The 57671-nt window shown below is 67.3% G+C and carries 52 protein-coding genes (1 of these 52 running past the window's edge); 16 read left to right on the forward strand and 36 right to left on the reverse strand.

Annotation, left to right across the window (positions count from 1 at the left end):
• Positions 1-49 precede the first annotated feature (49 nt).
• Positions 50-1297: an NAD(P)/FAD-dependent oxidoreductase gene (locus tag ACV22V_RS18470; protein ID WP_448014973.1), complete on the reverse strand. Its 1248-nt coding sequence runs from the start codon at positions 1295-1297 to the stop codon at positions 50-52.
• Positions 1298-1407: 110 nt separating this feature from the next.
• Between ACV22V_RS18470 and ACV22V_RS18475 the strand changes: the two genes are divergently transcribed.
• On the forward strand, positions 1408-2127 hold the full coding sequence (locus ACV22V_RS18475; protein WP_059818952.1) for a class I SAM-dependent methyltransferase: 720 nt from the start codon (positions 1408-1410) through the stop codon (positions 2125-2127).
• A 45-nt stretch (positions 2128-2172) separates the two neighbouring features.
• Here the strand turns inward: ACV22V_RS18475 and ACV22V_RS18480 are convergent, their stop codons facing one another.
• From ACV22V_RS18480 to ACV22V_RS18565, 18 genes are read right to left on the reverse strand one after another with little or no spacing between them, the layout of a single operon-like run.
• Complete coding sequence (locus ACV22V_RS18480) at positions 2173-2607, reverse strand: excinuclease ABC subunit A (RefSeq protein WP_179949243.1); 435 nt, start codon at positions 2605-2607, stop codon at positions 2173-2175.
• A gap of 11 nt (positions 2608-2618) precedes the next feature.
• Complete coding sequence (locus tag ACV22V_RS18485; RefSeq protein WP_059689940.1) at positions 2619-3044, reverse strand: hypothetical protein; 426 nt, start codon at positions 3042-3044, stop codon at positions 2619-2621.
• A gap of 32 nt (positions 3045-3076) precedes the next feature.
• The gene (locus ACV22V_RS18490) at positions 3077-4297 is read right to left on the reverse strand and encodes a beta-ketoacyl synthase N-terminal-like domain-containing protein (RefSeq protein ID WP_448014975.1); all 1221 of its coding nucleotides are present in this window, start codon (positions 4295-4297) and stop codon (positions 3077-3079) included.
• Positions 4294-5523: a beta-ketoacyl-ACP synthase gene (locus ACV22V_RS18495; RefSeq protein WP_059689938.1), complete on the reverse strand. Its 1230-nt coding sequence runs from the start codon at positions 5521-5523 to the stop codon at positions 4294-4296. The genes ACV22V_RS18490 and ACV22V_RS18495 overlap by 4 nt, the downstream gene beginning before the upstream one ends.
• On the reverse strand, positions 5523-6248 hold the full coding sequence (locus ACV22V_RS18500) for a 3-ketoacyl-ACP reductase FabG2 (RefSeq protein WP_059525124.1): 726 nt from the start codon (positions 6246-6248) through the stop codon (positions 5523-5525). Before ACV22V_RS18500 ends, ACV22V_RS18495 begins: the two co-directional genes overlap by 1 nt.
• Positions 6245-6748, reverse strand: coding sequence for a hotdog family protein (locus ACV22V_RS18505; protein ID WP_059525123.1), 504 nt, complete (start codon positions 6746-6748; stop codon positions 6245-6247). Before ACV22V_RS18505 ends, ACV22V_RS18500 begins: the two co-directional genes overlap by 4 nt.
• 1 nt (position 6749) lies before the next feature.
• The gene (locus tag ACV22V_RS18510; RefSeq protein ID WP_448014976.1) at positions 6750-7937 is read right to left on the reverse strand and encodes a beta-ketoacyl-[acyl-carrier-protein] synthase family protein; all 1188 of its coding nucleotides are present in this window, start codon (positions 7935-7937) and stop codon (positions 6750-6752) included.
• On the reverse strand, positions 7934-10345 hold the full coding sequence (locus ACV22V_RS18515; RefSeq protein ID WP_448014978.1) for an MMPL family transporter: 2412 nt from the start codon (positions 10343-10345) through the stop codon (positions 7934-7936). Before ACV22V_RS18515 ends, ACV22V_RS18510 begins: the two co-directional genes overlap by 4 nt.
• Entirely contained in the window at positions 10345-11013 is a 669-nt protein-coding gene (locus tag ACV22V_RS18520; protein ID WP_448014979.1) for a LolA family protein, read from the reverse strand. Before ACV22V_RS18520 ends, ACV22V_RS18515 begins: the two co-directional genes overlap by 1 nt.
• Entirely contained in the window at positions 11004-11432 is a 429-nt protein-coding gene (locus ACV22V_RS18525) for an acyl-CoA thioesterase (RefSeq protein ID WP_059525117.1), read from the reverse strand. Before ACV22V_RS18525 ends, ACV22V_RS18520 begins: the two co-directional genes overlap by 10 nt.
• Positions 11429-13039: an HAL/PAL/TAL family ammonia-lyase gene (locus ACV22V_RS18530; protein ID WP_448015149.1), complete on the reverse strand. Its 1611-nt coding sequence runs from the start codon at positions 13037-13039 to the stop codon at positions 11429-11431. Before ACV22V_RS18530 ends, ACV22V_RS18525 begins: the two co-directional genes overlap by 4 nt.
• Complete coding sequence (locus ACV22V_RS18535) at positions 13026-14732, reverse strand: glycosyltransferase family 2 protein (protein ID WP_448014981.1); 1707 nt, start codon at positions 14730-14732, stop codon at positions 13026-13028. Before ACV22V_RS18535 ends, ACV22V_RS18530 begins: the two co-directional genes overlap by 14 nt.
• On the reverse strand, positions 14729-16420 hold the full coding sequence (locus ACV22V_RS18540; protein WP_448015150.1) for an AMP-binding protein: 1692 nt from the start codon (positions 16418-16420) through the stop codon (positions 14729-14731). The genes ACV22V_RS18535 and ACV22V_RS18540 overlap by 4 nt, the downstream gene beginning before the upstream one ends.
• Entirely contained in the window at positions 16417-17052 is a 636-nt protein-coding gene (locus tag ACV22V_RS18545) for a hypothetical protein (protein ID WP_448014982.1), read from the reverse strand. The genes ACV22V_RS18540 and ACV22V_RS18545 overlap by 4 nt, the downstream gene beginning before the upstream one ends.
• A 2-nt stretch (positions 17053-17054) precedes the next feature.
• The gene (locus ACV22V_RS18550) at positions 17055-17303 is read right to left on the reverse strand and encodes an acyl carrier protein (protein WP_059525109.1); all 249 of its coding nucleotides are present in this window, start codon (positions 17301-17303) and stop codon (positions 17055-17057) included.
• Complete coding sequence (locus ACV22V_RS18555; RefSeq protein WP_059525678.1) at positions 17300-17605, reverse strand: phosphopantetheine-binding protein; 306 nt, start codon at positions 17603-17605, stop codon at positions 17300-17302. Before ACV22V_RS18555 ends, ACV22V_RS18550 begins: the two co-directional genes overlap by 4 nt.
• A complete protein-coding gene (locus ACV22V_RS18560; RefSeq protein ID WP_059525107.1) occupies positions 17580-18374 on the reverse strand; it encodes a lysophospholipid acyltransferase family protein in 795 nt (264 codons plus the stop codon). The genes ACV22V_RS18555 and ACV22V_RS18560 overlap by 26 nt, the downstream gene beginning before the upstream one ends.
• On the reverse strand, positions 18358-19044 hold the full coding sequence (locus ACV22V_RS18565; RefSeq protein ID WP_448014984.1) for a beta-ketoacyl synthase chain length factor: 687 nt from the start codon (positions 19042-19044) through the stop codon (positions 18358-18360). The genes ACV22V_RS18560 and ACV22V_RS18565 overlap by 17 nt, the downstream gene beginning before the upstream one ends.
• Before the next feature lie 435 nt (positions 19045-19479).
• On the opposite strand from ACV22V_RS18565, the gene ACV22V_RS18570 reads away from it, so the two are divergent.
• Both ACV22V_RS18570 and ACV22V_RS18575 read left to right on the forward strand, forming a co-directional pair.
• Complete coding sequence (locus ACV22V_RS18570) at positions 19480-20067, forward strand: IMPACT family protein (protein WP_448014986.1); 588 nt, start codon at positions 19480-19482, stop codon at positions 20065-20067.
• Between the two features lie 209 nt (positions 20068-20276).
• Complete coding sequence (locus ACV22V_RS18575; RefSeq protein WP_223958701.1) at positions 20277-20564, forward strand: H-NS histone family protein; 288 nt, start codon at positions 20277-20279, stop codon at positions 20562-20564.
• Between the two features lie 55 nt (positions 20565-20619).
• Here the strand turns inward: ACV22V_RS18575 and ppk2 are convergent, their stop codons facing one another.
• Entirely contained in the window at positions 20620-21570 is a 951-nt protein-coding gene (gene ppk2 / locus ACV22V_RS18580; protein WP_059525099.1) for a polyphosphate kinase 2, read from the reverse strand.
• 244 nt (positions 21571-21814) lie between these two features.
• On the reverse strand, positions 21815-23536 hold the full coding sequence (ggt, locus tag ACV22V_RS18585; protein ID WP_059525097.1) for a gamma-glutamyltransferase: 1722 nt from the start codon (positions 23534-23536) through the stop codon (positions 21815-21817).
• A 400-nt stretch (positions 23537-23936) separates the two neighbouring features.
• On the opposite strand from ggt, the gene ACV22V_RS18590 reads away from it, so the two are divergent.
• From ACV22V_RS18590 to ACV22V_RS18600, 3 genes are all read left to right on the forward strand, one after another.
• The gene (locus ACV22V_RS18590; RefSeq protein WP_448014988.1) at positions 23937-24461 is read left to right on the forward strand and encodes a metal-dependent hydrolase; all 525 of its coding nucleotides are present in this window, start codon (positions 23937-23939) and stop codon (positions 24459-24461) included.
• A gap of 287 nt (positions 24462-24748) precedes the next feature.
• The gene (locus ACV22V_RS18595) at positions 24749-29245 is read left to right on the forward strand and encodes a DEAD/DEAH box helicase (RefSeq protein ID WP_448014989.1); all 4497 of its coding nucleotides are present in this window, start codon (positions 24749-24751) and stop codon (positions 29243-29245) included.
• A 131-nt stretch (positions 29246-29376) separates the two neighbouring features.
• Positions 29377-30651 carry an APC family permease gene (locus tag ACV22V_RS18600; RefSeq protein ID WP_059525091.1) on the forward strand — a complete coding sequence of 425 codons (1275 nt, stop codon included), beginning with the start codon at positions 29377-29379 and terminating at the stop codon, positions 30649-30651.
• A 96-nt stretch (positions 30652-30747) separates the two neighbouring features.
• On the opposite strand, the gene ACV22V_RS18605 is transcribed toward ACV22V_RS18600, so the two are convergent.
• The 4 genes from ACV22V_RS18605 to ACV22V_RS18620 all read right to left on the reverse strand — a co-directional run bounded on the left by ACV22V_RS18605 (position 30748) and on the right by ACV22V_RS18620 (position 33410).
• A complete protein-coding gene (locus ACV22V_RS18605; RefSeq protein ID WP_059466239.1) occupies positions 30748-31044 on the reverse strand; it encodes an XRE family transcriptional regulator in 297 nt (98 codons plus the stop codon).
• 70 nt (positions 31045-31114) lie between these two features.
• Positions 31115-31474 (reverse strand): type II toxin-antitoxin system RelE/ParE family toxin, encoded by a 360-nt coding sequence (locus ACV22V_RS18610; protein ID WP_448014992.1) that lies wholly within the window; start codon positions 31472-31474, stop codon positions 31115-31117.
• 134 nt (positions 31475-31608) lie between these two features.
• Entirely contained in the window at positions 31609-32595 is a 987-nt protein-coding gene (pcaQ, locus tag ACV22V_RS18615) for a pca operon transcription factor PcaQ (protein WP_059525087.1), read from the reverse strand.
• A gap of 77 nt (positions 32596-32672) precedes the next feature.
• Complete coding sequence (locus ACV22V_RS18620) at positions 32673-33410, reverse strand: helix-turn-helix domain-containing protein (protein ID WP_448014994.1); 738 nt, start codon at positions 33408-33410, stop codon at positions 32673-32675.
• Positions 33411-33530: 120 nt separating this feature from the next.
• On the opposite strand from ACV22V_RS18620, the gene ACV22V_RS18625 reads away from it, so the two are divergent.
• The 3 genes from ACV22V_RS18625 (at position 33531) to pcaG (ending at position 35692) form a co-directional block, all read left to right on the forward strand.
• The gene (locus ACV22V_RS18625; RefSeq protein WP_448014996.1) at positions 33531-34094 is read left to right on the forward strand and encodes a YiiX/YebB-like N1pC/P60 family cysteine hydrolase; all 564 of its coding nucleotides are present in this window, start codon (positions 33531-33533) and stop codon (positions 34092-34094) included.
• A gap of 293 nt (positions 34095-34387) precedes the next feature.
• Positions 34388-35095, forward strand: coding sequence for a protocatechuate 3,4-dioxygenase subunit beta (gene pcaH / locus ACV22V_RS18630; RefSeq protein WP_059525082.1), 708 nt, complete (start codon positions 34388-34390; stop codon positions 35093-35095).
• A gap of 3 nt (positions 35096-35098) precedes the next feature.
• Entirely contained in the window at positions 35099-35692 is a 594-nt protein-coding gene (pcaG, locus tag ACV22V_RS18635) for a protocatechuate 3,4-dioxygenase subunit alpha (protein WP_448014997.1), read from the forward strand.
• Positions 35693-36152: 460 nt separating this feature from the next.
• Here the strand turns inward: pcaG and ACV22V_RS18640 are convergent, their stop codons facing one another.
• The 10 genes from ACV22V_RS18640 to ACV22V_RS18685 form a co-directional block, all read right to left on the reverse strand.
• Positions 36153-36932, reverse strand: a complete 780-nt coding sequence (locus ACV22V_RS18640; RefSeq protein WP_059689921.1) for an AraC family transcriptional regulator — start codon at positions 36930-36932, stop codon at positions 36153-36155.
• 227 nt (positions 36933-37159) lie between these two features.
• Positions 37160-37987, reverse strand: coding sequence for a M55 family metallopeptidase (locus ACV22V_RS18645; protein WP_448014998.1), 828 nt, complete (start codon positions 37985-37987; stop codon positions 37160-37162).
• A complete protein-coding gene (locus ACV22V_RS18650; RefSeq protein WP_448015000.1) occupies positions 37984-39060 on the reverse strand; it encodes a DmpA family aminopeptidase in 1077 nt (358 codons plus the stop codon). The genes ACV22V_RS18645 and ACV22V_RS18650 overlap by 4 nt, the downstream gene beginning before the upstream one ends.
• On the reverse strand, positions 39060-39953 hold the full coding sequence (gene gsiD / locus ACV22V_RS18655) for a glutathione ABC transporter permease GsiD (protein WP_059450559.1): 894 nt from the start codon (positions 39951-39953) through the stop codon (positions 39060-39062). The genes ACV22V_RS18650 and gsiD overlap by 1 nt, the downstream gene beginning before the upstream one ends.
• A gap of 13 nt (positions 39954-39966) precedes the next feature.
• Positions 39967-40887, reverse strand: coding sequence for a glutathione ABC transporter permease GsiC (gsiC, locus tag ACV22V_RS18660; RefSeq protein ID WP_059525070.1), 921 nt, complete (start codon positions 40885-40887; stop codon positions 39967-39969).
• Positions 40888-40954: 67 nt separating this feature from the next.
• Positions 40955-42517 carry a glutathione ABC transporter substrate-binding protein GsiB gene (gene gsiB / locus ACV22V_RS18665; protein ID WP_059525068.1) on the reverse strand — a complete coding sequence of 521 codons (1563 nt, stop codon included), beginning with the start codon at positions 42515-42517 and terminating at the stop codon, positions 40955-40957.
• A gap of 129 nt (positions 42518-42646) precedes the next feature.
• Positions 42647-44569, reverse strand: a complete 1923-nt coding sequence (locus tag ACV22V_RS18670) for a dipeptide ABC transporter ATP-binding protein (RefSeq protein WP_059525066.1) — start codon at positions 44567-44569, stop codon at positions 42647-42649.
• A 27-nt stretch (positions 44570-44596) separates the two neighbouring features.
• On the reverse strand, positions 44597-45583 hold the full coding sequence (locus ACV22V_RS18675) for an isoaspartyl peptidase/L-asparaginase family protein (RefSeq protein ID WP_059700145.1): 987 nt from the start codon (positions 45581-45583) through the stop codon (positions 44597-44599).
• The gene (locus tag ACV22V_RS18680; RefSeq protein ID WP_059689915.1) at positions 45580-46536 is read right to left on the reverse strand and encodes a MurR/RpiR family transcriptional regulator; all 957 of its coding nucleotides are present in this window, start codon (positions 46534-46536) and stop codon (positions 45580-45582) included. The genes ACV22V_RS18675 and ACV22V_RS18680 overlap by 4 nt, the downstream gene beginning before the upstream one ends.
• Positions 46533-46802, reverse strand: a complete 270-nt coding sequence (locus ACV22V_RS18685) for a hypothetical protein (RefSeq protein ID WP_448015004.1) — start codon at positions 46800-46802, stop codon at positions 46533-46535. The genes ACV22V_RS18680 and ACV22V_RS18685 overlap by 4 nt, the downstream gene beginning before the upstream one ends.
• A 184-nt stretch (positions 46803-46986) precedes the next feature.
• Between ACV22V_RS18685 and ACV22V_RS18690 the strand changes: the two genes are divergently transcribed.
• From ACV22V_RS18690 to ACV22V_RS18710, 5 genes are all read left to right on the forward strand, one after another.
• A complete protein-coding gene (locus ACV22V_RS18690; protein WP_448015006.1) occupies positions 46987-48258 on the forward strand; it encodes an MFS transporter in 1272 nt (423 codons plus the stop codon).
• 27 nt (positions 48259-48285) lie between these two features.
• Positions 48286-50706: a TIM-barrel domain-containing protein gene (locus tag ACV22V_RS18695; protein ID WP_448015008.1), complete on the forward strand. Its 2421-nt coding sequence runs from the start codon at positions 48286-48288 to the stop codon at positions 50704-50706.
• A gap of 121 nt (positions 50707-50827) precedes the next feature.
• Complete coding sequence (locus ACV22V_RS18700; RefSeq protein ID WP_448015010.1) at positions 50828-52015, forward strand: porin; 1188 nt, start codon at positions 50828-50830, stop codon at positions 52013-52015.
• Between the two features lie 283 nt (positions 52016-52298).
• Positions 52299-54320 carry a BCCT family transporter gene (locus tag ACV22V_RS18705; RefSeq protein ID WP_059525053.1) on the forward strand — a complete coding sequence of 674 codons (2022 nt, stop codon included), beginning with the start codon at positions 52299-52301 and terminating at the stop codon, positions 54318-54320.
• 58 nt (positions 54321-54378) lie between these two features.
• The gene (locus tag ACV22V_RS18710; RefSeq protein WP_059700134.1) at positions 54379-54690 is read left to right on the forward strand and encodes a hypothetical protein; all 312 of its coding nucleotides are present in this window, start codon (positions 54379-54381) and stop codon (positions 54688-54690) included.
• Between the two features lie 90 nt (positions 54691-54780).
• Here ACV22V_RS18710 and ACV22V_RS18715 read toward each other — a convergent pair whose 3' ends face one another.
• On the reverse strand, positions 54781-55629 hold the full coding sequence (locus tag ACV22V_RS18715; protein ID WP_448015012.1) for a class I SAM-dependent methyltransferase: 849 nt from the start codon (positions 55627-55629) through the stop codon (positions 54781-54783).
• Positions 55630-55811: 182 nt separating this feature from the next.
• Between ACV22V_RS18715 and ACV22V_RS18720 the strand changes: the two genes are divergently transcribed.
• Positions 55812-57275, forward strand: a complete 1464-nt coding sequence (locus ACV22V_RS18720; protein WP_448015013.1) for a metallophosphoesterase — start codon at positions 55812-55814, stop codon at positions 57273-57275.
• A 170-nt stretch (positions 57276-57445) separates the two neighbouring features.
• Positions 57446-57671 carry the 5' portion of a cytochrome-c peroxidase gene (locus ACV22V_RS18725; protein ID WP_448015152.1) on the forward strand. Its footprint extends 1103 nt past the window's final position, so only the first 226 of its 1329 coding nucleotides appear in the window; the start codon lies at positions 57446-57448; the stop codon falls past the right edge of the window.

The following is a 57671-nucleotide window of genomic DNA, read 5'->3' on the forward strand; positions in this document are numbered from 1 at the left end:
TCACTCACGACGTCCGGGCTTCCCGTATCGCACATGCGGCTCAGGTGAATCAGCCGAGGCCGCCGGCACGGCAGAATTCGGCGAGCACGTCGAGGCCGCGCGCCGGTTCCCGCACAAACGGATTCGACTCGTCCCACGCGTAGCCGGCCAGGATCGAGCAGACCATGCGCTTCACGTCGGATGCCTTGTCTTCATGAAACACGATGTCTTGCAGCGTCCCTGAATACCAACGCTCGACGAAGGCGCGGAAGGTGTCGATGCCCTTGCGCAACGCGACGTCGTAATCGCGCGCCCAGTCGACGGTCTCACCGCGCAACTGCCGTTCAAGCACGGCAACCGCCAGATGAGCGGACCTCAGCGCGATCGTCACGCCCGACGAGAAGATCGGATCGAGAAATTCGCCCGCGTTACCGAGCAATGCATAGCCGCGGCCGTGCAGAGACTCGACATTCGACGCATAGCCCGAAATGCGACGCACCGGCATCACGAATGGCTTGCTGCCGACCAGCCGCGACAGTGTCGGCTCGCTCTGCAGCAATTCGCGCAACAGCGATTCCTGCTGCGCATCCGGCACGTCCAGAAATCCGGCATCGGCCACACACCCGACCGACGAACGTCCGTTCGTCAGCGGAATCATCCAGAACCACACATCGCGTCGCGCCGGATGGACAGCAATGCAGATCTTGTCTCGATCGGTCGATCCGGCAGGCAAGCTGTCTTCGACGTGCGAAAAGATGGCCGCGCGCGTCGGCAGGCCGGTGGGCGCCTCGAGCCCCAGCAAGCGCGGCAACACACGACCGAACCCGCTCGCATCGAGTACGAACGACGCCTGAACGGAATATTCGTGGCCTGCCTCGTCGACGACGTCGAGCCGCGGCGTATCGCCGGGCTCGAAAGCGCGTACGGTATGGCCAAATCGCACGTCCGCGCCCTGTTCGGCCGCACACCGGATCAGCAGATCGTCGAACGTTGCGCGTTCGACCTGATACGCCGTTCCCCAGCCCTCGGAAAACTTCTCGCGGAAATCGAATGACGACATCCTGTCGCGATAAACGAAATACGCGCCGTTCTTGAACTGGAAGCCGGCCTCGACGACTGCCTGCAACATGCCCGCCTCTTCGAGATACCGCATGCTCTGGGGCAACAGGCTTTCCCCGATCGAAAAGCGCGGAAAATGCTGACGTTCGAGCACCAGCACCGAGCGGCCGGCCTTGCGCAGCAGCGCGGCTGCGACTGCACCGGACGGCCCTGCCCCGATGATCGCGACGTCGATCGAATTCGATTTCATTTCACTCATGCTTGCCAATTCACTTCGATTGATTGGGTATCTTACGTTTCTCACGCCACGATTTGACGTTGCAAATTACAATAGGCGCTCAACAAATCCAAGATTCCGACGAGAGGCCCATGACGTCCTACCGCACGCACGCTCCCGCCTATGTTCCCGAAACCCGATTCGGCATCTGGTTTCTTCGCACGCATACCTGGGAACATCACGTGCTCAGAGTGGCCATCGACGATCTGAAGCGGCTTGTCGCGGCGCCGCTGCCGACGGCGCCCGTCATCCTCGATGCAGGCTGCGGCCAGGGTAAATCGTTCCGCCTGCTGAGCGAAGCGTTCTCGCCCGGCAAGATCATCGGTATCGATTGCCACGATGACTCGCTCGAGCATGCGTCGGAAGAGGCGCATCGCTGCGCAACGCCCGTCGAACTGCATCACGCCGACTGCACGCAGATTCCGCTTGCCGATTCGAGCGTCGACATCGTGTTCTGCCATCAGACCTTTCACCATCTCGTCGACCAGGAACATGCACTGGCCGACTTTCGCCGCGTGCTGAAACCCGGCGGGCTGCTGCTGTTCGCCGAATCGACCGATGCGTACATCAAGTCATGGGTGATCCGACTGCTGTTCCGTCACCCGATGCAGGTTCAGAAAAGCGCCGACGGCTACCTTGCGATGCTCCGCCACGCCGGGTTTGCGTTCGAACCGTGCAACGTGTCGTTTCCCTACCTGTGGTGGAGCCGCGCGAAAGACTTCGGCCTGCTCGAGCGCATCGGCCTGTATGCACCGAAGCCCGGCAAGCGCCGCGAGACGCTCGTCAACGTCGCTGCACGCAAACCTGCCTGAGCGAACAAGGCCGCCGTCTGGCGGCCCCTTCCCGACGCGTGCCGATTACGGCTTCAACGTCACGATCTCGCCGGTCAGTGCTGCCCCGGCCACGATCGCACCGGCACCGCACGTGAACTCGGTCGCGCTGGATCGCAACACGTTGCGGTAATTGCTCTTGATGCCGATGACGGCATTGCCGCCCTCCTTTCGCGCGCGCGCCTGAAGCTCGATCACGGCCGACAGGAATACGTGCTGGCACGCCGCCTCGTCGCTCTTGCCGAATGAATTGGTCTTCTTGTTGGTCGCGAACGAACCGTACGACTTGATGACGCGCGGATGCGCCTGATCGCCGAAATAGAGCGCGATGCCATTGTCGAGCTTGCCTTCCTCGCTCTTCAATGCGCTTTCGATCGGATAATCGTTGATCGTGTCCCGTGCGTGTGCAACCGAGACCGCGAACATCGCGCCGAACAGCGCCAGTGCAATGCGATATTTCACGTGCGCTCCCGTCATTGCGCGTTCAGCTGCACGACGTCGCCCGACACGGCGATCGCACCGGCACTGCCGCTCACGCCGCACGTATATTCGCTCGTCGAATTTGAACGCTTCTCATGAAAGCGCGTCGTCACGTTGATGACCGCATTCCCGCCATGATTCTTCGCATAGACGCGCAGACGGTTCAGCGCTTCGGCCAACGCCTGGTCGCACGTCGGCTGTTCCGCCTGCGTCCCGCGCGACACACGGACCGATTCCGAACGCGGACCGATGCTGGTCTTGACGTCCGGGTGCGGTTGCGCGCCGAAATAGATCGCGACGCCGCTCGTGTCCGATGCCGTCGCCGCTGCCGGCAGAGGCAGCGAACGGACCACGGTGCCGCACCCCGTCAGCAACGATGCCGCGACCAACATGCCGGCCAGATGTCGTTTGTGCTTCATTGTTATCGTCCTCTCAGCTCAGTAAGTTCACATCAATCGCCCTTCCAGGCATCCAACAACACACTTGCACAGCTGCCGCCGAATCCGAACGAAACCGACAGCGCCCGCTCGATCGTCCATTCGCGTGCGTCTCGAACGAGCGGCATGCCGGCGATTGCCGGATCGGGCTCGCGGCCGACGGCCGTGCCCGCGACAAATCCGTCGCGCATCATCAGGATCGTATAGATCGCTTCATGCGCCCCGCTCGCGCCGAGCGGATGCCCCGTCATGCCTTTCGTCGACGAGAACGCCGGCACGTCGCCCCGAAATACGTCGATGAGCGCCTTCAGTTCCTCGATGTCTCCGAGCGGCGTCGATGGCGCGTGCGTATTGACGTAGTCCAGACGCCGTCCGCCGCCGTCGAGCGCGCCGCGCATCGCCCGCGCGATCCCCGCCGCGTGAGGCGTCGCCATGCCGGCGCTGTCCGTGCATTGGCCGAACCCGGCGACCTCCGCGTAAATTCGCGCACCACGCGCACGCGCGTGCTCGAGCGATTCGAGCACGAGAATGCCTGCGCCGGACGCGATCACGAAGCCATCGCGGCCAAGCGCATACGGACGCGACGCGCAATCCGGCGTACTGTTGAAACTGCCGGACAACACACCCATCGCGTCGAACATCAACGTCATGTTGTCGTGCAGCGCCTCACTTCCGCCCGCAAGCACGATGTCCTGGCAACCGGACCGGATCAATTGCGTCGCTTGCCCGATCGCAAGCGCCGCGCTCGTGCACGCGGACGACGGCGAGTACGACACGCCCTCGATGCCGAACAACTGCGCAACGCATGCCGACGCCGTGCTGCCCATCGCCTTCGGAACGACATAAGGTGGCGTCTTGTCGATACCGCGATGCTGCGCAATCGTCATCGCATCGTCGTAATCGGCCATCGATCCGATGCCCGATCCCACGATCGCGCCCGCGCGCGGCGAACGAAGCATCCCGGCATCGATGCCCGCATCGTCGAGCGCCGACGCGGCCGCATGCGCCGCAAAGCGCGCCGTGTCGCCCATGAACCGTTCGTGCTTGCGCGAAAAACGCGCCGCCGATGCGACCGACGCCACCCCTGCGACCTGGCTGCGAAAACCGCGCTCGCGCCATGCGCTCACGTGACTCACGCCCGAGCGACCGGCTCGCAGCGCGGCCGATACTTCGTCCAGCGAATTACCGAGGCACGACACGATGCCGAGCCCGGTGACGACGACGCGCGCCGTCACCGGCCGGCCCGCCGGAAAATCAACGACGTGTTGATTCCGCCGAATGCGAAGTTGTTGCTCATCGCGAATTCCACATCGATCCGTCGCGCGTCGCCGACGATGTAGTCGAGCGGTGCACAGGCTGGATCGACTGTCTCGAGATTGAGCGTCGGTGCGTACCAGTTGCGCTTCATCATCTCGATCGTCCACCACGCCTCGAGCGCGCCGCACGCGCCCAATGTATGACCCACATAGCTTTTCAGCGAACTGATCGGCATACGCTCACCGAACACGGACGCCGTCGCGTGACTCTCCGCCACGTCGCCTCGATCGGTCGACGTACCGTGCGCGTTGACGTAGCCGATCGCATCGGCGTCGAGCCCCGCGTCACCCAGCGCGAGACGCATGGCGACCGCCATCGTCTCGGCCGTCGGCTGGGTGATATGTGCACCGTCGGAATTGCAGCCGAAGCCGACGATCTCCGCATGGATCGTCGCGCCGCGCGCGATCGCGTGCTCGTATTCCTCGAGCACCAGCGTCGCCGCACCTTCCCCGACAACCAGGCCGTCACGAGCGGCGTCGAACGGGCGCGGCGTCAGGTTCGCGTTATCGTTGCGCGTGCTGGTCGCGTACAACGTATCGAACACCGCCACCGCCGGGCCCGACAACTCTTCTGCGCCGCCCGCCAGCATCAGCGTCTGCTTGCCCGTCGCGATCGCCTCGTAGGCATAGCCGATCGCCTGGCTGCCGGACGCGCAGGCGGACGACGTCGGCACGATCCGGCCTTTCAGGTCCCAGAACAGACTGACGTTGACCGCCGTCGTGTGCGGCATCATCTGCACGTAACTGTTCGATGTGACGTCCCGCATCGAACCCGTCTCGATCATCGTGCCGAACGCCCGGATCGGTTCGACCGATCCCGACGACGACCCGTACGCGACGCCCATCCGGCCGTCCCGGATCGACGGATCGTCGGTCAGCCCCGCATCCGCCAGTGCGAGTTCGCTCGCTCGCACCGCGTACATCGAAACCGGCCCCATCGAACGCGTCTTCTTGCGCGGATACGTGCCCGGCAACTCGAAGGCCGGCAACGGACACGCGAGCCGCGTATGCAGCGCTTCGTAGCAATCCCATTCCGGCATGCGCCGCACCGCATTGCGCCCGTCGCGCAAGCGCGCCTCGATTTCCGGCCAGCTTTGGCCGAAGGCGGTCACGCCACCCATCCCCGTCACGACCACTCGCTTCATCACACCATCCCGCCGTTGACGCCGATTACTTGCCGGGTGACGTAGGTCGCCGCATCCGACATCAGGAAGCCGACTACCGCCGCGACTTCGTCGGGTTGACCGACGCGGCCCATCGGCACCGTCTTCAACGCGTGCTCGAGCGGCACGTCGTCGAGCATGCCGGTGTCAACCAGCCCCGGAGCAACGCAATTGACCGTGATCTTGCGCGATGCCAGTTCGACCGCCAGCGCCTTGGTCGCGCCGATCAGGCCCGCCTTCGCTGCGCTGTAGTTGACCTGGCCGCGATTGCCCATCACGCCCGACACGGACGCGATCGTCACGATGCGTCCGCCGCTACGCAGGCGCACCATCGGCATGGTCAGCGGATGAACGATGTTGTAGAACCCGTCCAGCCCGGTTTCGATCACGACGTCCCAGTCCTCTTCGGACAACGCCGGAAATGCACCGTCCCGCGTCACGCCTGCGTTGCAGACGATCCCGTAGTAAGCGCCGTTCGCTTCGACGTCGGCCTCCAGCTCGCGCCGGCATGCCGCACGATCGCGCACGTCGAACTGCAACACGCTGGCCGTGCCGCCCTGCGCGCGAATCGTCGCGGCGACCGCTTCCGCTGCCTCGCGCCCGGTGCGGCAATGAACCGTCACGGCGAAGCCGTCGGACGCCACGCGCAGTGCCACGGCGCGGCCGATGCCGCGGCTCGCCCCTGTCACGAGAACTCGCCGAGTCATGAATTGAAGCTCCCTTCGATAAAAGATTGGAAATCGTTTGGTTGGTACACCTTGACGACGGCTTCCGCGCAACACTGACCTTCGGCATGAATCGCGCATTCGTATGCGCCATGCCCCTCGTCGCCGCGCAGCAGTTCCCGCGCGACGATGCGCAGCACCGTGTCCGCGCCGAACGTCGTGCGATGCGCGACATAGCGGTTGGCCCCGAGCAGCACGCCCGGCTTCGCGCGGCCGCCCGCATGTGCCGCGAGCAGGCCGACGTGCGCGGCGATCGCCTGCGCCATCAGCTCGATGCCGATCCACGCCGGCATCGCCCCGCTGCCGTCGGCATACCACGCATCGCGGCGCACGGTCGCGCTCACTTCGATGCCGGTTTCCGAGCAGCGCTCGATCGCATCGAGCAGCAGCATCGTGCCGCGATGCGGCAATACGTCCGGCACGTTCCCGACCGGGATATCCGCACCGCCGTGCAACGCGTCGATCAATGGTTCGGCATGCATGTCAGGCTCCGAGAATCAGGCTGGCATTGCTGCCACCGAAAGCGAACGAATTGCTCATTACATAGCGCCCTGTTGCATCGCCCGCGAGGCGGCGCTCGCCGTGGACGAGATCGAGCTTCGGCAGCGCCGGATCGTGCTCACCGTCCCAGACGTGCGTCGGTAGCGGGATCCCGCGGGCCAGCGTCAGCCAGCCGAATCCGAGTTCGGTCGCGCCAGCCGCGCCCAGCATGTGCCCCGTCAGCGGCTTGGTCCCGCTCGCCGGCACGCCGTGCGGAAACACCCGCGCCGTCACCTTCGCTTCCATTTCGTCGTTCAGGCGCGTCGCCGTCGCGTGCAGGTTCACATAGCCGATCGCGGACGAAGCCACGCCGGCGTCCGCAAGCGCGGCGCGCAGCGCGTCCTCCGCGCCATATCCCGCCGGGTCGGGCGCGGAGATGTGATGCGCATCGCTCGACTCGCCAACGCCGGCCAGCCGCACCGGGGCTTCATCGCGGCACATCACGAACAGCGCGGCGCCTTCGCCGATATTGATGCCGCTCCGGTTCCGGCTCATCGGATTGGTCCGCCCCGGGCTGACCGATTCGAGCGAGGCGAAGCCTTGCAATGTCAGCTCGCACAGCGAATCCGCTCCACCGACGACGACCGCGTCGCACAGCCTCAACTGCAACAGGCGGCGCGCGGCTGCAAATGCCTTCGCGCTCGATGTGCAGGCCGTCGACAGCGTGTAGGCCGGCCCGGCCACACCCAGCGCCGCACGCACGAACGGCGCCGCCGTGCCGATTTCCATCTGCCGATAGTCGAATCCGGCTGGCATCGCGCCCGTTGCGGCACGCTGTGCGAGTGCCTGCTCTGCCGCCTGGATCCCGGACGTACTCGTGCCGATCACGACACCGGCCCGGCGCGGGCCGTAACGCGCGATCGCCGCGTCGACGCAGGATCCGATCTGCGCCAGCGCCGCAAGCAGCAGGCGATTGTTCCTGCAATCGAAATGCGCGAGGGATTCGGGCGGCGCGACATCGAGTGCCGACCGCACGCGCCCGACCCAGCCGCCGGCGGGAACATCGGTGCGCGGCGCCATGCCCGGTGCGATGCCGGCGCACAATGCGTCGACGATTTCGTCCGTGGTTGCGCCAAGCGCGTTGATCATGCCGGGTGCCGACAGATAAACCGGCGCCTGTTTCGAATTCATGCGCGACACTCCTTCGTGGACGGCGTGGCAAGCGGCGCGAACAGCACCGAAAACACGATGCCCATCGCGAGGGTCGTGCCGAAGCTTCGCAGCGCGGGCATCGCGCTCGCTCCGAGCATCCCGAACGACAGCAAGGTCGTGGCCGCCGACAGCAGCACGCCGGTCCACACTGCGCCGATGCCGGCACTGTCTCGCATGCAGCCTTCGCGGAGGAACACCGCGTAGTTGGCGCCCACGCCGAGTACCAGCATCAGCGCGAGCCAATTGAACAGCGTAAGCGGCACCCGTGCATAGCCGAACGCCGCAAGCGTCAACGCAATGGCGAACACGACCGGCAACGTCGTTGCGATGCCGCCCCGCACGCCGTAGCGCCACATCAGCAGTCCGGCGACCACGACGAGCGCGCCAGCCAGCCACAGGCCGCTGTCGACCCGGTAGGCACCGAACAGGCTCGACACACTCGATGCCTTGTCTACCCACGATACGCCCGGCAGCGTGCGCGCGACGGCGGCGAAAGTCTCGGCATTCGCCGCATCGACCCGCTCGGGAATCGCTAGCGCCGCATCGACGGGACCGGCGCCGCCCTCGATTCGTCCGAGCCACAAATAGCGGAACGGCGCCGACCAGCGTGCCGCCAGCCACGTGTCGATGGACAGCGTCTCCGGGGCATTGCGGGAATACGCGTTGATCCACGCGTCGACCGCCTCGTCGCGGAAGCCCGCGCGCGCCAGCGTCCCGCGCAGTGTGGCGGTATCGGCAAACACGTGCGCGTCCAGCACCGCACGGTCATGCGCCTGCTGCTTGGCCGACGGCACGAACGTCGTGACCGACTGGACACGGCTGACCCGCTGCTGATCGAGCGACCCGATCAGTGCCTCCGAACGCTCGAGCACCTCCTCCGGCGTTGCGCCCTGAACGACGAAGAACTGTGCCGTGTTCGCCAGCCCGACCGCCGCGCGAATATTGTTCTCCTGCCGCGCGAGGTCCGCATCGCGCTGGATCAGCAGATGAATGTCGTCGTCGCTCTTCAAGAGGGTCCAACCCGGGATCGCAACCAGCGCAACCAGCATGGCAGCGAACAGGGCGCGCCGACCGGCCAGCAGCGATTGCCATCCGTGCAGCAGGCGGATTGCGCACGCGAAAACACCGGACGGCACGCGCCGTGGCCCCTTCGTCAGCATGAGCGGCAAAAAGCCTGTGACGGCCGCGAACGCGCTGAGGATTCCGACGATTGCAAAGCACGCGATCTGCTTGAGCGCGGGGAACGGCACCCACATCAGGATCGCGTAACCCAGCAGACTGGTCGCCAGTGCCACCATGAGTGCCGGCCTGACCGCCGCCGCACCGCGACGCGCATCCCATTGCCGCCCCGCGGAGAGATACGCGACGAAATACTGGATCGAATAATCGACGGCTTCGCCGATCAGACTCACACCGAACACCAGCGTCAACAGGTGCAGCTTGCCGAATACGAGCAGCGTTGCCGCCAGCGCGCACACGATGCCGAATGCCGTCGACGCGAACGCGAGCACCAGCAGGCGCGGCGAACGGAATACGCTCATGAGCAGCAGCGCGATGCCGCCCAGCGATACCGCGCCGATCACGTGTACGTCGCGCTCGGCGCTGGCACGCGCTGCTTCCGCATGAAAGACCGCGCCGGCGCGGTCGACGCGAACGCCCCGAAACTCGGCCGCGAGCGCATGTTCCGCATCGTCCGTCGCGACGCGCACGGCGTGCTGGATCTTCGATTCGTAAGCCGAGCCCGGCAACGACGTCATCACGAGGACGCCAGTTGCGCCATCGCGATGCGACACCAGCATGCCGTCCTCGAGTGACAGATTGGACGCCGCGAGCGGCAGCTCGCCGAGCCAGTGCTGCAACCAGCCGAACGGGTCGTCCGCCACGGCGGTCTGCAAGCCGTCCACGGGCGGTGCATAGAGACGCCGGACCAATCGTTCGTCGAGCGTGGCTCCGCCTTGCTCGAGCGACCGGCGATCCGCATCCGTCAGCAGACCGAAACGGGCCGGCATGTAGGTGGCCGAGATATCCGACAGATTGAATGGCGGCACCTCGACCGTCACCGAACGAAATGCTCCGCTGGCGTCGAGCCGCGCACCGAACTGCTTCGCGGCGGCCTTGGCGCGGGCGGCGTCCGGGTCGGTCACCAGGTAGACGGTGCGATTGCCGAGCGCATCTCCGAGCATGTCGACCGCTCGCTCGGCAACCGGGTTTGCCTCGGTAGCCGGCAGCAACGCGAGCAGGTTCGTCTGCAGCGGCGCGGCCCCGCTCGAGAAGCGCCATAGAATGTACGCAGCCGCCACGAGCGCAACGAGCAGCCATGCAGCACACAGTCCGCGCCGCCGTGCGCGTTCGCCCGATGCGTCGACGACATCACGCGCCGCATCCATCACCGGGCCTCCAGCCACGCGCGTTCGACCGGCGCGGGTGCGTCGACCGGCGTCGGCCGAGCGAACTCCAGCGATGTCACATTGCCGTTCGCAAAAGTCAAGTCGAGCCGGCCGAGATAAGTGCCTCCGCTCATTTCGAGCACACGAACCGCCTGGGCGAGCTGCGGCTGATTCGGCCGCACCACCATCCGCCACCGTTCCGGCGTTCCGCTCGCATCGACGTCGAATTGCGCGTACAGCGCCGACAGGTCACCCCCGAGCATGTCGCGCATCATGCGTGACACTTGTGCGACGCCGCGGCCGCCACCGCCGGGCGCGACGAGGTGCCTGTCCGCGCCGACCTCGCGCACGCCGCTATCGGTGATCACGTAAGTGGCCTTGTAAGGCGTCTCGATTCGCCAGACGACGCCCGACCTGCGATCGAACAACATCGATCCAGTGCTGACGAGCGGCTGCTTCATCGCCGACAGCGTCTGAGTCTGCCGAAAATCCGTGCGAATCGCGCCAACGCGCGCGAGCCGCGCCGCGACGTCGGACACGAGCGCGGCATTCGACGGCCGCGACGCCGCAACCGGCGCCGGGGCGGCCAGCACCGTGCCGCCGGAGAGCGTCATGCATACGGTCAGCGTCACCGCCGCAAACCATCGGTAGTGCGCATTCAGGCCCATTGTGCATGCACCTTTTCGATCAGGGTCGGCGGCGACACGAACTGCAGTTCGCGCGTCGTCGCATCGACGGCCAGCTGCACCGTATACCCCTTCGTCAAGCGCTCGCCGGACGCCGCGTCGACGATTTCGTACCCGATCTTCAGCCGGTTCTCGAATTCGAGCAGCGTCGCGCGCACGTCGAGCTGCTGACTGTAATGGGCCGGACGAACGTACTTCAGATGCGCCTCCACCACCGGCCACATGTAGCCCGACGCCAGCATCGCGGGATAGTCGTAGTCGATCATGCGCAGCAACGCAGCACGGCTGCTCTCGAAGTACTTCAGGTAATGACCGTGCCAGCAGACGTTCATGGCATCGACGTCGTGAAACAGGACCTCGACACGGGCCGTCGCGGTCAGCGGCGGACGAGATGCGTTCATGCCGCCTCCCCGTGCCGGATTCCGCCGTACGCGCCGCCGATCGCCTCGCACGCGGCAAGACGCGCGGTCAGCGCGCGCAACTCGGCTTCGAGCGGCCGGTCCTCGACCACCAGCGGCGATTGACGATCCACATCGTCGACGAACGCGCGAAGCGCGGGCGAAAGTTGTGTTTGCTGATTATCGCGAAGTCGCAGCCGGGTAGCCTGCACGGTCGCGAGCACATGCGCCGCCGCAACCTGTTCGGTCAAGGTCAGAACGCGCAGGCAATCGCGCGCAGCAATCGTCCCCATGCTGACCTTGTCCTGATTGTGCGACTCCGTCGAGCGGGAGAACACGCTCGCCGGCATCGTGAGCTTCAGCGCCTCCGCCGTCCACGCGGAAGACGAGATCTGCACGGCCTTGAATCCATGGTTGATCGCGGCGCGTTCCGGCCCGGCGCCCGTCAGGTTGCGCGGGAGTCCATTGCTGAACTTGTCGTCGACTAGCAGCGCAAGCTGGCGGTCCATCAGGTCCGCGAGGTTGGCCACCGCGGTCTTCAGCGCATCCATCGCGAACGCGATATGACCGCCGTAGAAATTGCCGCCATGCAGTACGCACCCTTCGTCCGGGTCGATCAGCGGATTGTCGTTCGCACTGTTCAGCTCGTTCTCGATATCGCGGCGCATCCACGACAATGCGTCGCGCGCCACGCCGATCACGTGCGGTGCGCAACGTACCGAATAGCGATCCTGCAACCGGCGTCCGGGCAATTCGTCGCGCCCGACCAGGTCGGCGCGGATCCACGCCGCCGCCTCCGCCTGCCCCGCGTGGGGTTTCGCGTCGAACAGCCGCGCATCGAAGTGCCCGGCCCTGCCGTCGAGCGCGACGGTGGTCAATGCCGTCAGGCGAGCGGCCACACGTGTCAGGTAGTCGGCGCGCGCAAACGCGAGACAGGCCAGCCCGGTCATGACCGCCGTGCCGTTCATCAACGCCAGTCCTTCCTTCGGCGCGAGCGTCAGCGGCGTGCGATCGATCGCATGCCACACCTCCCGCGCGTCCCGCTCGGCGCCGTCGAACACGACGGTGCGCTCGCCGACCAGCGCCGCGGCTACGTAGGACAGCGGTGTCAGGTCGCCGCTCGCGCCGACCGAGCCTTCCGATGGAATACGTGGCAGGATGCGGTGATTCACCATGTCGGCCAGCCGTTCCAGCAACGTGAACCGCACGCCCGAGTAGCCGAAGGCGAGCGAGTTGAGCCGGGCGACGATGATGGACAACGTTTGCGTCGCATCGAACCGGTCACCCATGCCGCACCCGTGATAGCGGGTCAGCTGCAGCGGCAGCGCTTCGACGAGCGACGGCGGCACCTCTACCACGCAGGCGTCGCCATATCCGGTGGTTACGCCATACAGCGTGCCGCCATTCGCGAGATAGGCGCGTAGCCAGGTCGCACCGCGCTCGATCCGCGCGCGCCATTCGGGTCCCGCGTTCAGTGCAACGGGCGCACCGTCGCGGGCGATCGCGACGACGTCCTCGATCGTCAGATGGCGGCCTCCGACCACGACGGCCGGCCGATTCTGATCCGCGGCGGTGCATGCCGCGACGTCGTTCATGTCATGCTCCGCCACGCGGACCTCCATCGGGCCGCGCCCAGAAATCGAAGAAATTGAACCATTGGTAGGGAGCCTTGCGGCAATAATGTTCGAGCCGCGCGGCGTAGCGCTGCGCCCATGCCGCGACGTGTTCGGCGCGCTCACGGCGCGGTAGCTCGATCCGGTCGGCGAACGGCTCGAAATAGAGGCGGTAACCGTGCGCCTCCTTCAGGCAGAAGAACAGATAGACAGGACAACCAAGGGCGTGGGCGAGGATATACGGGCCCTGCGCGAACGGCGCAGTCGCGTCGAGAAAACGGGCGTCGACCGTTTTACCGGAATCACGCGGCGGCACGCGGTCGCCGACAATCACGAGCAACTCTCCCGCGTCGATGCGCGACTGCATCATCATCGCCGTATCGGGTCCGAAGTTCGACACCTCGACGAGCTGTTTGCCGAATTCCCGGTTCGCGCCGGCAAGCACGCCGGTAAAACGCTTCGCATGCTCGGTGTAGACGATCGCCGTCACCTTCGTGTGTGCGTCGCGCAGCGCAAGCGCCCGTGTCATTTCCAGGTTGCCCAGATGCGCGCCGATCACGAGTGCGCCGCGCCCGCTCGCCGCGAGCCCATCGAACGCGGACGAATCGTCGAAACGCACGTCGAGCTCGTCGAGACGGCCGGACCACGCGACGAACTTGTCGAATCCTGCCTGTGCAAAGGCAAGCATGTGCCGGTAAGCACTGCGCCATCCCGGCTTCGGCACGGCCGCCGCCTCCGCATCGCGCAGGCGCGCGATATACGCATGCGACGCGGTGCGCGCCGTACGATTCGTCAGCACGAAATAGCCGACGATGGGATGCAGCCAGAACGACGTGAAGCCCTTGCCGAACCAGCGGCAGCTGAGCGCCAGCAACGCCATGCCGATCCGGCTGCCGCGCTCCGGCATGCGCCACCATGCGCGCGTGCGGCCCGTCGGCGCCGCGCCGCGCCGCCCGGCCAGACGGCGTGTCAGGAGCATCGGCGCGCGGGCGAGCATCCCCGCGACGAGCCGTGTGTGGCTCAGGCTGATGCGCACGTTGTCGCGCCAGACATCGAAATGGGACACACCGTCGACCGGGTAGATGACGCGCGTCGGAACCGTCCTGAACGCGAGGCCGCGCCAGTGGAGACGGACCAGGATTTCGCTGTCGAAAGCCATCCGCGTGGGCATCGATACCGCGTCGATCAGTTCGCAGACGAGGTCGACCGGATAAAGACGAAACCCGCACATCGCATCGGGAATGTCCAGCGACAGGGTTTCGATCCACACCCATGCATGCGTGAGGTAGCGGCCGTACAGGCGCGCCTTCGGAACGCTGTGGTCGAAACGCGGCCGGCCGAGAATCACGGCGTCCGGCTCGGCCTGCGCGGCCGCCACGAACTTCGGCACATCGGCCGCGTCGTGCTGGCCATCGGCATCGATCTGAATCGCGTGCCGATAGCCCCGGGCACGCGCGGCGCGCAATCCTTCCATGACCGCCGCACCCTTTCCGCCGTTGACCGGCAAGCGCAGCAGCGTCACGAGGCCCGCGTAGCGCGTCGCCAGCGTGGCCAGCACCTGTTGCGTCGGCTCGTCGCTGCCGTCGTCGATCACCAGGATCGGCAGGCCGTGCACGGCGAGGCGCGCCAGCGTGCCGCCGATCGCGGCGCGATGGTTGTAGATCGGAATGACGATGCAGGTGTCGCTCATCGGGCCGCCGTGCCATAGACCAGAACGCCCGATGTGCATTCGCGGTCGCCGCAACGGAACGCGAAGCGCGTGGAGCCGCGTACACGGTCATGCGCGATACGCAGCGACAGCACCGCGCCCGGCGGCACCGGCGCCTTGAATTTCAGGTGTTCGACGGAACGGATTTCGCGCACGGTCGGCATCTCGCGGCCAGCCAGGCGCGCAGCCCAGTCGATTTGCACGACTCCGGGCAGGATCGGCAGCCCCGGAAAATGACCATCGAAATGCGCGAGCGTGGGCGGCACGCGCAACTCGTAATGCAACGCGTCGTCGCTGCGCCATGACGCGAGCAGTTCAAAGCCCTCCGGCGTAGCCGTGAATGCGGCCGCCAGCGCGGCGGCGGGCAACTTGCCGCGTGCATCGAACGGCATCGCGTGCAGGAACCGCCAGTAGCGCGGTAATGCGGCCGCGTCGAAATATGCACCGAGCGCGTGCCGCAAGGTCGTGGCAACGGCAACCCGTCCATCCGCCGCCAGCGCATCGCGCCCCGCCGCGGTCAATACCGCCACGACGCCGACGTGCGCGCGCGTCGTGCCGTCGACCACCACGGCCGCCGCTTGCTCGACGTATGCATGCGCGAGTATCCGCGCCTCGAGCTCCGGCAGCGACACGCGCTTGCCGTCCAGCTTGACGACGCGATCGCGTCGTCCTGCGAGTGCAAAGCGACCGTTCGTGTCGAATCGTGCGGTGTCGTCGGTGCGGTGCCAGCGATCGTGGCGGAGATGGGCAGAGCGAACGCACAGCACGCCATCGTCGTCGCAGCGCACGTCGACGCCGTTTAGCGGCTGCCACGCGTGCGCAACGTCCTGGCGACGCCATGCAATGCCACCGGTTTCGGTACTGCCAAATATCTCGAGCGGCGCAGCGCCGAATGCGTTCGAATAGGCCGTAGCCGCATCGGCCGGCAACGGGCCGCCCGACGAGAAGAACGCGCACGGCATGGGCGCCCGCATCGGAAAACCGGGCAACGCCGGCCAGCGCATCAGTTGCGACGGCGTGGAGACCACGACACCGCCACCGTATTCGGCCAGCCGCTGCTGCAGTTGCAGCGGTTCAAGCACCGTCATCCGGTCAAACGCGCGGCCGGCCGCCAGTGGCCAAAGGATCCTGAAGAGCAGTCCGTAGATGTGATGATGCGGTACGCTCGACAGTGTCACTGCCGCGCCTGTCCGGTCGCCCCATTCTCGCTGCAACGTGCGCACTTCGGCATCGAGCTGCGCGAGCGACTTTCGCACCGGCTTCGCGGTGCCGCTGCTGCCCGACGTGTAAAGCGTCACCGCTGCGACAGCATCGATCGGGCGGGTGAAGCGCGCAGATCCGGCATCCGTGTCGTGCCCGCACGCGGCCAGTGCCGGCGCATCCAGCACGAGGTCGTATGCATGCGCCAGTGCACCAAGATAGCCGGGTGCGCTGCTGGCTGGAATCACGACTTCCCCGTGCGCCGCCGCAACCGCAAACAATGCACACGCGAACTCGTACGGATCATCCGTGCAGATCGCGACGCGTCGCGCGCCGCTCGCTTCCACCACCCTCGCAATCGCGCCGGCGCGAGCGCGCAGATCACCCAGCGTCAGCACCTCGGCGCCATCGCGACAAACCGCCACTCCGCTATCCGCTTCGGCACACAGGATCTCGTGCAGCGCAATCATGCGACACCCGTTCGCTTTCGCGCGACGGCGATGAAGCGCCTGCGCCACAGCCACTCGCCTGCTATCAACGCACCGATCAGCACATACGCGATCGGCCCGTTGTAAAGCGCCCATCCCGCACGGCTCCAGTACAGCGCCGTATAAACCGAAAAACTGCCGTTTACGATAAAGAACGCGCACCACACCTGTGTGACGCGCCGTGTGTACCCGACGATTTCCGGACTCGGTTCGGGATAAGTCAGTCGTGCGAATTTTTCGATCATGGTCGGACCGTGCCGCAGCGTCGCGCCGAACGCGACCAACAAGCCGACACTCACGCATGCCGGGTAGAGATGAAGAAGTCGTTCGCTATCGGTCACGGCAATCGCGGCCGACAACACGGTCAATGCACCGGCCACGCCCCAGTCGAGCAGCGTGAGGCGTTTGAGCGCCTTCGCCAGCGTGCCTTTGCCGACCGTGCGCTGCAGCCACAGCAATGCGATCAACAGGCAACCGACGTAACGCGGCGACATGCTCTGCCACGCAAACAGGATGACGAGCGGATAGGCAAGGACCAGTGCAGCCCTGGTCGTGACACCTGCCCAGCGCGGCAGGACCGTGCCCGTAGTAGCCCGCATGCCCGTCACCACCATCGTCAAGCGCGCGTGAGCAACACGTGAACGGCGGCGATAACGTCACCGACGGTCCGCACCGATTTGAACTCTTCCGGTTTGATGCGCCTGCCTGTCATTTCCTGAAGCTTGATGGCCAGATCGACCGCGTCGATGCTGTCCAGATCAAGCTCTTCGAACAGGTGCGTATCGGGCGTCACCCGCTCCGGCTCGATCGCGAAATTCTCATGAAAGATGGCGCGGATGCGCTCCAGGATTTCTGCGTCGGTCACGAATGACTCCCTTTTTCCAGCACGGCTTCTTGCGATGCCTGATGAGACTGCTGGTCGGCAATGAACGCCGCCAGCGTGTTGATCGAACGGAAATGCGCTTTCGTGCGTTCGTCGTTCGCCGCGATCGTCAGGTGAAATTTCTTGCGCAGCATGATGCCGACTTCGAGCGCATCGACTGAATCGAGTCCGATTCCGTCCGTCGAGAACAGTGGCGCATCGTCGTCGATGTCGTCGACCGCCATGTCGCTGAGATCGAGCATCTCGATCAGAAGCTGCTTAATTTGCAGTTTTAAAGTATCCATGCTGAAACAGGCTTTGAGTAATGTGCACTTCCACCTCGCGGGCGATGCTGCGAGCGGCAATCGACGGTGATGTCACGTTCGGCGCCAGCCGGTTCAGGTCCATCGGCTCGAGGACGTCGATGCGCATACGAAATGCTCGAGCCGGCACGTGATACCAGCGCAGCGCCTTGGTAAATACCGGTGGGTCGCAATCGATCAGCACCGGCTGGATCCGGGTGCGGGATTGCAGCGCCATATGTGCGAAACCACGTGAGAACGAATGCAGGCGATTGCCGCCCGGACTGCGCGTCCCCTCGGGGAAGATGATCATCGTGTAGCCCGCCGCCAGTTGTCGCGCGCCGGCCTCGACGAGATGGACGGCATCGGCATTGCTCACGTACTCGGCCGCGCGGACGATACCCCAGAAACAGGGGTTGCCCCAATGACCACGCTTTACGACGCAGCACGCCTTCGGCGTCAGCGACAGCAGCACCATGACGTCGAGCCAGGTCGGGTGGTTCGCGACGACGATTGCAGGGCCGTCCTTTGCGAGGCGCTCCGCGCCGCTCAGCTCGAGCCTCATCACGCCGATGTGTTGCAGCATCGCGACCAGCGCGCGGAAGAAATAATGGATGACAAGCGTCACCCCGCGCTGACGCGAGCGCCGATGCGGCCATAATCCGCCGACGACGATCGCCAACAACGAGAACGCCGATCCGCACAGCGCAAAAAACGCCAGGCTCGCACCGGTCGCGAACAGACGCCAGCCGTAGTCAAGTCGCGCGATCATGCAAGCTCCATCGCCAGGATGCGTGCTGACAGCGCCACGACGCCGTGGTGCGCGCGGACAGGCAACGCAGCACCGCCTCGCTTTGCGTACCGGCCGCATCGTCGGCATCTCCCGCGTCGCCCGCCGCCATCTCACAGGTCAGATAGTCGGCCGATTCACCGGCGCCAATCAGAATGGCCAGCCCGACACTTTCAGGATCGTCATCGACATCGCCATAAACGGGATCGGCTGGCTCGTGCGCATAGACGAGCAGCACCGGCGAGCCCGGCGACGTTGCGTACTGGGAAAAGGCTTCGAGCAGCGCGTAGCCCAGGGTTTCATGGCCGGCCGCGATCGCCGTGGCTGCCGTTCGGTCGCGACGGGCGATTCCGAAAATACCCGTAACGGCATTGAGAACCGAGAGACTGAAGGCCGTCGGCGAGACAGGTTCCGACGCGCCGATGTCGGCAAGAATGCCGGTGGTGCGCACCAGTTCACCGTGACGCGATGCGAACACCATGCGCAACGGATTTTCCGTTCCGGCGCAATCGTAGGCCGCCTGGAGCGCGAGCCGCGACAGCCGGCTCAAGCGGCGTCGCACCATCGGATCGAGGGCTTCGACGCCCGGCACCCCCGCGGTCGAAATCGACGTCCATCTGGCGATTGGCATGGTCCAATGCAAATCGGCCATTGTTGTTCTCGTTAGGATTGCTTCTCTTGGGTGTTTTTATATCGCGCCACCCAGCATCAGGCGGTTGCGCTCCGCTTTCGATGAAAGCCGCCGATCACGTATTGACCACCGGACTCGCGCCATCGACTCCCCCTTCCGGTGCTACCTGGAAAAATCGGGAATCGTAATGTTTGCGAAGCCGGCACCCGGATTGTCAATCGCTGCGATTGAATGAGCGGCATATCAGTGCGCCGGAACTGTAACAGGGCCGTTACAAAAGATCAACGCCACTGCGCGAGGCGCCTTCCAGATTTAACCATTTATCAATTTCTCGAGAAAATCGTGCATCGTCGGTTATCGAGCTGATCCCCGACCAAGCGTGCCTTGCGCCGATCCTGCACCGGAATGGCTCATAATGCGCTCGATGCCGCCCCCACACGACCTGCTTTCCGTTCAATGAGTTATTCACTCGCTACTGCTTACACGCGCGAACTCGAAATCCGCAAGAGCCGCTTCATCGCATTCGCGATCCCCGTCGAGGACCGCGATGCCGCCATGCAGGCGTTGCAGCGCCTGCGCGACGAGCACCCGACGGCCACCCACGTATGCTGGGCGCTGCTTGCGGGCGGCCAGTCCGGCATGTCCGACGACGGCGAACCGTCGGGCACCGCCGGCCGGCCGATCCTCGAAGTGCTGCGTCATCACGATCTCGACGGCGTGCTCGGTGCGGTCGTCCGCTACTACGGCGGCGTGAAGCTCGGCGCGGGCGGCCTGGTGCGCGCCTATACGGATGCGATCGCCTCCGCGCTGCTCGACGCCGAGCGGGTCGAACGCATTCGCCACACGCGGTTCGCGATCGAAATCGGCTACCCGGACGAGGCGCGCGTGCGCCGCTGGATCGAGCAGGCGGGTTATGAGCTGGTGGACAGCGCGTACGGGATGACGGTGAAGCTCGTGATCAAGCTGCCGGAAACGGCCGAGGCGGCGGCCAAGACCGAGCTGTTCGATTTGACGCAGGGGCGCTCAGGCTTCCCCGACCTGTGAGGCGGGCAGCCTTCCCGGCATCGCCATCACGGTTTCACACAGATGCCCGTGAAAATTCAGATACGTCCGATAGAAAATCCGCGCGCCGAAACTTAATCTCTCCCGTGTTCCTCGCGACGCGCCCTGCAAACGTCTGGCCGAATGTACAGACACGCGGCGCATCGCGCGGCAGCCAACAATCACAATTCAGCTACGGGGATATCGGACGCATGCAACTGCAGCAACTACAAGCCCAACTCACGGAACTCGATCGACGCATCCGGGCGGCGCGCCGCCGCGAACGCCACGCGGCGCTGGTGCAGGTACGCGAGCTCGTGAAGACCCATGCGCTGACCGCTCGGGAAGTCTTCGGGCAGGGTTACAGCAATCGCGCGAAGCTGTTCACCGTCGGGGCGAAATATCACGATCCGGTGACCGGCGCCACCTGGAGCGGACGCGGTCGTGCGCCCGCGTGGATCGCCGGCCGCGACCGCAGCGCGTTCCTGATCCGGGAGTAACGCGCGCCGCATTGCACGGCGCGCCTCAGTGGTCGATCCGGCCGGCCCGGGCCGCTCAATAAACGTCCGGGACGATCATGCTGTCCGGCGTCGGACGGCGAATGTAATCCTCGTGGTGCTCACGCTGCGGCAGATCGATCGTCGGCCGCGGCACCTCGTGATACGGCACCTGCGTCAGCAGATGGTGGATGCAGTTCAACCGCGCGCGCTTCTTGTCGACCGCCTGCACGACCCACCACGGCGCCTCGGGAATATGCGTGCGCTGCATCATCTCTTCCTTCGCGGCCGTGTACGCTTCCCAGCGGCGGCGGCTCTCGAGGTCCATCGGGCTCAGCTTCCACTGCTTCAGCGGATCCTCGATCCGGCTCTGGAAGCGCAGCTCCTGCTCGTGGTCGGTGATCGAGAACCAGTACTTGACGATCTGGATCCCGCTGCGCACGAGCATTTTCTCGAACTCGGGCACCGAGCGGAAAAACTCCTCGTATTCGTCTTCGGTGCAGAAATTCATCACGCGCTCGACACCCGCGCGGTTGTACCAGCTGCGATCGAACAGCACGATCTCGCCGCCGGCCGGCAGATGCGCGACATAGCGCTGGAAGTACCATTGCGTGCGTTCGCGGTTGCTCGGCGCCGGCAGTGCCGCCACGCGGCACACGCGCGGGTTCAGGCGCTGCGTGATGCGCTTGATCGCGCCGCCCTTGCCTGCCGCGTCGCGCCCCTCGAAAATCACGACGAGCCGGTGCCCCGTGTTCACGACCCAGTCCTGCAGCTTCACGAGCTCGCCCTGCAGCCGGAACAGCTCGCGGAAATACTGCTTGCGCGCTTCGCGGCGCTCCGGCGAGAACAGCAGATCCTCGTCGTTGTCGAAGCGGCGGTCGTCGAGCTCCATTTCGAGTTCTTCGTCGTACGCGTCGACGAGGTCTTCCTCGAAACGGCGCTGGCGCGACTCGAGCGATGCCGAATCGGTGAAGTTGTCGGTCTCGGTGCGGGAATCGTTATCGCCCATGGGGGCCTCCTTCCTTCAATTGACGCAGCCAAACTCCACCATTATCCCAGCGTCTCGCGTCAAATTGATGAAAAAGGGGCTGATCCGCCCCTCACAAGCGGAATCCGAGCCGCACCGGGTTCGCAGGAAATATCGAAGGTATTGGACGCCAGCCTCCGGTTCGGCGGGCTGACGTCGAGCCTGATCCTCGTGCGCAACGGGAAAAGCCGGGCACGTGATCGAGCAGTACCACAACCCGCCTCCGTCACTGAATGATCCGCGTGACCCCGCGTCCGCGCGGATCTGCCATCGCCTCCGGCGTCTTGCCGTCGATCTTGATCACCTGGATGTCGCCGCTGAAGTCCTGCCCCTTCAGCGTGTAGCCGCGCGCCTCGATCTGCTTCGCGAGTTCGCCTTCGATCGGGTGGTACGGCTCCCAGAAGATCGTGTTCGGCGGCAGCAGCTGATGGTGGAAACGCATCGCGCCGACGGCCTCCTTCAACGGCATCCCGAAATCGTAGATGTTGTTGATCACCTGGAAGATCGACGTGAAGATCCGCGAGCCGCCCGGCGTGCCGATCACGAGCGACACCTTGCCGTCCTTCGTCATGATCGTCGGCGACATCGACGACAGCGGTCGTTTCTTCGGCTCGATTGCATTCGCATCGCTGCCGACCACGCCGAACATGTTCGCGACGCCCGGCTTCGCGGAGAAGTCGTCCATCTCGTCGTTCAGCACGATGCCGGTGCCGTCGGCGATCACGCCCGAGCCGAAGTAGCCGTTGATCGTGTACGTGTTCGACACCGCGTTGCCCCACTTGTCGACGACCGAGAAGTGCGTCGTCTCGGCCTTCTCCGGCATCGACGTGCCGAGGCCCGGCTGCACGCTCTTCGTGTCGGCGATCTGCGTCGGGCTCACTTCGGCCGCTCGCCTCGCGATGTACGCGTCGTCGGTCAACTGCGCGACCGGCACCTTGTAGAAGTCGGGGTCGCCGAGATACTGCGCGCGATCGGCGAACACGCGCTTCTCGATTTCCGCGACCAGGTGGACATATTGCGGCGAGTTGAGCTTCACGCCCTCGAAGTCCTGCTTGAGGTCCGCCTTCATCTTCAGCAGTTGCACGAGGCCGATGCCGCCCGAGCTCGGCGGCGGCGCGGTGATCACGTCATAGCCGTTCCACTTCGCCTGCACCGGCTGGCGCCACACCGCACGGTATTGCGCGAGATCCTCGGTCGTGATCAGCCCGTTGCCGTCGCCGGTCTTCATCGACGCGGCGATCAACCGGGCCGTCTTGCCCTTGTAGAAGCCGTTCGCGCCGTCGTTCGCGATCCGTGCGAGCACGTCGGCGAGATCGGGCTGCTTGAAATTCGTGCCGGCCTTCATCGTGGAGAAGTACTTGTCGAAGTTGGTCTTGCCGCCGAACTCCTTCGACGCGTCGACGCCGCGCTGCGCAAGCTGTTCGTCGACGACGAAGCCGTCGCGCGCATAGCGGATCGCCGGCGCGAGCACCTGCTTCCACTTCAGCTTGCCGAAGCGTTTCTGCGCCTCCCACATGCCCGACACCGTGCCCGGCACGCCGGCCGCGCGCGGCCCGTACAGGCTCATGCCCTTGACGACATTACCGTCCTTGTCGAGATACATGTCCTTTGTCGCGGCGAGCGGCGCGCGCTCGCGATAGTCGATGAAGTACGGCTTGCCGTCCTTGTAGATCGTCATGAAGCCGCCGCCGCCGATGTTGCCGGCCTCCGGATACGTGACGGCGAGCGTGAACGCGATCGCGACGGCCGCGTCGATGGCGTTGCCGCCTTCCTTGAAGATCTGCTCGGCGGCGTCCGCGCTGTACTTGTCGGCCACCGCGACCGCCGCGCTCGTCAGGACCGCCGGCTGCGGCCCCTTCGCATAGGCCGGCGCATTCGGCAGGAAGCCGATGCCGGCCACCGTCGCGAGCACGGCAGCGGATGATTTGAAACGATTCAGCGTAGTCATTAAATGTCCCCCATGGATTCTCCGGCGAGCTGGAATAAGCCCCTGATCCGCTTATAGCCGCTGGCACGCGGTCGGTCCCATGCCGTTTTCGTAGTAAACAAATGCGCCGGGACGGAAAACGCGCCGCTCACTACGAATCATCGCGAATCCTGTGCGCTCGGCCACACGGCGGAGCAAAAAGCGGGCCGGCGGATCGGTCGAAATTGCATGCGGCGAATTCGACGCGCGTCGCGCAATCGGAAAATCACGGCACGCGGCGCTTGCGCGGTGCCACGCATGCAAAAAAACCGCGATCGGACCGCCCGCTGCGCGGGCCGATCTGAGAAGATAGCGCCCCGCTTTCGCGGCCGATCGTTCCCGCTCGTCTGCCGTTGCTTCACGCTTTTTCGTCTCGTTTCCTATGGCATCACACAATGCGCATCACGCGTCCGGCTTCGCGGCCGGCGTCGCCGCCGCCGTCCTCGTCGCGCAAACCGGCGCGACCGGTCCCTGGCACGCGGGCCTGCTCGCCGCGTTCGCGGCCGGCGTCGCGGGCGGCACCGCGCCCGACTGGCTCGAAGTCGCGTGGTGGACCCGCAAGCGCCGCTTGTGGATCACGCACCGCACCGTCACGCACTGGGGCATCGCCTGGATCGCGCTGCTCGCGCTCGGATGGCACGGGCTCACGCATCATCCGCATCCGCTGTGGGCCGCGCCGCTGTTCGGCTTCGCGTGCGGCGGCGTGATGCACCTGCTCGCCGACTGGCCGAATCCGCTCGGCGTGCCGTGGATCTGGCGGCGCCATTCGCTGAACCTGTGGAACAGCGGACATTGCGACCTGATCGTCGTGGCCGCCGCATGGGGCGGCACGCTGTGGCTCGCGCAATCGTTGTGGACGCGCGCCCCGTTCCTCGAACACTGGCTCGGCTGGCTGCATCGCGTGTAGTTGCGCGTAGTCGCGTTTAGTCGCGTGCAGTTTCGCGTGGCCGCGGATCGAGCCGCGCAACCGCCCGACGCACGTCGAACGCGACGTCCTCCTCTCGCCGATCCGGCACCCGCGCCCCGGCGGGTGCCGTTCCGCGCGCCCGCCCGTTGAAATGCCGGCACCGCACCTCATCTGAATCTCCGACGCGCGCGTTCTCTCACCCGCGGTGTCCGGCACGCGCACGCGACGTCTGGCACACTAACGATTCGCGCGCCGCCCACGCGCTCGCACCCCAATTCAACGCTCCGATGGACGTCACAGCCACCCGCCCCGCCAACGCGCTCGACGTGTTCCACCCGGCCGTCGCCGCGTGGTTCCGCCGTGCGTTTGCCGCGCCGACCGGCGCACAGGCGCTCGCGTGGCCGCACATCAAGGCCGGGCGGTCGACGCTCGTCGCCGCGCCGACCGGCTCCGGCAAGACGCTCACCGGGTTTCTGTGCGCGCTCGACGATCTCGTGCGCGATGCGCTCGCGCACGACGGCGCGCTGCCCGACGCGACGCTCGTCGTCTATGTTTCGCCGCTGAAGGCGCTGTCGAACGACATCCACGTGAACCTCGACGCGCCGCTCGCCGGCATCGCCGAATCGCTCGCGCAACTGGGCCTGCCGGTGCCGGCGATCCGCACCGCCGTGCGCACCGGCGACACCACGCAGGCGGAACGCGCCGCGCTGCGCAAACGCGCGCCGCACATTCTCGTGACGACGCCGGAGTCGCTGTACGTGCTGCTGTCGTCCACGTCGGGCCGACAGATGCTGTCCAGCGTGCGCTCGGTGATCGTCGACGAGATCCACGCACTGGCATCGTCCAAGCGCGGCAGCCACCTCGCGCTGTCGCTCGAACGCCTCGATGCGTTGACGGGTCGTGCGCTGCCGCGCATCGGGTTGTCGGCCACGCAGAAACCGATCGACGCGGTCGCGCGCTTCCTGGTCGGCGGCCCGGCCGACGCGCCGCGCGACTGCACGATCGTCGACACGGGTCACACGCGCGAACGCGACCTCGCGCTCGAGCTGCCGAACGTGCCGCTCGAACCGGTGATGGCAACCGACGTGTGGGAGCAGGTGTACGACCGGATCGCCGCGCTTGCCGCCGCGCACCGCACGACGCTCGTGTTCGTGAACACGCGGCGCACCGCGGAGCGCATGGCGCGCCATCTCGCCGACCGTCTCGGCAAGGACGCGATCGCGGCGCATCACGGCAGTCTCGCGAAGGAGCATCGCTTCGACGCCGAACAGCGGCTCAAGCGCGGCGAATTGAAACTGCTCGTCGCGACCGCGTCGCTCGAACTCGGCATCGACATCGGCGACGTCGATCTCGTGTGCCAGGTCGGTTCGCCGCGCGGGATCGCGCCGTTCCTGCAGCGCGTCGGCCGCTCGGGGCACCATGTCGGCGGCGTGCCGAAGGGCCGCCTGTTCCCGCTGTCGCGCGACGAACTGGTCGAATGCGCGGCGCTGCTCGACTGCGTGCAACGCGGCGAGCTCGACGCGTTGCGGATTCCCGAAGCGCCGCTCGACGTGCTCGCACAGCAGATCGTCGCCGAAGTCGCCTGCGCGGAATGGCGGGAGGACGCGCTGTACGCGAGCTTCACGCGCGCGGCGCCATACGCGAGCCTGTCGCGCGAACGCTTCGACGACGTGATGAAGATGCTCGCCGAAGGTTTCACCAGCCGTCGCGGCGTGCGCGGCGCGTATCTGCATCGCGACGTGGTCGGCGGCACGGTGCGCGGGCGCCGCAACGCGATGATGACCGCGACAACATCGGGCGGCACCATTCCCGACATGGCCGACTACGCGGTGCTGCTGGAGCCCCAGGGCATCCAGGTCGGCACCGTCAACGAGGATTTCGCGATCGAGAGCCTCGCGGGCGACGTGTTCCAGCTCGGCAACCAGTCGTACCGGATCATTCGCGTGGAAACGGGCCGCGTGCGTGTCGAGGACGCGCAAGGCCAGTCGCCGAGCATTCCGTTCTGGCTCGGCGAGGCGCCCGGGCGCAGCGACGAGCTGTCGGCGGCGGTCGGCCGGCTGCGCGCGCGGCTCGACGGGCTGTTCGCCGAAGGCGATCGGCATACCGAGGCCGGCGGACGCAAGCACGCGAGCGGCGACCCGGCCGGCAAGACGGGCACGCGCGGCAACGCCAGGCAAGCGGCGGAATCCCGTGCCGCCACCGATTCGCGCGACGACGCCGTCGGCACCGCGATCGGCCCGGCCGAAAGCCGCCTCGCGCCGGCGCTGCGCTGGCTCGTCGACGAACTTCATCTGTCGCCCGATGCGGCCCGCCAGATCGCCGACTATCTCGCCCGCACGCGAGCGGCGCTCGGCGCACTGCCGACGCAGGACACGCTCGTGATGGAGCGCTTCTTCGATGAATCGGGCGGCACGCAGCTGGTGATCCATTCGCCGTTCGGCAGCCGCATCAACCGTGCGTGGGGGCTCGCGCTGCGCAAGCGTTTCTGCCGCAGTTTCAACTTCGAGCTGCAGGCCGCCGCGACCGACGACGCGATCATTCTGTCGCTGTCGCTCGCGCACAGCTTCGCGCTCGATGAAGTGTGGCGCTACCTGCGCTCGGCCAGCGCGGAGCACGTGCTGGTCCAGGCACTGCTCGACGCGCCGATGTTCGGCGTGCGCTGGCGCTGGAACGCGACGACCGCGCTCGCGCTGCCGCGCTTCACCGGCGGCCGGCGCACCGCGCCGCAGCTGCAGCGGATGAAGAGCGACGACCTGCTCGCGACCGTGTTCCCCGATCAGGTCGCGTGCCTCGAGAACATCGTCGGCGAACGCGAGATCCCGCATCATCCGCTCGTCGACCAGACGCTCGACGATTGTCTGCACGACGCGATGGATACCGACGGCTGGCTCGCGCTGCTGCGCCGGATCGAAAGCGGCGCGATCGAGCTGATCGCGCGCGACCTGCCCGCGCCGTCGCCGCTGGCGGCCGAGATCCTGAACGCGAAGCCCTATGCGTTCCTCGACGACGCGCCGCTCGAGGAGCGCCGCACGCAGGCCGTGCAGTCGCGCCGCTGGAGCGATCCAGAATCGGCCGACGATCTCGGCGCGCTCGACGCCGACGCGATCGACGCGGTGCGCGACGAGGCATGGCCGCTCGTGCGCGACGCCGACGAAATGCACGATGCACTGCTCACGCTCGCCTGCGTCGCCGACAGCGAAGCGCATGCGCACGACGGCTGGCCCGAGCGGCTCGCGGAACTGGCCGAACGCCGCCGCGCGACGAAGCTCGTCACGTCGAACGGCGCCGCGCTGTGGGTACCGGTCGAACGGCTGATCTGCATGCGCGCGCTGCACCCCGACGCACGCGTCGCGCCGGCGCTGAAGGTGCCCGCCGCCTGCGCACAACCATGGGAAGTCGATGCCGCGCTCGTCGACGTGATCCGTGCGCGGCTCACCGGCTTCGGGCCGCTGACGCTCGACGCGATCGCGCAGCCGCTCGGTTTGCCGTCCGCGACGATCGCGACCGCGCTCGCGGCACTGGAGCGCGAAGGCTACGTGATGCGCGGCCGCTTCACGCCGGGCGCGACGACCGACGAATGGTGCGAACGTCACCTGCTCGCGCGCATTCATCGCTACACGGTCAAGCGGCTGCGCCGCGAGATCGAACCGGTCGAGCGCGCCGATTTCATGCGCTTCCTGTTTCACTGGCAGCACCTGACGCCCGACACGCGCGGCACGGGCCGCGACGCGCTCGCGGCCGTCGTCGAGCAGCTCGAAGGCTACGAAGCCGCGGCGAGCGCGTGGGAAGACGCGCTGCTGCCCGCGCGCCTGACCGACTACACGGCGGGCGGCCTCGATGACCTGTGCCGCTCGGGCAAGCTCGTGTGGACCCGCATCGGCGCGCCGGCCCGCGCGGCCGGCACCCCCGTGAAAACGACGCCGGTCGTGCTGCTGCCGCGCCGCCACCTCGGCGCATGGCAGGCGCTGCGCGACCCGGACGCGCAACCGGCGCTGTCCGCACGCGCGACCCAGGTGCGTGACGCACTCGCCGCGCATGGTGCGATGTTCTTCGACGCGTTGCTCGACGAACTGCACATGCTGCCCGTCGAACTCGAACAGGCGCTCGGCGAACTCGTGTCGGCCGGCCTCGTGAATGCGGACAGCTTCGCCGGACTGCGCGCGCTGCTGAAGCCCGCGGTCAAGCGCAGCGCGACGTATGCGGCGCGCACGCGGCGCGGCGGCGCGCTGATCGGCGGAATGGACGACGCCGGTCGCTGGGCGCTCGTGCAATGCGCTTCGGCACCGGACGATGCGACCGCACCGAAGCGCGGCCCGGCCGCGACCGATCCCGACGCACTCGAACATATCGTCTGGACGCTGCTGCGCCGCTATGGCGTAGTGTTCTGGCGGCTGCTCGAACGCGAGGCCGACTGGCTGCCGAGCTGGCGCGAACTCGTGCGCGTGCTGCAACGTCTCGAAGCGCGCGGCGAGATTCGCGGCGGACGCTTCGTCGCGGGGCTCGCGGGCGAGCAGTTCGCGCTGCCGGAAGCGATCCCGATCCTGCGCGAACTGCGTCGCCAATCTGGCGACGGCCAGTACGTCTGCGTGACGGGCGCCGATCCGCTGAACCTCGCCGGCACGTTGTTGCCCGGCGACAAGGTGCCGGCGCTGGCCGGCAATCGCGTGCTGTTCCGCGACGGCGTGCCGGTCGCGTCGCTCGTATCGGGCACGTTCCACTACGTGCCCGAGCTGCCGCCCGCTGCACGCGAGGATGCGCGGCTGCGGCTCGCACGCCGCTACTGACATCGACTGACACGCGGCACGTCGCGGACTACTGAACGCCGCGCCGCATCGCCGCGCCCGTTCGGGTAGCATCGAGCGATTCACCGCGCGGCCGTCCGCGCGCATAACAAGCCTCCCGGAGACTGCCCTTCATGTCCTCGCATGCCGATTCGCCCGCCGCTCATCACGCGGGCTCGCTGACGATTTTCCAGGGCGCCGCGCTGTATATCGGCGCGGTGCTCGGCACCGGCGTCATCGCGTTGCCCGCGCTCGCCGCCGAGGTCGCGGGCCCGGCGTCGCTGCTTGCATGGGCCGCGCTCGTCGTGCTGTCGGGGCCGCTTGCGGCCACCTTCGCCGCACTCGGCGCGCGCTATCCGGACGCGGGCGGCGTATCGACCTACGCGCGACGCGCGTTCGGGCCGAAGGCCGCGGCGATCGTCGGCTGGTGTTTCTATTTCGCGGTGCCGGCCGGTGCGCCGGCCGCCGCGATGTTCGGTGGCGCGTACGTCGCGGCCGTCACGGGCGGCGGACATACGACGGTCATCGTCACGGCTGCCGCGCTGATCGCGACGGTGTCGGCCGCGAATGCGTTCGGCGTCACGGTGTCGGGCCGCATGCAGCTCGTGCTGTCGGCGCTGCTCGTCGCGCTGCTGCTGGCCGCCGTGCTCGCCTCCGCGCCACATGCGCGCCCGGCGAACCTGCATCCGTTCGCGCCGCACGGGTGGCTCGCGGTCGGCCAGGCTGCCGCACTGCTCGTGTGGAGCTTCGCGGGCTGGGAAGCGATCACGCATCTCGCGGCCGAATTTCGGCGGCCCGCGCACGACATGCCGCGCTCGGCCGGGATCGCCGTCGTGGTCGTCGGCTTCCTGTACCTGTCGGTCGCGGCCGCGAGCGTGACGGTGCTCGGGCCGTCGGCCGGCGCGTCCGGTGCGCCGCTTGCGGAACTGATCGCGGGCGGCATCGGCGGTCATGCGCAGGTGCTGGCGGCCGCGGCCGCGCTGCTGCTCACGCTCGGCACGATGAACGCGTATTTCGCGGGCGCGGCCAAGCTCGGCGCGGCGCTCGGGCGCGACGGCGCACTGCCAGCATGGCTCGCGCAAGGCAGCCAGGTCGGCGGCGTGCCGCGCCGCAGCCTCGGCGTGATCGCGATGCTGGCGGCCGTCGCGCTGGCCGCGACGACGCTCTCGGACGTCGGGCCGAAGCCGCTCGTGCTCGTCACGTCCGGATGCTTCGTGATGGTGTACGGCCTCGGCGCGGCCGCCGCGCTGAAACTGCTGCCGCGCGGCGGCATTGCATATCGCTGCGCGTGGATTTCGCTGGTCGCCGTCGCCGGGCTGTTCCTGACGACCGGATGGTATTTCCTGTGCCCGCTGCTGCTCGCGGGCGGTGCGCTGCTGTATCTGCGGATAGCCGGGCAGCGCACGTGATCGCGTGCCGGTGCCCGTGTGCGGCCGAGCGCGCGCCCGTTCGCCGCGATGCACCGGCACGCCGTGCACCGGCCGCGCACCGCTTCGCCCTGTGCGTCAGGCCGGCACGAGTTCGAAGCTGAGCCGCTTGCCGAGCGCGGTGGCGGCGCTTGCGAGCGTCGCGAGCGTGAGGCTCGTATCGGTTTCGTCGAGCAGCCGGTTGAGTGCGGCGCGGCTGGTCTTCATCCGCGCGGCCATCGCGGTTTTCGTGATGTGCTGCGCCTTCATTTCCTGCCCGATCTGCCACGCGATCACGCGCTTGATCGCGGTGGCGGTGGCCGCTTCGAGGTGCCCTTCCTCCTCGAGGAACGTGTCGAAGTCGCTGCCGATATGCGGATTGTTCGTGGTCGTCATGGGTACTCCAGTGCATGGCGTTGCCGGCCGGCACATCGCCGATCGCATGTGGCGGCGCAGCCGGGGGAATTCAGATGGCGCGCGTCAGCGCTTTCAGCCGCGCGACGGTCACATCGAGATCGTCGGACGGCGTGGCCTGCGACTGCTTGAAGAACGCATGCAGCAGCACCATCGTGTCGCCGACGATCGTGAACAGCACGCGCGCGCTTCGCAGCGGCAGCATCACGCGGATTTCCCAAAGATCCGCCGACATCTTCCGGACCAGCGGCATGCCGAGCGGCCAGCCGAGCTGAACGGTCTTGATCTCTTCGCCGATCACCCTGCGCTCGATCTGCCCGAGCGCCTGCAGCCATTCGCGCACCGGCTCGTTACCACGCGCGGTGCGGAAGAACCGCACGCCGAGCGTGATCTGAATCTGCTGTCTCGCCATCGTCGTGTCATCAAGCGTATCAAAAACGGTACGATATGCCAAGCATGACGAGGCCCGCTACTGACCGAACGGCTAACGAATGGAGGTGAAAGAACGGCGGCCGGACACCGCCCGCCCACGCCCTGCCCGGCGGCTCAACGCGCGCGGCGAGCCGGCTTGCGCGCGCCGCGGGGCGTGCGACGGGTGGGCGCATCGCCGAACCGCGCCTGCGCGATCTCGCGCACGGCGTCGATCAACGTCCGGGCGACGGGTGACGGTTGCGCGTCGGTGCGCAGCACGAGCCCGACCGGCTCGTCGGTGCCCGCGGACGGCAGCGGGAGCCGCGCGAGTGCACCGGCCGACAGGTCGTATTCGGCCGCATAGAGCGGCACGAACCACACGGCGTCGTTCTCGAGCGCAAGCGCACGCGCGACCGACACCGACAGCACCTCGATGAACGAATCCAGCGGCGGCGCGCCGCACGCGCCGAGCAGTTGCTCGGCCGACTGGCGGATCAGCGTGCCGAACGGCGGCAGCACGACCGGGTAGCGCGCGAGCTCGACAGCCGGCGTGGCGCTCGTCAGCAGCGGATGGCCCGCGCGCACGACTGCGACGAGCGGTTCGTTGTACAGCTGCTCGAACGCGAGGCCGATCATCCGCTCCGGCTCCGACAGGCGCCCGATCGCGCATTCGATCGTCCCGGCCTTCAGGCGCTCCAGCAGCTCGGTGTTCGCGGCCGTCGCGATCCGCACCACGATGCGCGGCCAGCGTGCGGTCAGCGCCTTCATCAGCGCGGGCGCGAGCGATGCCGCAACCGTCGGCAGCATGCCGATTTCGAGCGTCGCCGCGGCCGCGCCACCCTCGCGCGCGAGCAGCCCGACGCCCTGCCGCAGCGCCAGCACGCACGCGTTCGCATGCGGGATGAACAGTTGCGCTTCGCGGGTCGGCTGCGCGCCGTGACGCCCCCGTTCGAACAACTTCACGCCGAGGATCGACTCCAGTTCGGCGATCGTCTTCGACACGGCCGGCTGCGTGATCGACAGGCTTTCGGCCGCCTTCTGCACGCCGCCCAGTTGCGCGACCGCGAGAAAACATTGCAGGTGCCGAAACTTGACGCGGCCGTCGGCGATACGGTTATTCATAACGAGCAGTTATGCGAGTGACGATGAAATGCCATTTTGCATAACTTTCCGGAAAGGCCCAAGCATTCGGCGCGGTGTCACGCATGACGCCGCAGCGCGTGGAATCCGGTCGGTTCCCAGATCCGTTTCGCGATCAGCAGGGCCGTGCCGCGCTTCTGCCCGAGCGGCGCCGACGACGACTCCGCATGCAGCGCCGCCGCCTTGCTGCCGAGCCGCCGCAGTTCCTGCTCGAGTTCCGCGGCGGCCGCGTCCGTCAGCATCCCTTGCGAGAAAGTCATCGTCTCGCCCGGGCCGTCGAAGCGGCTGCCGAGAAAGTCGTCGAGCACGTGCGCATGGAAATAGCGGCGGATCGGCCCGCCCGGCAGCCAGTCGAAATCGCGCGCGACGCGCACGCGAATCCGGTCGCCCGGGAGCAGCGCGATCACGTTCATCCGGTCGAGCATCAGCAGGTATTTGACGCACTCGGGCTGCGTCACGCGATAGGCGGACACGATGTCCTGCACGGTCCAGTAGTTGATCGCGCAGACGGCGACGAGCAGCAGCTTCTCGTCCGACACGAGCAGCGCCTCCTGCTGCTCGGTCAGCACGCGCAATCGCGGCGCGGACGCCGACGCCTCCTGCACGAGCTCGGCGAGCGTGTAGCCGAGCAATTGCGCGATTTCCGCGACACGCTCCAGCGTGAAGCGGCCGCTCGCGAACAGCCGCTTCACGCTCGTCTCGGACACGTCGAGCGCACGCGCGACGTCGCGGTAGGTCATCCCCTGCGCCTTCAGCTGGCGCTTCAGCGTTTCGATGAGTTGGGCGGTCTCGGTCATGTTGGTATCGAAAAATGATGCTGATGGTCGGATATTAGGCTACTCGCGCATCCGAACAAGCACTTTTGGATACTCGTCTGCATAATCCGCTCCGTCCTGTCACGCACCGACGGAGCCGCGATGAACACCCGAACCGACACCCATTCCTTCGATCCGCAGCATGCTGCCCGGCGCGATGCCCGCGACACCGATCGCACGCTGCCGCTCGCCACGATGCGCACGCTGGCCGCCGGCGCGCACGTCGGGGATCTCGTGTTCATCCGCGTACCGGCCGGCGCGTCCCGCGCCGCCGCAGGCAGCGCGGACGCGTGGGCCGGTCGCTTCGGCATCGTCGTCGATACGTCGGGCGACGAGCCGCTGATCGCCGAGCCCGCGTTTGCGCGGACGAAGCTCACGCCGCTGTCGCGCTTCGTCGCCCGCGCCGACGGCGGCCGCATCGCGCTGGCCCGCCGCGTCGCGGCACCGAACGCCGACGCGCAGCGCAACGTGCACGCGCTGGCCGAACAGCGGATCGACGCGCTGCTCGGCAGCCGCGTCAAGCTGCTGGCGCAGCGCGGGTTCTGCGCGAACTATGTGACCGACGTGCTCGGCGCCGACCGCGCCGCGACACCGGCCGCGCTGCTGCGCAGCGGCACGCTGTCGCTCGAATTCGACGGGATCGTCTTCGATCCCGCCCGACCGTAAAGAGACGAAGGACGAACGACGGACACGCTCGGGGAGACCGGATAACAACAACAACGAAACACAATAAAGCAGCGACGGGCTGGCTGGAGGGCCGTGCACGGAGTCGTCGCCGACGACGCGAAGCCCGATCGCTTTTTCCGCCGGACAGGCCGCCTGTCCGGCGGATTTTCATTGGCGCCTCAAAACATAACGAACGGTTATGCAATTCGCGAAAAAAGGTCATTTTTCATAACTTTCCGGCTTGGCTAAAGTCTTGCCATCCACTTCGCGAAATACCTATCAGGAGACGCCCGATGGATTCCCCCACGATCCTCACGCCGCGCGACTGGCCGTCGCATCCCGCGTATGTCCACCCCGAGTACCGTTCGTCGGTGAAGCGCGGCCCGACGCGCCCGATGATCCCGTTGAAGGAAAAGCTGCGCGACCAGTTCGCACCCGTCTACGGCGCCGAGGATCTCGGCGCGCTCGACCACGACCTGACGAAGAACGCCGTGAAGAACGGCGAGCCGCTCGGCGAGCGCATCGTCGTCACCGGCCGCGTGCTCGACGAAGGCGGCAAGCCCGTGCGCAACACGCTCGTCGAGGTATGGCAGGCGAACGCGGCCGGCCGCTACGTGCACAAGGTCGACCAGCACGACGCGCCGCTCGACCCGAACTTCCTCGGCGCCGGCCGCTGCATGACCGACGCCGAAGGCCGCTACCGCTTCCTGACGATCAAGCCCGGCGCCTATCCGTGGGGCAACCATCCGAACGCGTGGCGCCCGAATCACATCCACTTCTCGCTGTTCGGCGACTACTTCGGCTCGCGCCTCGTCACGCAGATGTACTTCCCCGGCGACCCGCTGCTCGCGTACGACCCGATCTTCCAGGGCACGCCGGAAGCGGCGCGCGACCGCCTGATCTCGCGCTTCTCGATGGACATCACCGAAGAAGGCTACGCGCTCGGCTACGAATTCGACATCGTGCTGCGCGGCCGCGACGCTACCCCGATGGAGCGCTGAACCATGACGACGCTGAAGCAAACCCCTTCGCAGACGGTCGGCCCGTACTTCGCGTACGGCCTGTGCCCGCAGCAATACAACTACGATCTGAAGAGTCTGTTCACGCCGACGATCGCCACGCCGGACGCCGACGGCGAGCACGTGCTGCTGGTCGGACAGGTGTTCGACGGCGACGGCAACGTCGTCAGCGACGCGGTGCTCGAATTCACGCAGGTGGACGCGGCGGGCCGCTATCCCGCGTCACGTGACGACATCGCGAAGTCCGGCTTCACGGGCTTCGCCCGCGTCGGCACGGGCACCGATGCGCAGCACCGCTTCGTCGTATCGACGGTGAAGCCGGGCCGCATCGCCGCCGACGAAGCACCGCACGTCAACGTGACCGTGATGATGCGCGGGATCCTGACCCACGCGTTCACCCGCGTGTATTTCGACGACGAAGCTGCCGCGAACGCGGCCGATCCGGTGCTGAACCTGGTGCCGGCCGAACGCCGCGCGACGCTCGTCGCGAAGCGCGACGCGCAACCGGGCCGGCCCGTCGTGTATCGGTTCGACATCCGCATGCAAGGGCCGGACGAGACCGTGTTCTTCGACGTGTGACGCGCGAGCCGGCACCGGCCGGCTGCTCGCACCGAACCGCCGCGTGGCGCGATACCCACAGGTATCGCGTTGCGCGGCGGTTTTCATTTTCGCGCATCAACATTCGATGCCGTGCCGCAGCACGCCCGGTCGGGCTCGCCGACGCCCGTCGCTGGCTCCTTCGGACCCCGAAATCGAACGCGCGATTAAAACGCATGCTGCGACTGCACATGAATCGCGGGGGCCGCGCAATATCGTTTGCGCGTTATGCGGCGTATGCTTTGCTATCCGCAGTCCGCCGAGGCAATTAATTCGAAACGAGCAACAATTTCACGATTCGATGCACGAACACGTCCCGCTGGCTGTCGCGCATTTTTTCTGACCGAGTGCCTTTAAGCGCGTCTGACCGAAACCTGGCAGGCGCGTTTTTTTCGTCCGTGACGGAAGCGCGGCACCGCGCCCGCCACCGTATCCGTTCCGACTAGCGGCGCGCCTCCAGATACCGGCTCGGCGTTTCGCCGAGGATGCGGCGAAACGCCGACGTAAAGGCGCTCGCGCTCGCATATCCGAGATCGAGCGCGACACGCGTCACCGGCTGCCCGTCGCTCAGCCGTGTGATCGCCGCCAGCATGCAGACCTGCTGGCGCCACGCGGCGAAACTCACGCCGGTCTGCGCGCGGAACAGCCGCGTAAACGTGCGCCGGCTCACGCCCGCATCGGTCGCCACCTGGTCGAGATCGGCCGCGATCGACGGCGACGCGAACAGATGCCGGCAGATCTTCGCGAGGCGCGCATCGCTCGGCAGCGGCGCGTGCAGCGACAGCCGCGGCATCGTCGCGATTTCCGCGATCAGCAGCGCCATCAGCTTGCCTGCCCGGCCGTCGACGTCGTACATCGCCGGCAGGTCGATCGCATCGTCGATCAGTTGCCGCAACAGCGGCGACACGCCGTATACGCCACACTGGTCCGACAGCCCCGCGGCCCGGGCCGCGTCTTCGGACACGAACGCGTTGAGCATCGTGACCGGCCCGGTCATCGTCATTTCGTGCCGCACGCCGGCCGGCACCCAGCACGCGCGCTGCGGCGGCACCAGCCAGCGGCCGTGCGGCGTCGACACGCTGATGGTGCCGCGCGACGCGAACGCGAACTTCCCGCGCCCGTGCGCATGCTCCGGAAACGTCGTGCCCGCCGCGTAGTCGTTGGCGGTCGCCACGACGCTACGCGGAATATGTTCGTAGGGATCCAGCAGCGTATTTCTCAAGGCCCGAATTCCATCATGAAGGAACCGATAGCGAAGGCGGGTCACCTTCGATCGGTCTACGATCCGCTCCACGCTTGCGCGACCGGACGGCCGCAAGACCCGACGGCCGAAACGGCCGGATAGCGACTTCATCGGAGCGGAGATGTCGAATACGTTTCATCTCGCGGGGCGTGGGCCGACACGGATTTCAGCGACCAGATCGCGGTCCGGCATCCGGTCGGCACGCATCACCGCAGCATGAACGACATGGCCGACAGGCTGTTCAGCGTGCGCACCACGTGCTCCACCGACGGCCCGTCGAAGCGCAGCGTCACCGCATCGACCCGCTCGAGCGACGGCAGCACGCAGAACAGATCGGCGAGCGCGGCCGTCTGCACGCGCAGCGTGCAAGCAGCCGGCGCGGGCCGATGCGCGCCCGCGCGCCAGCCGGACGACAGCGCGTGCGCGACCGTTTCGCGTGCGGCGGTCGCGATGCGCGCGCAGGACGCTGCCGGCGTGAGCGTGTCGCCGCTCGATGCGCCGCCGGCCATCTTGACCGTCTCGAAACGCGCGTCCGGAAACAGCGGCCGGGTTTCCTCGGCGAACACGTCGTCGCCCGACGCCAGCGCGACGTGCGCGCCGTATTCGCGCGCCAGCGCGCCGTACAGCCCGGCTTCGCCGAGCTCGACGCCATTCAGCCACACCTGCGTGAACGCGAAGTTGTTGATGGTGTGCGCAAGCACGCCGCGCGTCTGCGATTTCGCGTGAAAGCCGATCATGAACACGAGGTCGGGCTGCTGTTCGAGGCCCGCCATCATCCCGAGCGTACGCGGCTTGCCGAGCACGACGCGGGCACGGGCATCGAGCCCGTCGGGCAGCAGATTGCGGAAGCCGCCATGCGAATCGTTGACCCAGACGGCCTGCGCGCCGCCGGCGAACGCGCCTTCGATCGCCGCGTTCGCCTCGGCGGTCATCCAGCGGCGCGCGCGTTCGTATTCCGGATTGCCGGCACGCGTCTGCTCGATGGCGAACACGCCGGCGACACCCTCGATGTCGGTCGAGATCAGAATCTTCATGAATGGATCGGACGTCCTTCGTTGTCTTCGTTGAATAACCGATCGAGATCGGGCACCGCGTCGCGCAGCGATTGCCGCACGTGGCCGTCGCGCCCGGTCACGGTCACGGCCTGCAGCAGCGCGTCGGCGATCGCGTGTTCGACGCTCTCGGCCGCGGCCATGAACAGCGGATCGAGCGCCGCATCGGCCACGAGGGCCGGCAGCGCGACGGTCGATGCATCGTGCGCGATCGTGTACGCGGTCGAAAAAGCGAGCGCGATGTCGCCGCTGCCGTGCCCGTAGACCGAGCCGGTGCGAGCAAGCCCGGCGCCCGCGCGACGGGCGAGCCGCGACAGTTGCCGCGCGTCGAGCGGCGCATCGGTCGCCAGCAGCAGGATGATCGACCCTTGCTCCGGCGCCTGCGCGTTCGCGGCGGCACGCCGCTGCGCGACGACGCGCCCGAGCGGCATGCCGCCGAGCTTCAGCATCGGCAGCCGGCCGAAATTCGCGAGCACCAGCGCGCCGACCGTATACGGCCTGCCGGCCGCGACGGCCACGCGCGACGCGGAGCCGATCCCGCCCTTCAGGTCGAAACACGACATCCCGCGCCCGGCGCCCACCGCGCCACGCGCGAAGTCTCGCGACGCGGTGTCGCAGGCTTCGTCGTAATGCGCGGCCGTCACCGCGAACGCCTGGATGTCGTTCAGATAGCCGTCGTTGCATTCGAACACGAGCGGGTTGACGGTCGACCAGTCGCGGCCGATGTGCGGATTCTTCGCGATCGCCGCGCGGATCTGCGCCTGCGCGACCGCGCCGACGCCGAACGTGTTGGTCAATGCGATCGGCGTGTCGAGCGTGCCGAGTTCGTCGACCTGCACGAGCCCGACGCTCTTGCCGAAGCCGTTGATCACGGCCGCGCCGGCCGGCACCTTGCTGCGGTAAAGATCGCCCGGATGCGGCTTGACGACGGTGACGCCCGTCTGCACGTCACCGGCATCGAGCGTCGCGTGGCCGACCGTCACGCCCGGCACGTCGGCGATCGTGCCGCGTGGCCCGGCCGGCAGCGTCGCGGCCCACATGGGTGTAGCTCGCATCAGCGCCGCTCCAGCTTCGGGTCGAGCGCGTCGCGCAGCCCGTCGCCGAGCAGGTTGAACGCGAGCACCGTCAGGAAGATCGCGAGGCTCGGGAAGATCGCGACGTGCGGCGCGGTCACCATGTCCGCGCGCGCCTCGTTGAGCATCGCGCCCCACTCCGGCGTCGGCGGCTGCGCGCCGAGCCCGAGGAACGACAGGCTCGCGGCCGTGATGATCGACGTGCCGATCCGCATCGTGAAGTACACGACGACCGACGACACGGTGCCCGGCAGGATGTGCCGCATGATGATCGTCCAGTCGGACGCGCCGATGCTGCGCGCGGCTTCCACGTAGGTCATGTGCTTGAGCATCAGCGTGTTGCCGCGCACGAGCCGCGCGAACGCCGGAATGCTGAAGATCGCGACCGCGCAGATCACGTTGACCATCCCGTTGCCGAGGATCGCGACCACGCCGATCGCGAGCAGGATCCCCGGGAACGCGAACAGCACGTCGGCCACGCGCATCGTGATGCGGTCCCACCAGCCTTCGTAGTAGCCCGCGAGCAGCCCGAAGAACGTGCCGACGAGCGCGCCGAGCGCGACCGAGAAGAAGCCGGCGGCGAGCGAGATGCGCGTGCCGGTGACGATCCGGCTGAAGATGTCGCGGCCGAGCGAGTCGACGCCGAACCAGTGCACGGCCGACGGCCCCGCGTTCAACGCGTCGTAGTCGAAATAGTTCTCCGGATCGAACGGCACGATGTGCGGGCCGACGAATGCGAGCACGACGAGCGCCAGCACGAAACCGCCGGCGACCAGCGCGACGGTCTGCTTGCGGAACTTGCGCCAGAATTCGCGCCACGGCGTGCGGATCGCGCTCGATGCGGCCGACGCCGCGGGCTGGACAGTCGCGTTCATGCGCGCCTCACTCTCACTTGAACCGGATGGTCGGGTTGATGACCGCGTACAGCACGTCGACGGTCAGATTGATCAGGATGAATTCGAGCGAGAACAGCAGCACGATCGCCTGGATCACCGGGTAGTCGCGCATCGTCACCGCGTCGACCAGCAGGCGCCCGAGCCCCGGCCAGTTGAACACGGCCTCGACGACGATCGAGCCGCCGAGCAGGAAGCCAAACTGCAGCCCCATCATCGTGACGACCGGGATCATCGCGTTGCGCAGGCAATGCTTGAGCACGACCATCGGCTCGTGCACACCCTTGGCGCGCGCGGTGCGCACGTAGTCCTCGTTGAGCACCTCAACGAACGACGCGCGCGTGAAGCGCGCCATCACGGCCGCGACCGCGGCGCCGAGCGTCAGCGACGGCAGCACGTAGCTCTTCCACGTGCCGTCCGGCACGACGGGCAGCCAGCCGAGCTTCACCGAGAAGATCTCCATCAGCAGCATGCCGAGCGCGAATGCCGGAAACGAGATGCCCGAGACCGCGATCGTCATCCCGAAGCGGTCGGGCCAGCGGTTGCGCCATACCGCCGACGCGATCCCGATCGCCATTCCGAACGCCGTCGCCCAGACCATGCTGACGAGCGTCAGCAGCAGCGTCGGCATGAAGCGCTCGCCGATCTCGGTCGACACCGGACGCTTGCTGCGCGTCGACATGCCGAAATCGCCGTGCGCGATCTTCACGAAGAAGTTCGCGAACTGCGTCGGCAGCGGCCGGTCGAGCCCGAGATCGGCGCGCACGAGCGCGACCGTCGCGTCGTCGGCCTCGGGGCCCGCCGCGAGTCGCGCCGGATCGCCCGGCAGCAGGTGCACGAACAGGAACACCAGCACCGCGACGATCGCGAGCGTGGGCAGCAGGCCGAACAGGCGTTTGACGAGAAAATTCAGCATGGGGCACCGATCGAATCAGCGCGCCGGCAGCTTGCGCCGCCGGCGCCGCACAACGGGCGAATCGCCGTCATTTCACCGAGATTTCGTCGAAGTTGAACGAGCCGTCCGGCATCACGTACATGCCGTGCAGGCGCTTGCTGCGCGCATAGACGATCTTCTCCTGCACCAGAAAGATCCACGGTGCGTCGGCCCACACCTGCTTCTGCGCGTCGGCGTACAGCGCGGCCTTCTTCGCGTTGTCGGTCGTCTCGAGCGCCTTCGCGAGATCGTCGTCGACGGCGCCGTTCTTGTAGTACGCGGTGTTGTAGAGCTTCGGCGGCGCGGATGCGGACGCGAGCAGCGGCGACAGCGCCCAGTTCGCCTCGCCCGTCGAAGCCGACCAGCCGCTGTAATACATCCGCACCGGCGCCGTCGCCGGGTCTTGCGCGCTCTCGACCTTCGCGACCCGTTCGCCGGCCTCGAGCGCCTGCACCTGCACCTTCACGCCGACCTGCGCGAGCTGCTGCTGGACGAACTGGATCAGCTTCTGCGCCGTCGAATGGTTGTACGCGGACCAGAGCGTCGACTCGAAGCCGTTCGGATAACCGGCCTCCTTCAGCAGCGCGCGCGCCTTCGCCGGATCGTACGGCCACGGCCCGAGCTTGGTCGCGTATTCGACGCCCACCGGGGCTACACCCGTCTGCGGGGTTGCGTAACCGGCGAACACGACCTTCGCGAGCGCTTCCTTGTTGACCGCGTAGTTCAGCGCTTCACGCACCTTCGGATTGTCGAACGGCTTCTTCTGCGTATTCAGCGAGATGTAGCGCTGGATGATCGACGGCCGCTCGATCAGCTCGACCTTCGGATTGCTCTTCAGGTCGGCAGCCTGCTCGAACGGGATCGTGAACGCGAAATCGGCTTCGCCGGTCTTGAGCAGCGCGGCGCGCGTGTTGTTGTCGACCACCGGCTTCCAGTCGATCGAATCGACCTTCGGATAGCCCTTCTTCCAGTAGCCGGCGAACTTCTTCACCTTCATGTCGTCGGTCTGCTTCCATTCGACGAACTCGAACGGGCCCGTGCCGACCGGATGCAGCGACACGTCGCGCCCCCACTTCTTCAGCGCGGCCGGCGAAATCATCACCGCCGACGGGTGCGCGAGCGTGTTGACGAACGCGGAGAACGGCTCGCGCAGCGTGAAGCGCACCGTCATCGGATCGACCACCTCGGTCTTCTCGATCACGCGGAACAGCCCGTAACGCTTCAGCTTGTTCGCCGGATCGGTCACGCGGTCGAAGTTCGCCTTCACCGCGTCGGCGTTGAAGTCCGTGCCGTCGTGGAACTTCACGCCCGGGCGCAGCTTGACCGTGTAGACCTTCGCATCGGGCGACGCCTGGTAGCTCGTCGCGAGCACGTTGACGAGCTTCATGTCCTTGTCGAAGCCGAACAGCCCTTCGTAGAACGACTTGACGACGGCCTGCGACACGGTGTCGTTCGCGTCGTACGGATCCATCGTCGTGAACGTCGAGTACACGGCGACCACGACGTTCTGCTGCGCGAACGCGGGCACGGCGACCGACAGCGCGAGCGCGCCTGCCCCCGCGGCAAACAACGCGCGCGGACGGAACATCGGGAACGAATGCGACTTGTTCATTTTGTCTGGCTCCTGTGGATGATTCGGTAACGCGTGGTGGAAATCGCGGCCTGACTGCATCCGCTCGGGAAAATGGCGCCGTTGCCTGGCGCGTGCGCAGCTGCGGTCCATATGCGACTCGCCGTGCAATCAATACGCGCCGCCGACGCGATGCGTCGCGACGTAATGATCGGGGCCGACCGCGACGAGCGGCGCGACGAGCGGCTCGTCGCCGACCGCGCGGATCGGGCTCGGAATCTCGTCCGCCGCAAGCTGGCGCAGCGCATGCCGGCGCGCGGGGTCGGCCACCGGCACCGCGCTCATCAGCTTCTTCGTGTACGGATGCTGCGGCGCCTCGAACACCGCGCGGCGCGGGCCGATCTCGACGATCTGGCCGAGATACATCACCGCGACGCGATGGCTGACGCGCTCGACGACGGCCATGTCGTGCGAGATGAACAGATACGCGACGCCGAGCTCGCGCTGCAGGTCGAGCATCAGGTTCACGATCTGCGCCTGCACGGACACGTCGAGCGCCGACACCGATTCATCGGCGATCACGACCTTCGGATTCAGCGCGAGCGCGCGCGCGATGGCGATCCGCTGACGCTGGCCGCCCGAGAATTCGTGCGGATAGCGGCGCGCGGCATCCGGCGGCAGGCCGACCTTGTCGAGCAGCCAGTCGACGCGCGCCTGCGCTTCGCGGCCGCTCGCGACGCCGTGCACGAGCAGCGGCTCCATGATCGAGAAACCGACCGTCAGGCGCGGGTTCAGCGACGCGAACGGATCCTGGAAGATGAACTGGATGTTTCGGCGCAGCGCCTGCAGGTCATGGCCCTTCATCGCGCTGATGTCGCGGCCGTCGAATTCGATCGAGCCGCTCTGCGATTCGACGAGGCGCAGCAGCGAGCGGCCGGTGGTCGACTTGCCGCAGCCGGATTCGCCGACGAGCGCGAGCGTCTCGCCGGCGCGCAGCTCGAAGCTCACGCGCTCGACCGCGTGCACGTATTGCGACACGCGGCCGAACACGCCGCTCTTCACCGGAAACCGCGTGACGAGATCGCGCACGCGCAGGATCGGCGGCGCGGCCGGATCGACGTGCGGCTGCCCGGCGGCGGAGGCCGCGGCCGCGTTGCCCGCATCGTTCGCGGCAGGCGCCGGCGTGGCCGCGCTCGCGCCGTCCACCTTCAACAGCGGGAATTTTTCGGGGTTATCGGTGCCGTGCATCGAGCCGAGCCGCGGCACGGCCGCGAGCAGCGCACGCGTGTAGCGATGCGCGGGCGTCGCGAAAATGCGTTCGGACTCGCCCTCCTCGACCTTCTCGCCGCGATACATCACGAGCACGCGATCGGCCACTTCGGCGACCACGCCCATGTCGTGCGTGATGAAGATCACGCCCATGTTCATTTCGTCCTGCAGGCCGCGGATCAGCTGCAGGATCTGCGCCTGGATCGTCACGTCGAGCGCGGTCGTCGGTTCGTCGGCGATCAGGAGCGCCGGCCGGCACGACAGCGCCATCGCGATCATCACGCGCTGCCGCATCCCGCCGGACAATTGATGCGGATAGCGCGCGAACACGCGGCGCGCCTCCGGAATGCGCACGAGATCGAGCAGCCGCAACGCTTCCGCGCGGGCTTCGGTCGCGCTCTTCGACTGGTGCAGCGCGATCGCCTCGCTGATCTGATCGCCGACCGTAAACACCGGGTTCAGCGACGTCATCGGCTCCTGGAAGATCATCGCGATGTCCGCGCCGCGGATTCCGCGCATCGTCGCCGCGCTCGCCTGCGCGAGGTCGACGAGCGCGCCGCCGCGACGCCGCAACACGATCCGGCCGCTCGTGATCTCGCCGCCGCCATGCTCGACGAGCCGCATCAGCGCAAGCGACGTGACCGACTTGCCGGAGCCCGACTCGCCGACGATCGCGAGCGTCTCGCCGCGATCGACGTGAAACGACACGTTGCGCACCGCATCGAACGTCGCGTTTTCGCGGCGGAACATGACCGACAGGTCGTCGACGGCGACGACGCGCTGCTCCGGCAGCACCAGCGCGGACGGGGTTCGGCTCGAAGTCATGCGGAGGTCTCCTCGTGCGGTCCGGAATCAGGCCGCATCGTCGCGATAGATGCCGACCACGGGCGTCTCGCCGACGCGTGCGTAGCCGCGATACATCCCTTCCGTGTTGAACGGCATCGCGACGTTGCCGTGCGCGTCGACCGCGACGATCCCGCCGCGCCCGGCCAGGCGCGACAGCTTGTTCATCACGGCGTCGTGCGCGGCATCGGCGAGCGATGCGCCGCGATAGGCCATCTGCGCGGCCACGTCATGCGCGGTCGCGAGCCGGATGAACATCTCGCCGGTGCCCGTCGCGGATACCGCGCAGGTCGCGTCGTCCGCGTAGCAGCCGGCGCCGATGATCGGCGAATCGCCGACGCGGCCGGGCTGCTTGTTCGTGATGCCGCCGGTCGACGTCGCCGCCGCGATATGGCCGTGCACGTCGCACGCGACCGCGCCGACCGTGCCGTGCTTGCGATCGGGATCGAGCGGCTCGGCCGGCTGCCCGGCGCCGAAGGCGAAGGTCGCGGCATCGTGATCGAGCATCGTGCCGGCCGCCGCGCGCGCCTTGACCCACTGTGCATGACGCGCTTCCGTGTCGAAGTAGCCGGGCTCGGCGAGTTCGAGGCCCTGTGCGGCCGCGAACGCGTCGGCGCCCGCGCCTGCCAGCAGCACGTGCTCGCTCGCCTCCATCACGCGCCGTGCGGCGAGCACCGGATTGCGCACGCGGGTCGCGCAGCAGATCGCGCCGGCCGCGAGCGTCGTGCCGTCCATCACCGCCGCGTCGAGTTCGTGCTTGCCTTCGGCCGTATAGACGGCGCCGCGCCCCGCGTTGAACAGCGGACAGTCCTCGAGCAGCCGCACCGCGACGGTGACGGCGTCGAGCGCGCTGCCGCCATCGGCGAGCACGTGTTGCGCGGCCTGCAGGATCGCGGTGAGTTCGGCGCGGTACTGGCGTTCGGTGTCGGTGTCCATCGCATCGCGCAGGATCGTGCCTGCACCGCCGTGAATCGCGACGATCGCGGGTGAAGTCATGATTTTTTCGGACCGGAGGAAGAAGGGTTGGCGGCCGGCAGCGCCGCTTGCGGGTGGATCAGCCACGGCAACAGGAATTCGGTCATTTCGGCGGCGGACTTCGCGGAGCGGTGCGTGCGCAGCGCGACCGCGTCGATCAGCGCCTCGATCATCGTCAGCACGGCCGCTTCCGACGTGGCCGCGAAACGCCGTTCGGCCTTGACGTACAGATTCAGCGACGCGATCGGCGCAAGCGGCGAACCGGGCCCGTCGGAGATGCCGAGCACGCGCGCGCCGCGCGCGGCCGCGCGGCGGGCCAGCTCGATCGTGTCCTTGACGTAGCGCGGAAACGCGAGCGCGATCACGAGATCGCGCGAGTCGGCCGTGTACAGGCGCCGCGCCGCATGCGACGGGCCGCCGAGCAGCGCGAGCGACTGCACGTTGTCGTGACACACCGACAATCCGTGTTCCATCAGCCCGGTCAGAAAGGCGCTCGAACCGGCGCCGAGGATCAGCACGCGCCGCGCGCCGACGATCGCCTCGACGGCCGCCTCGACGTCGGCGGCATCCAGTTGCGCACGCGTGTTCTCGATGTTCGCGACGGCCTGGTCGAACACCGCGTCGATCCACGCGGCGCCGCGCACGCCCTGCTCGTGCTCCTGTTCCTGCTCCTGCGCGGAACGCAGCCGCTCGACCGGGCCGAGCGTCGCCTCGAAGCCGCGCACGAGCGCCGCGCGCATCGCCGGATAGCCGTCGAAGCCGAGCGCCTTCGCGAAGCGGTTCGCGGTGGCGATCGACGCATTCACGGCCTGCGCCAGCTCGTCGATCCGCATCGTCGCCGCGCGAAACGGATTCGCGAGCACGAACTCGCCCATCCGGCGGTGGATCGGCGTCATTCGCGGCATGGCCGAGGCGATGCGCTCCGCGATCGCGGATTCGTCGTGACTGGCATCGTGCGGAACGAGAGGCGTCATGCGAATGGTTTTGCAAGGTGGATGAAAATCAATTTACACAATCTGCCGGCAGGAAAAAAATAAATTTTCATCAGGGTTGTCACGCCCCCCGCCGGGCCCGCCTGATGCAGTCGGTCGAGCGACGGCCGCTCGGCCTCGTCGAGCAGACATCCGGCGCCACTCGTCGCGCAATGCACCGGGGGCCCCTGTCCGCGGACGTATCGGGAATACCCCGAGGATGTTCGTTCGAATGCAGATTCACGTTGACCGGATTCGAATTCGAACATAGGATGCTCGAAAATGATCAGTCGTCCGATAACATTGATCTTCAACAGCAGCGAAATGTTCGATTGAACGCGGTGATTCCGATAAAAATCAGGTGAATCGGTCGCCCATCAAGATCGGACATCGTACAAACATGACCCGCAAAAGACGCCCCGCCGGGCGACTTGCATGGCTCAGGAGACAGCAGTGAAAACAGTCAAGGCGTTGCGCTGGTGGATCATCGTGCTGGTATGTCTCGGCACGATCCTCAACTACCTCGCACGAAATTCCCTCGCGGTGCTCGCACCGGAACTGAAGCAGGTGTTCGCGATCTCGACGCAGCAGTACTCGTATATCGTCGGGGCGTTCCAGATCGGCTACACGATCATGCAGCCGGTATGCGGGTTCATCGTCGACCTGATCGGCCTGCGGCTCGGGTTCGCGCTGTTCGCGATGCTGTGGTCGGTGGTCGGCGTCGCGCACGGCTTCGCGTCGGGCTGGCTGTCGCTCGGCATCCTGCGCGGCCTGCTCGGGCTGTTCGAGGCCGCCGCGATCCCGTCGGGGATGAAGGCCGTCGCCGAATGGTTTCCCGATCGCGAGAAATCCGTCGCGGTCGGCTACTTCAACGCAGGCACGTCGCTCGGCGCCGCGATCGCGCCGCCGCTCGTCGTGTTCCTGTCGATGCGGTTCGGCTGGCAATCCGCGTTCATGGTCACCGGCGCGCTCGGCTTCGTGTGGGCCGCGCTCTGGTACACGCAGTACCGGTCGCCGTCCGATCATCCGCGCATCACGCCGCAGGAGCGCACGCTGATCCGCGACGGTCAGGCCACGATGCCGGCCGCGTCGAAGCGCCGGATTCGCGACGTCGTCACCGCGCGGCGCTTCTGGGCGATCGCGCTGCCGCGCTTCTTCGCGGAACCCGCATGGCAGACCTTCAGCTTCTGGATTCCGCTGTACCTCGCCACCGAACGCCACATGCCGCTCACGCAGATCGCCGTGTTCGCGTGGATGCCGTTTCTCGCGGCCGACGCCGGCGGCATCGCGGGCGGCTACCTGTCGCCCTACCTCGCGAACCGGTTCAAACTGCCGCTCGTGTGGTCCCGCGTCGCCGGCGTCGCGCTCGGCGCGGTGCTGATGCTGGGGCCGGCGATAATCGGGCTCGTGTCGTCGCCGTACACGGCCATCGGCCTGTTCTGCGTCGGCGGCTTCGCGCACCAGATGATCTCCGCGCTCGTCAACACGCTGTCGGCCGACGTGTTCGATCCCGAGGAAGTCGGCACCGCCAGCGGCTTCGCGGGCATGGCCGCGTGGATCGGCGGGCTCGGCTTCTCGCTGCTGGTCGGCGCGCTCGCCGACAAGATCGGCTACGCACCGCTGTTCGCGTGCCTCGGCCTGTTCGACATCATCGGCGTGACGCTCCTCGCGGTGCTGATCCGCGGGCAGTCGAAGCAGGAACGCCTGCTCGCGCGGCACGCCTGACCTCCGTCTTCACCAGGAATCGCCTTCATGACTTCGCTTCTTCATCCGCCCGTGTTCCGCGTCGCCGACCGGCAGGCGAACCGCGTGCTGCTCGCGTCCGACGCGGGCGCGACCCTCGAGATCTTCGTGCTCGAGGATGACATCGTGCGCGTGCGCGTGCTGCCCGACGCGACGGCGCGCACCCCGCGCACCTGGACGATCGCACCGGGCCTCGACGACGTGCCGCTCGGCGGGCGCGACCGCCTCGACCTGAGCGGCTTCGCGCTGCCGGCCTACGACTTCGTCGAAGACGACGGCGGCGTGCGCATCGAAACCGCGCAGATCCGCCTCGACGTGAAACTGCAGGGCGGCCATTGCACGTGGTCGATTCGCGACGCGGACGACGCGTGGCGCGTCGTGCTCGCCGACCGCGCGACGCAGGCGTACAACTTCGGCTGGTGGGACGATCGCGCCTATCACTACGTCGCACGCGAGCGCGGCGACAAGGTGTTCGGTCTCGGCGAGCGCGCGGGCGACCTCGACCGCACCGGCGCGCGCTTCGAGATGCGCAACATCGATGCGATGGGTTACAGCGCGAAGCACACGGACCCGCTCTACAAGCACATTCCGTTCTACGTCACGTGGTCGCCCGGCGCGTGCCAGGGCTTCGGGCTGTTCTACGACACGCTGTCGGATTGCGCGTTCGACATGGGCCGCGAACTCGACAACTACCATGGGCTCTACCGCTACTTCGTCGCCGAGCACGGCGATCTCGACTACTACTTCATCGCGTCGCCCGACACGCCGCTCGCGGCCGCCCGGCGCTTCACGTGGCTCACCGGACGCCCGGCGCGCACGCCGAAATGGGGGCTCGGCTATTCGGGCTCGACGATGAGCTACACCGACGCGCCGGACGCGCAGCGGCAGATGAACCAGTTCGTCGAGCAGTGCGAATCACACGACATCCTGTGCGATTCGTTCCACCTGTCGTCGGGCTATACGTCGATCGGCGCGAAGCGCTACGTGTTCAACTGGAACCGCGAGAAGTTTCCCGACGCGAAGGGTTTCGTGAAGCACTACCGCGACCACGGCATCCGCCTGTGCGCGAACATCAAGCCGTGCCTGCTGCGCGACCACCCGGCGTTCGACGACGCCGCGCGGCGCGGGCTGCTGATCCGCTCGGCATCCGGCGAGCCGGCATGGGTGCAGTTCTGGGACGAGGTCGGCGCGTATCTCGACTTCACGCAACCGGACGCGTACCGCTGGTGGCGCGAGCAGGTCACGTCGGCGCTGCTCGACTACGGAATCGAGTCGACGTGGAACGACAACAATGAATACGAGATCTGGTCGCCCGACGCGATCGCGCACGGCTTCGGCCAGCCGTTTCCCGCGCGCGAGGCGAAGGTGCTGCAGACGATGCTGATGATGCGCGCGTCGCGCGAAGCCCAGCGCGCGCATGCGCCGGCGCAGCGGCCGTTCCTCGTGTCGCGCTCCGGCGGCGCCGGCATGCAGCGTTACGTGCAGACCTGGTCCGGCGACAACTACACGTCGTGGGAAACGCTACGCTACAACCTCAAGATGGGCCTCGGGCTCGCGTTGTCGGGCGTGTCGAACATCGGTCACGACATCGGCGGCTTCTCCGGCCCCGCGCCGTCGCCCGAGCTGCTGCTGCGCTGGGTGCAGTTCGGCATCTTCATGCCGCGCTTCAGCATCCATTCGTGGAACGACGACGGCACCGTCAACGAACCGTGGATGTATCCGGAGATCACCACGCGGATCGCGTCGCTGATCAAGCAGCGCTACCGGCTGCTGCCTTACCTCTATCACCTGCTGTGGCTGTCGACCACGCGCTACGAGCCCGTGCTGCGGCCGACCTTCGGCGATTTCCCCGGCGACCCGCGCTGCTACGACGAATGCGACGACATGATGCTCGGCGACGCGCTGCTGGTCGCGCCGGTCGTCGAGCCGGGCCGCACGGAGCGCACGGTCTACCTGCCGTCGAGCGCGCGCTGGGTGTGCTGCGCGAGCGCGCAGTCGTTCGACGGCGGCGCGAACGTGACGCTGCCCGCGCCGCTCGACACGCCGGTGATGTTGTTGCGTGAAGGCCGCGTGCTGCCGCTGAACGTCGCCGAGCAACGGTTCGGCGCACGCGCGGACACGCGCGGCTTCCTCGTCGCGCCGCGCATCGAGGACGGCGTTGCGTACGGCGAATGCGTCGAGGACGACGGCGAAACGGAAGCGTGGCGCGACGGCGAATACGGTCTGTGGCGCATCGAGACCGGACGCACGGCGTCGGGCGAACTCGGCGTGTCGGTCCGCTGGGATGGCCGCATGAACCGCCCCGCCGAGCGCGTGGAGATCCTGCTGCCGGCATCGCTGCAAGGCGCGCTTGCCGTGCGCGGTGCGCGCGTCGAACACGATGCGCGGGATGGCGCATGGCGTCGCGTCGTCGTGGCACTCGACGACTGACCGCGCAAGCGCGGGAAAACGCCGAACCCTCGGATCGGGCGGGCCGCGCACACGGCCCGCCCTCCACCAAAGAGGAGGCCGATCAGCCTCCCGCCCCCTTGAAGAGACTTGGAGATCGTCAATGAAAGCATCGCATCACTACTCTGCAATCCTGATTTTATCGGCCGCGTCGCTCGGCGCTTCCGCCGCCCATGCGCAGAGCAGCGTGACGCTGTACGGCGTGGTCGACGATTCGCTCGCGTACGTGAACAACCAGCAAGGCCACTCGAACGTGTACATGCGCGACGGCAACCTGTATGCGTCGAAGTTCGGGCTGCGCGGCGACGAGGATCTCGGCGGCGGCACGCACGCGATCTTCGACCTGCAATCCGGCTTCAACCTGAACACTGGTGCGCAGGCCGCCGCCGGCACGATCTTCAACCGCCAGGCCTTCGTCGGGCTGCGCAACGATCATTACGGCACGGTGACGGCCGGCCGCCAGTACACGCCGTACTTCCTGCTGGTCGGCCCGTACGCGGCGAGCAGCTGGCTGACCGGCGCGACGGGCGCGCATCCGGGCGACATCGACGGGCTCGACACGACGATCCGCGTCAACAACTCCGTCACCTATACGTCGCCGACCTTGTCCGGGCTGACCGCGAGTGCGATGTACGCGTTCGGCGGCGTCGCCGGCGCGACCGGCAAGGGCAACACGTTCAGCGCCGCGCTGCGCTATGCGAACGGGCCGGTCGGGATCGCGGCCGGTTACCTGCGCATCAACAGCTCGGGTTCGACGGCGGGCTTCCTGAATCCGGCGACCGCCGCGTCGGGCAGCTTCGCGGTGTCCGTGCTGAACCAGGGCTACCTGACCGCGAAGGCCGTCGAGCAGGTCGCGGCGGCCGGCAACTACACGCTCGGCAACCTGACGATGGGCCTCAACTACTCGAACGTGAAGTATCTGCCCGGCAACGGCTCCGCGTTCACGGACACGGCCGTGTTCAACACCTACGGCGCGCTCGCCGCGTATCGCTTCACGCCGACGTTCTCGGTGGCCGGCGCGTTCGCGTACACGCTCGCGTCGAAGGCGAACGGCGTGTCGGACGCGGCCCGTTACCAGCAGTATTCGCTGAAGGAGTCGTACAGCCTGTCGAAGCGCACGACGCTGTATGCGCTGCAGGCGTACACGCATTCGAGCGGACGGACGCTCGGCGCGCTGGGTGCCGGCCATATCGTCGACGCGGCGCCGATCGTCGGCGATTCGCAGCAGCTCACGCCGTCGACGACGCACGGCCAGTTCGTCGGCATGGCCGGGATCGCCGTGACGTTCTGAACCCGTACGGCCGCGCCTCCGTTGCTTGCGCCCCGGACGATCCGGCATCGTCCGGGGCGCCGGTTTGACGTTCGTGATCCACCTCTTTCGCACGCAACGCGCAGCGTGCGGGTTTTCGCGATCGCCCCGATACCTTACAATTCGTCAGGCTTTCCCTGCTGCATATCCCTTCTTGCAGTCCTGACACCGCGGTACACTCGACGCACGCCGTATCAGGGTCCGACGCGCGACACGCGCGCCGGGCGGCGTCGCGCCTCGTTGCGCCCACAACTGGATGCCAGCCATGCCAGATTCCCGTTCCTCGCCCCGCACGACATTCAAGCCGCAGGTCGTGCTGCCCGCGCTCGCGGTCATCGGTGCACTGCTCGTCGTGTGCGCGCTGCACCCGACCGAAGCAGGCGCGCTCTTCTCCTCCGGCCAGCAATGGGTCGTCGCGCGCTTCGACTGGTTCTACGTGCTCGCCGTCACCACGTTCCTCGTGTTTCTCGTGCTGATCGCGGCGAGCGACTTCGGCAACATCCGGCTCGGCCCCGACGACGCCGAGCCCGAATTCAGCTTCCTGTCGTGGACGGCCATGCTGTTCGCGGCGGGCATGGGCATCGGCCTCATGTACTTCGGCGTCGGCGAGCCGATGCAGCACTTCCTGAAGCCGCCGACCGTGGACCCCGGCACGCCGGCCGCCGCGCGCGAGGCGATGCTGATGACCTTCTTCCACTGGGGCTTCCATGCGTGGGCGATCTACGGACTGATGGGGCTCGTGCTCGCATACTTCGGATTCCGCTACAACCTGCCGCTGACGCTGCGCTCCGGGCTGTATCCGGTGCTGCGCGAGCGCGTGAACGGCTGGATCGGCCACACCGTCGACGCGTTCGCGCTGGTCGGCACGGTCGCGGGCATCGCGACGACGCTCGGCTACGGCGTGATGCAGTTGAGCGCGGGCCTGCATACGGTCGCCGGCTGGGATACGAGCGGCAACGCGTTCCGCATCGGGCTCGTCGTGATCGTCGTGATCCTGGCCGGCGCATCGGCCGCGAGCGGTCTCGACAAGGGCGTGCGGCGGCTGTCCGAGCTGAACCTGCTGCTGGCGTTCCTGTTGCTCGCGTTCGTGGTCGTCGCGGGCCCGACGTCGTTCCTGCTGCGTGCGCTCGGCGACAACATCGGCCAGTACCTGTCGAATCTCGTCGACCTGTCGTTCCGCACCTATGCGTACGCGCCGCCGCGCGAGGAAGGCTGGTTCGGCGGCTGGACGATCCTCTACTGGGCATGGTGGGTGTCGTGGTCGCCGTTCGTCGGCATGTTCATCGCGCGCATCTCGCGCGGCCGTACGATCCGCCAGTTCGTGATCGGCGTGTTGCTCGTGCCGACCGCATTCAACCTCGTGTGGATGACCGTGTTCGGCAACAGCGCGATCTGGCTCGACACGCACGGCGCGGCCGGCGCGCTCGCGCAGACGGCCGGCAGTGTCGATGCGTTGCTGTTCCGCTTCTTCGATTTCCTGCCGCTTCCGCAGTTGCTGTCGATCGTCGCGATCGTGCTGATCGCGGTGTTCTTCGTCACGTCCGCCGATTCCGGCGCATTCGTGATCGACCAGATCGCGACGCGCGGCGCCGCGCATTCGCCGGTCTGGCAGCGGCTGTTCTGGGCTGCGCTGCTGGGCGTGACGGCGGCCGTGCTGCTGGTCGCGGGCGGGCTCGGCGCGCTGCAGGCGATGACGTTGATCGCCGCATTGCCGGTCGCCTTGATCATGCTCGCGCTGTGTTACGGGCTGTGGCGCGGGCTCGCGGCCGATCGCGCGCACTATTCGCAGGATGTCGCGCCCGCGACGAGCTTCTGGACCGGCCAGCACTGGCGCCATCGGCTGACGCATATCCTGCGGCAGACGACCGAGTCCGACGCGCGCCAGTTCGTCGCGGAAACCGTCGAGCCCGCGCTGCGCAAAGTCGCCGACGAGCTGCGTTCAGGCGGCGTCGACGCACACGTGCAGCGCGACAGCGACGATGCGGTGCGGCTGACCGTGCCGACCGCGGAACACCGCGATTTCGTCTACGGCGCGCGCGTGACGGCGAAATCCGCGGCGGCCTTCCTGGTACGCGAAGCGGCCGAGCCGGAAGCCGAGCGTCCGCACGTGTACGGCATCGTCACGTTCTTCGAGGACGGCCGGCTCGGCTACGACGTCGAATATCTGCGCGGCGACGAACTGATCGCCGATGTCCTGCGTCAATACGAACGCTACGTCTCGCTCGCGGCCGACCAGCGTACGCATCTGCTGAGCCGCGCGCCGGGACACGCAACGGAGGCCGAATGAATCCGACCGCTGCGTTCCTCTCGTCGAGCCGACGCGCGGCGCCCGACGGAGCAGTGCCATGAGCGGCCTCCTGAACGATCGCACCGGCGACTTCATCGCGCTCGCGACGCTCGCGGTGCTTTACCTCGGCGGCGTCGGCCTTGCGCTTTGGCGAATCCGCACCGCCGCCGCGCGCGGCAAGGTTTACTGGATCGTCTGCATCGCGCTGCTCGCCGGCGGCGCGATCGCGATCACCGCCAACCTGTCGCCCATGCCGAACAGCGGCGAGATGCCGCCCGGTTTCGCACTCGGCGTCGAGGCGGTGCTGCTGGGGCTCGCGCTCGTGGCGGCAGGCTGCGCGTGGCTGATGTTGCGGGCGAGGCGCGACTGATACCCGCCTTTTGCACGGCGCGGCAGCCCTTTCACGCATGAACGGCAGCACACATGCCGAACAACGGGCTGCCGCCGTTTTCCTGATGCCTCATGCAGACGGCGCCCGCGCGGTGACGAGCCAGCACGCCGCGTCGAAGCGCACGTCCGCGCCCTCCACGTAGCGCTCGAACGCAGCGCGAACCGTATCGAGCACGCGCCGGCGCGTCGCGTCGTCCACCTGACGAAGCGCGAGCCCGACCGGTCCGAGTCGCGCGATGTAGTCGTCCAGCGCGGACGCCGGCAACGCGCACGCGATATCGATCGGTTCGATCGCGATGTCGGCCCAGCCGCTGTCCGACAAGACCGACGCGATCCGTTGCCGGTCGCCGAACGCGAATTGTCCCGGCGCCCCCGGCTGCCGCGCCGGCAGGGCCGGCAGCAATGGCGCCGCGACACGCTCGGCCGTCGTCATGAACGGATTGTCGGCGGCGCCGCGCCATGCGACGAATCGCAGTCGCGCGTTCGGGCGCGCCGCGTGCCGCAGGTTCGCGAAGGCCTGCACCGGATCGTCGAAGAACATCACGCCGAAGCGCGACACGATCAGGTCGAACTTCCCCGGCGCGAACGCATGCGTCTGCGCATCGGCATGCACGAAGTCGGCGTCAACGCCCTCGCGTTCGGCGCGCGCCCGTGCGGCGGCAAGCATCTGCACCGAAATATCCAGGCCCGTACAGCGCGCGTGCGCGCCAAGGCGCCGCGCGATCGCGAGCGTTACCGCGCCGGTGCCGCAGCCGACGTCGAGCACGCTGCTCGCGGACGCCGCCACCGCCCCATCCGCGAGCAATGCCTCGAACGGCTCGAACATCCGGTCGAGCGAGCGCTGCGCGTCGACCCATGCCAGCCCCGACGGGCCGTTCCACAGCGCAGACTGCGCTTCGTTTGTCCGGTTTCCTTCCATCGTCGATTCTCCAATTGTCCGCATCGTTGACCGTGATCCGGACTATGCTGCTTCAAGCCGGCTTGAGGTCAAGGCCGCGAACGCGGCACGACTCGCGCGCCGTGTCGGCCGTCGCACCCCCGGCCTTCACATTTCTTACATTCGCGTTCCGTATCGTTGACGGCTTTCCTACGGTGCCTCCCATGCGACGACTCCTCTCCCGCGCGCTGTTCGTGCGCTGCGCTCCGCTTGTTGCCCTCGCGGCGCTGTCCGCGTGTTCGAATCACATCGATACGCCCGCCGACCCGGCCAGTGCCGCGATCAACGTTCAGGCGGCATGGGTCGAGATCGGCGATGCGAACCAGGCGATCGCGCGCGTGGTCACGAACTACAGCCCTGCGTCCGCGAGCGATCCGCTTTGTCCGCAGCTGTCCGTCGACGGCAAGCTGTCGCGCATGACGCTGCGCGCCGGCGCCGCGACCGTCGCGCAACGGCCGACGGCGAGCGCGCCGGCCGACTCGAAACCGTCGAGCTTCCCGGTGTCGGTCTGCGAAGCGACGCTGCCGGCCGATGCCCAGACGGCGAGCGTCGCGGGCCGCGCGCTGCCGCTGCCGAAGGCGCAGCCGCAGCGCATCGCGATCATCGCCGACACCGGCTGCCGGATGAAGAAGGCCGACAACGCATGGCAGGCGTGCAACGACGCGACGGTCTGGCCGTTCGACACGATCGCGGCGAGCGTCGCGAAGCTGTCGCCGGACCTCGTGCTGCACGTCGGCGACTATCACTACCGCGAAAACGCGTGCCCGCCCGACATCGCCGGCTGCAAGGACAGCCCGTGGGGCTACGGCTGGGATGCGTGGCAGGCCGATCTGTTCCGCCCGGCCGCGCCGCTGTTCGCGAAGGCGCCGTGGGTCGTCGTGCGCGGCAACCACGAGGAATGCGCGCGGGCCGGCCAGGGCTGGTACCGCTTCCTCGATCCGCATCCGTATTCGGCGGCCCGTTCGTGCGACGATCCGGCCAATGACGACGACGCGAACTACTCGGATCCCTATGCGGTGTCGCTCGGCGGCGGCACGCAAGTGATCGTGTTCGACACCGCGAAGGTCGGCCGCAATCCGCTGAAGACGACCGACGCGCAGTTCCGCATCTACCAGAAGCAGTTCCAGACGGTCGCGGCGCTCGCGTCGAAAGCCGGCATGTCGACGACGATCTTCACGAACCACCATCCGATCCTCGCGTTCGCGCCGATCGCCGGCAGCACGCCCGCGCCGGGCAACCTCGCGCTGCAGTCGGTGATGGCGAGCCTGAACGCGCAGGCGTACTACCCGCCCGGCATCCACGTTGCGCTGCACGGGCACGTGCACGACTTCCAGGCGATCAACTTCTCGTCCGGGCATCCGGCGACGATCGTGTCCGGGAATGGCGGCGACAACCTCGACGTCGCGCTGCCCGATCCGTTCCCGGCCGGCCTGACGCCCGCGCCGGGCGCCGTGATCGAGCGGCTGTCGCACAACAACAGCTTCGGCTTCCTGATCATGGAGCGACGCGCGGCGCCGGCGACGGGCTGGGTGTTCCATGCGTATTCGGCGGCAGGCAAGCTGCTCGCGTCGTGCGACCAGTCGGGCAACACGCTCGCATGCGACAAGACGGGGTTCATCGCGCCGTGAGTGACGCAGTTCGATCGAGTGACGATTTGACGGATTCGACCGGCCGCCGGCGACGGATGGCCGGCTCGCGGAGGCGGATGGTTTCGTCGGTGACCGCTGCCGAGCGTCGGGTTTCCGGTTCGGTTCCGGTCCCCGGCAGCGGATGGACGGTACGCGTACTTGCCGCCGCCCTGCTCGCCGGCACGGCGTTCGCGGCCCATGCCGCGCCGTCCGAAACGATGCTGCTCCCCGGCGCGCCGCCGTCGCGCGTCGTCAGCACGATCGGCAACGGCACGCCGCAGGTGACCGACAAGGTCGACGCGGCGGCCGCCCGTTTCGCGCCGGACCCGACGCTCGTCGCGCTGGGCCGCCGGATCTTCTTCGATCCGCGGCTGTCCGAGCCGCGCGGCATGTCGT

The sequence above is a fragment of the Burkholderia sp. AW33-5 genome, assembly GCF_053427615.1.

What these genes read in the sequence shown, in the direction of transcription:
- ACV22V_RS18680 (WP_059689915.1), bottom strand. Translation starts at nt 46,536, where the DNA reads ATGACGCCTCTCGTTCCGCACGATGCCAGTCACGACGAATCCGCGATC.
- ACV22V_RS18700 (WP_448015010.1), top strand. Translation starts at nt 50,828, where the DNA reads ATGAAAGCATCGCATCACTACTCTGCAATCCTGATTTTATCGGCCGCG.
- ACV22V_RS18620 (WP_448014994.1), bottom strand. Translation starts at nt 33,410, where the DNA reads ATGACCGAGACCGCCCAACTCATCGAAACGCTGAAGCGCCAGCTGAAG.
- ACV22V_RS18645 (WP_448014998.1), bottom strand. Translation starts at nt 37,987, where the DNA reads ATGAAGATTCTGATCTCGACCGACATCGAGGGTGTCGCCGGCGTGTTC.
- ACV22V_RS18610 (WP_448014992.1), bottom strand. Translation starts at nt 31,474, where the DNA reads ATGGCGAGACAGCAGATTCAGATCACGCTCGGCGTGCGGTTCTTCCGC.
- gsiD (WP_059450559.1), bottom strand. Translation starts at nt 39,953, where the DNA reads ATGAACGCGACTGTCCAGCCCGCGGCGTCGGCCGCATCGAGCGCGATC.
- pcaQ (WP_059525087.1), bottom strand. Translation starts at nt 32,595, where the DNA reads ATGAATAACCGTATCGCCGACGGCCGCGTCAAGTTTCGGCACCTGCAA.
- ACV22V_RS18525 (WP_059525117.1), bottom strand. Translation starts at nt 11,432, where the DNA reads ATGAACGCATCTCGTCCGCCGCTGACCGCGACGGCCCGTGTCGAGGTC.
- ACV22V_RS18670 (WP_059525066.1), bottom strand. Translation starts at nt 44,569, where the DNA reads ATGACTTCGAGCCGAACCCCGTCCGCGCTGGTGCTGCCGGAGCAGCGC.
- gsiB (WP_059525068.1), bottom strand. Translation starts at nt 42,517, where the DNA reads ATGAACAAGTCGCATTCGTTCCCGATGTTCCGTCCGCGCGCGTTGTTT.
- ACV22V_RS18535 (WP_448014981.1), bottom strand. Translation starts at nt 14,732, where the DNA reads ATGAGCGACACCTGCATCGTCATTCCGATCTACAACCATCGCGCCGCG.
- ACV22V_RS18715 (WP_448015012.1), bottom strand. Translation starts at nt 55,629, where the DNA reads ATGGAAGGAAACCGGACAAACGAAGCGCAGTCTGCGCTGTGGAACGGC.
- ACV22V_RS18600 (WP_059525091.1), top strand. Translation starts at nt 29,377, where the DNA reads ATGTCCTCGCATGCCGATTCGCCCGCCGCTCATCACGCGGGCTCGCTG.
- ACV22V_RS18595 (WP_448014989.1), top strand. Translation starts at nt 24,749, where the DNA reads ATGGACGTCACAGCCACCCGCCCCGCCAACGCGCTCGACGTGTTCCAC.
- ACV22V_RS18560 (WP_059525107.1), bottom strand. Translation starts at nt 18,374, where the DNA reads ATGATCGCGCGACTTGACTACGGCTGGCGTCTGTTCGCGACCGGTGCG.
- ACV22V_RS18500 (WP_059525124.1), bottom strand. Translation starts at nt 6,248, where the DNA reads ATGACTCGGCGAGTTCTCGTGACAGGGGCGAGCCGCGGCATCGGCCGC.
- ACV22V_RS18605 (WP_059466239.1), bottom strand. Translation starts at nt 31,044, where the DNA reads ATGACGACCACGAACAATCCGCATATCGGCAGCGACTTCGACACGTTC.
- ppk2 (WP_059525099.1), bottom strand. Translation starts at nt 21,570, where the DNA reads ATGGGCGATAACGATTCCCGCACCGAGACCGACAACTTCACCGATTCG.
- ACV22V_RS18470 (WP_448014973.1), bottom strand. Translation starts at nt 1,297, where the DNA reads ATGAGTGAAATGAAATCGAATTCGATCGACGTCGCGATCATCGGGGCA.
- ACV22V_RS18720 (WP_448015013.1), top strand. Translation starts at nt 55,812, where the DNA reads ATGCGACGACTCCTCTCCCGCGCGCTGTTCGTGCGCTGCGCTCCGCTT.
- ACV22V_RS18555 (WP_059525678.1), bottom strand. Translation starts at nt 17,605, where the DNA reads ATGGATACTTTAAAACTGCAAATTAAGCAGCTTCTGATCGAGATGCTC.
- ACV22V_RS18515 (WP_448014978.1), bottom strand. Translation starts at nt 10,345, where the DNA reads ATGGATGCGGCGCGTGATGTCGTCGACGCATCGGGCGAACGCGCACGG.
- gsiC (WP_059525070.1), bottom strand. Translation starts at nt 40,887, where the DNA reads ATGCTGAATTTTCTCGTCAAACGCCTGTTCGGCCTGCTGCCCACGCTC.
- ACV22V_RS18495 (WP_059689938.1), bottom strand. Translation starts at nt 5,523, where the DNA reads ATGAAGCGAGTGGTCGTGACGGGGATGGGTGGCGTGACCGCCTTCGGC.
- ACV22V_RS18625 (WP_448014996.1), top strand. Translation starts at nt 33,531, where the DNA reads ATGAACACCCGAACCGACACCCATTCCTTCGATCCGCAGCATGCTGCC.
- ACV22V_RS18675 (WP_059700145.1), bottom strand. Translation starts at nt 45,583, where the DNA reads ATGACTTCACCCGCGATCGTCGCGATTCACGGCGGTGCAGGCACGATC.
- pcaH (WP_059525082.1), top strand. Translation starts at nt 34,388, where the DNA reads ATGGATTCCCCCACGATCCTCACGCCGCGCGACTGGCCGTCGCATCCC.
- ACV22V_RS18540 (WP_448015150.1), bottom strand. Translation starts at nt 16,420, where the DNA reads ATGATTGCGCTGCACGAGATCCTGTGTGCCGAAGCGGATAGCGGAGTG.
- ACV22V_RS18475 (WP_059818952.1), top strand. Translation starts at nt 1,408, where the DNA reads ATGACGTCCTACCGCACGCACGCTCCCGCCTATGTTCCCGAAACCCGA.
- ACV22V_RS18505 (WP_059525123.1), bottom strand. Translation starts at nt 6,748, where the DNA reads ATGCATGCCGAACCATTGATCGACGCGTTGCACGGCGGTGCGGATATC.
- ggt (WP_059525097.1), bottom strand. Translation starts at nt 23,536, where the DNA reads ATGACTACGCTGAATCGTTTCAAATCATCCGCTGCCGTGCTCGCGACG.
- ACV22V_RS18575 (WP_223958701.1), top strand. Translation starts at nt 20,277, where the DNA reads ATGCAACTGCAGCAACTACAAGCCCAACTCACGGAACTCGATCGACGC.
- ACV22V_RS18705 (WP_059525053.1), top strand. Translation starts at nt 52,299, where the DNA reads ATGCCAGATTCCCGTTCCTCGCCCCGCACGACATTCAAGCCGCAGGTC.
- pcaG (WP_448014997.1), top strand. Translation starts at nt 35,099, where the DNA reads ATGACGACGCTGAAGCAAACCCCTTCGCAGACGGTCGGCCCGTACTTC.
- ACV22V_RS18520 (WP_448014979.1), bottom strand. Translation starts at nt 11,013, where the DNA reads ATGGGCCTGAATGCGCACTACCGATGGTTTGCGGCGGTGACGCTGACC.
- ACV22V_RS18545 (WP_448014982.1), bottom strand. Translation starts at nt 17,052, where the DNA reads ATGGTGGTGACGGGCATGCGGGCTACTACGGGCACGGTCCTGCCGCGC.
- ACV22V_RS18685 (WP_448015004.1), bottom strand. Translation starts at nt 46,802, where the DNA reads ATGTTCGAATTCGAATCCGGTCAACGTGAATCTGCATTCGAACGAACA.
- ACV22V_RS18510 (WP_448014976.1), bottom strand. Translation starts at nt 7,937, where the DNA reads ATGAATTCGAAACAGGCGCCGGTTTATCTGTCGGCACCCGGCATGATC.
- ACV22V_RS18565 (WP_448014984.1), bottom strand. Translation starts at nt 19,044, where the DNA reads ATGGCCGATTTGCATTGGACCATGCCAATCGCCAGATGGACGTCGATT.
- ACV22V_RS18695 (WP_448015008.1), top strand. Translation starts at nt 48,286, where the DNA reads ATGACTTCGCTTCTTCATCCGCCCGTGTTCCGCGTCGCCGACCGGCAG.
- ACV22V_RS18710 (WP_059700134.1), top strand. Translation starts at nt 54,379, where the DNA reads ATGAGCGGCCTCCTGAACGATCGCACCGGCGACTTCATCGCGCTCGCG.
- ACV22V_RS18485 (WP_059689940.1), bottom strand. Translation starts at nt 3,044, where the DNA reads ATGAAGCACAAACGACATCTGGCCGGCATGTTGGTCGCGGCATCGTTG.
- ACV22V_RS18590 (WP_448014988.1), top strand. Translation starts at nt 23,937, where the DNA reads ATGGCATCACACAATGCGCATCACGCGTCCGGCTTCGCGGCCGGCGTC.
- ACV22V_RS18570 (WP_448014986.1), top strand. Translation starts at nt 19,480, where the DNA reads ATGAGTTATTCACTCGCTACTGCTTACACGCGCGAACTCGAAATCCGC.
- ACV22V_RS18650 (WP_448015000.1), bottom strand. Translation starts at nt 39,060, where the DNA reads ATGCGAGCTACACCCATGTGGGCCGCGACGCTGCCGGCCGGGCCACGC.